The following is a 56,286-nucleotide window of genomic DNA, read 5'->3' on the forward strand; positions in this document are numbered from 1 at the left end:
CGTGTCGCCGCGTTTCGCCACCGGTCGACGGATCTGGCAGAATAGTGGGTCGGACGACGTGCTCGACCCTCTATCCAGCACGAGTCCTCCCTTTGAGCTTCCGCCGGATGTGCACCCCACTCTCCAGGCGACCGGTTCGTTTCCTTCCACACAATTCAGGAGAATCGTGGCTGTCAAGATTCGTCTCAAGCGCCTGGGCAAGATCCGTGCGCCCTACTACCGCATCGTCGTCGCCGACTCGCGCACCAAGCGCGACGGTCGCGTGATCGAGGAGATCGGCAAGTACCACCCCACCGAGGAGCCCTCGTTCATCGAGATCGACTCCGAGCGCGCCCAGTACTGGCTGTCCGTCGGCGCTCAGCCGACCGAGCAGGTCACCGCGCTCCTCAAGATCACGGGCGACTGGGGCACCTTCAAGGGTGACAAGGACGCGAAGTCCACCCTCAAGGTCGCCGACGAGAAGGCCGCCTTCGAGGCGGACTCGTCGAAGAAGTCGGTCATCAAGCCCAAGGCGGAGAAGAAGGAGGAGGCCCCCGCTGAGGAGGCTCCCGCCGCCGAGGCCGACGCGGAGGCCGCTGAGGCTCCCGCCGCCGACTCCGAGTAATCCGCCGTGCTCGCCGCCGCGCTCGAACACATCGTCAAGGGGATCGTCGATCACCCTGAGGATGTCCGCATCAACGCCTCCACATCGCCGCGAGGCGATCTCCTCGAGGTGCGTGTGCACCCCGATGACCGTGGGCGCGTGATCGGGCGCGGCGGCCGCACTGCGAAGGCATTGCGCACGCTCATCTCCGCCCTGGCGGACGGGCGGCGCGTCCGCGTCGACGTCGCGGACGACTGACGTGGTGCCGAAAGACCGCAACCAGGGCAAGAACCAGCTCCGTGTGGGGCGCCTCGTCAAGGCCCACGGCCTCAAGGGCGCATTGAAGCTGGAGCTGTACACCGACAACCCGGAACGGCGTTTCACGCCGGGTGCCGAGTTCACGCTCCAGGTGCCCGAGGCATCTCCGTGGCACGGCAAGACCGTGACGGTCCGCGAGTACCGCGTCATGAACGCGAATTCGGTCGTCTTCTTTCAGGACGTCGACGATCGCGACGCCGCCGAGAGCCTCGTGCGCGCGATCCTCTGGATCGACCAGGACGCCGACGAGCCCGAAGACAACGCCTGGTACGACCACCAGCTCACAGGTCTCGACGTCGTCCGCGACGACACGGTCGTCGGTCGCGTGATCCGCGTCGAGCACCTGCCCGCCCAGGACCTTCTCATCGTCAAGTCCGGCGAGCAGGAGATCATGGTCCCGTTCGTCGAGGCCATCGTGCCAACCGTCGACATCGCCGCCGGACGGGTCGTCGTGACGCCGCCGACGGGGCTGTTCGAGGAGCTGCCCGACTCCGAGGACGCCGCGAACGCGGAGACCGTCGAGGATGCCGGTGAGTCGTCCGACTCCGACGCGACCTCCTGAGCGCTGACCAGGTTCTCCTCGTGCGCATCGACGTCGTCTCGATCTTCCCGTCGTACTTCGACGGTCTGACCCTCTCGCTGCTGGGCAAGGCTCGCAGCACCGGCCTGCTCGAGCTGAACATCCACGATCTGCGCGACTGGACCCACGATCGACACCGCACGGTCGACGACACGCCGTACGGCGGCGGTGCCGGCATGGTCATGAAGCCGGAGCCGTGGGCCGCCGCGATCGACGATCTCGCGGCGATCGACGCGTCGGCTCGACCGACCATCATCTTCCCCTCTCCCGCAGGCGAGGTGTTCACGCAGGCCTCAGCGCGTGAGCTGAGCGGAGGCGACCACCTCATCTTCGGATGCGGGCGCTACGAGGGCATCGACGAGCGCGTGTTCGAGTATGCGGCGACGCGCGGCGAAGTGCGGCTGATCAGTCTCGGCGACTATGTGCTCAACGGGGGAGAGGTCGCCGCGATGGCGATGATCGAGGCCATCGGGCGTCTGATCCCCGGCGTGGTCGGCAACCCTGAGAGCCTCGTCGAGGAATCGCACGAGGACGGCCTGCTCGAGTACCCGTCGTACACGAAGCCCTCCCTGTGGCGGGACCGGCCCGTGCCCGATGTTCTGCTCAGCGGCAACCACGCCGCCATCGCCGCGTGGCGCCGCGAGCAGCAGTTCGAGCGCACCCGGCTCCGCCGTCCCGATCTGCTGCCGGACGACGAGTCCTAGAGCATCCGCTCGCCGCGGCGGTCTATCTCGAAGACCGCTCCCGGCGGATGCCGGAGCGCCAGCGCGCTCGACGCATCCAGCCCGCGGAGCTCAGCGCGCAGCATCCGCCCGATCATCTCGTGACTGACGATGAGCGGCGTGCCCGGTGCCGACCAGCCGCAGGAGGTCAGCGCTCGGCGTGCTCGCGCACGCGCCTGCGCGTAGCTCTCGCCACCGGGGAACGCCCAGCCGTAGCGGTTCGCGGCGCGTTCCTCCCTGGCCGCGGGGAAGCGTGCGTCGATCTCGCCCCAGGTCAACCCCGCCATCTGCCCGTGGTGGACTTCGGCGAGCTCAGGGACCTCGACGAGATCGACTCCCAGCCGTTCGGCGATCACGACGGCGGTGCGCAGTGCTCGCCCCAGCGGGCTGGAGCAGACGATCGTGATGTCCTGGCCGACGAGTCGCTGGGCCAGGGATGCCGCCTGCCGCATCCCTTCGGCGGTCAGAGGCGAGTCCAGCTGCCCGTGCAGCCGGTGCTCCAGATTCCACTCCGTCTGGCCGTGGCGGGCCAGGAGCACTCGCTCCGGCACGTGACGGTCCTGCGGGATCATGCCCTCAGGATGGCACAGGCGGTGCGAGGCGTCGACGGACGGGGCGAGGGGACGGACTGATACCGTCGGAGCATGGTCGATGAGGCGCTGGCGAGATCGTTCGAGGGGATCGGAGCGGACTACGACCGATACCGGCCCGGGTTCCCCTCGGTCGCGGCGGATGCCATCGTCCCGCGCCACGTCGGTGTCGCTCTCGACCTCGGAGCCGGTACCGGGAAGTTCACCGAACATCTCGTGGATCGCGCCGACCGGGTCATCGCTGTCGAGCCGTCGGCCGCCATGCTCGACGTTCTCCGAGAGAAGCTGCCCGGCGTGGAGGCTCTCGCCGGTAACGCGGAGCAGATCCCCGTCGGCGACGCTGCAGTCGACGTGGTGGCGGTGGCGCAGGCTTTTCACTGGTTCGACCGGGTGCGAGCCTGCGCGGAGATCGCGCGGGTGCTGCGGCCCGGTGGAACGCTGGGTCTGCTGTGGAACCGGTCCGATCCCGCATGCTCGTGGGACAGGGCGGCAGCACGCGTCATTCACCCCGCCGTGGGCGAGGCCGATGAAACGACCAGCACGGCGGAGGAGCTTCCCGGCTTTCGTTTCGACCGCCTCGAGTCCTTCCACTGGACCGAGCCGATCACCCGCGACGGCTACCTCGCACGGTGGTCGACGGTGAGCACGTTCCTCGTCGCCGATCCGGCGGGGAAGGCGGCGATGACCGCCGCCATCGAGGAGATCCTCGACGCGGATGCCGCGACGCGCGGCCTGGACGGTTTCGAACTGCCGCACCTGACCGACGTCTACCTCTACACCCGGGTATGAGGATCTGGTCGCTGCATCCGCAGTATCTCGATCGTCAGGGGCTCGTGGCGTGCTGGCGGGAGACCCTGCTCGCGCAGGCCGTCCTCGCCGGACGTACTCGCGGATGGGAGAGGCATCCGCAGCTCGAGAGGTTCCGAGCAGCGCCCGATCCGCTCGACGCGCTCGGCTCCTACCTCGAGGCGATAGCCATGGAAGCGGATGAACGCGGTTATCGGTTCGACCGGAGTCGCATCGACCGTGCTGCGGCGCGTCAGACCGAGGCGCTGTCCGTCACCACGGGGCAGCTCGCCTTCGAATGGGGTCACCTCACCGCGAAGCTCGCGGTGCGCAGCCCCGACCTCCTCGAGCTCTGGTCGGGCGTGACGACGCCCGAGCCGCATCCGCTGTTCCATGTCCTGGACGGTCCCGTCGCCGGCTGGGAGCGGGGGTCAGTCGCGGACTGAGCAGCGGTGTCAGTCGACTCCGAGGAATGAGCGGTCGGTCAGCACGATAGGGCCGTCGGCTGTCACCGCGACGGTGTGCTCGGAGTGCGCGCCACGGGAGCCGTCCACGCTGCGCAGCGTCCATCCGTCCGGATCGGTGACCAGTTCGTCGGTGGTCGCGAGCAGCCAGGGCTCGAGGGCGAACACGAGTCCCTCGCGCAGCGGGAAGCCGCGTCCTGCCCGGCCGTCGTTGGGCACGTGCGGGTCGCCGTGCATGATGCGACCGACGCCGTGGCCGCCGAAGTCGGTGTTGATGGAGTACCCCTCGCCGTGCGATACCGCGGCGATGGCGGCCGAGATGTCGCCGATGCGGTTGCCCACCGTCGCCGCATCGATCGCGGCTGCCAGAGCACGCTCTGTGGTGTCGATGAGCCTGAGGTCTTCGTCGCGTGGTGTTCCGACGATGAAGGAGACTGCCGAGTCGGCCACCCAGCCGTCGACGGACACGGCGAAGTCGAGGGAGACGAGATCGCCGTCGCGAAGCGTGTAGTCGTGGGGGAGTCCGTGCAGGACGGCGTCGTTCACCGACGTGCAGATCACTTTGCCGAACGGGCTCGCACCGAACGAGGGGTGGTAGTCGATGTAGCAGGACTCCGCGCCCGCCTTGCGGATCATGTCGTGCGCGCGACGGTCGATCGACAGGAGGTTCGTGCCGACCTTGGTGTCATCGCGCAGCGTCGCCAGCGTCTCGGCGACGAAGCGTCCTGCCGCGCGCATCTCGTCGATCTCGGCGGGGGTGCGCAGTTCGATCATCGGGTGTCCTCTCGTCCCTCCCATTCTCCCTGATCGGAGCCCCGCGGACCGCACGCGCTCAGAGCGAACACACCGGACGTGCACGGCGCACCGTCGTACCATCGAGGCATGTGGTTGCGTCAGGCGTTCTTCCGGTGGTTGCTCCCGGCCGCGTTCCTGCTGCCACTGTGGCTCCTCGTCGGATGGGGCGTGTTCCAGGGCGGGTGGGCGATCCTGTGGGTCCTGTTCATCGCCGTGCCCTCGGTGTTCCTCGGGCAGCTGCTTCTCACCCTTCTCACTCGGTCTCGTCCGTCGGTGCGCGCCGAGCGGGCGGTCTCCTGGTGGGACGTCGCCGGATTCACCGTCTGGCACGGACTCACCATCGCCGTCGGGCTGTTCATCGACGGGGCGTTCGGGTGGCTCCTCACGGCGGCGATCGTCGCCGGTATCGCGTTGATCTGGCTTCAGCTCTGGCAGCTCTGGAACGAGGCGAGGGGGAGCGGTGCACGCATCCGAGAGACCATCAGCTGGTCGACGATCCCGCGTGTCGACGAGCCGACCTCCACGACCCGGGCCCGAGAGGTCATCGTCGTCCGGGAGACGGATCAGCGCGACGCCTGACGAGTGTGCACCGCGTTTTGGCGGCGCGAGGCATCCGTGGCAGAATAGTTCCTTGTGCCGTGACCGGCTCTGCCTCAGGGGAGCCCGCGGACGCTTCGGCGCCGTTCAGCACACACCTTTCTTGTTCCTTCCGAAATCATGCATCCGACCTGTGGCGAGTGCAGAGAGAGACGATCATGCAGATCCTCGACGCCGTCGACGCGGCTTCGCTCCGTTCCGACATTCCTGTCTTCCACCCCGGTGACACGGTCAACGTGCACGTCAACATCACCGAGGGCAGCCGCTCCCGTATCCAGGTCTTCAAGGGCGTCGTCATCGGCCGCCAGGGCGACGGCGTTCGCGAGACCTTCACGGTTCGCAAGATCAGCTTCCAGGTCGGTGTCGAGCGCACCTTCCCCGTCCACTCCCCGGTGATCGACCACATCGAGGTCGTCACCCGCGGTGACGTGCGTCGCGCGAAGCTCTACTACCTCCGCCAGCTGCGCGGCAAGAAGGCGAAGATCAAGGAGAAGCGCGACAACTAAGGTTTAGGCCTCTATTTTCTAGAAATAGAGGTTCCCTCCTGACAGAGTCAGGGTACCTGAGTTGGCACGCACTTGGCACGCCACACGCATGAAGGCCCATCTTCCTAACTGGAGGATGGGCCTTCTGCTGTCTAGGGACCTGCCCTAGCTCGGCTCAATAGTGGGCTAACGTCTCCTGCCCAGACCGGGCAGGCCGCCGCTGACGATCCGGATACGGGGGATCACTAGCTTTTCGGTTCTGACCGGTGGCAGTGAGGCGAGCCAGGCTTCCTTGCTCTCGAACCCGATCTGCTCCCAGTAGGGCTTGAATGCTCGGACGACTGGCTCAGGTTGTGGCTTGATCTTAGGGGCTAGCCAGTACTCAGAGACTGGCTGGGGAAGGGGCTTTCGCGTAGCCCGCTTCGGTTTCTGGATTGGCTGTGCTTCGAACGGATCGACGGCGACCGATCCTGAGGCGGGGCATCTGGTCCCCGATGCGTTCTCGTGACTGAGCAGGTTCCCCTCGTCGCTAACTCCTGCGACTCGATGGCATGTTTCACACTGTGCTCGCGTGGTTTCTTACCTCGCTTTCCGCCTGGCGGCATTTGCAGGTCACCTCGACCTGTACCAGACGTTACGACGAAACACCGAATATGTCTGCGCGACACGCCCGGAGAGATTCGAACATCCTCGAACATCCCAGGGGGGATGTTTGCGCTAGCGTGTTGCCATGACGACGATCAAGGACAGAGCAGTCCACCAGGCCGATGTGCGAGGCGCAACGGGCCTCGTGTTTGAGACGAACGAGCCGGGGTTCGTGCGCGGGCGCGCCGATGCAACATTCAGAGGTCACCCCGTTCGGGTGGACTTCACCGATAGCGAGTCTCACCCCGACTACAAGTACAACGTGACCGTGTACGACGCGGCGTCCGGCGAATTGATCGCGACGGGCAACGGCGGGCGCGACTGGAGCGATGCGCTGTCTATCGTGCACTGGCAGAATCTCAACATCCGCTGGGCTGACGAAGGAGGCACCAATGGCGAATGAAGTGTACGTAGGCGGGGTAAAGCTGGAAATCATCTCCGGCGACGTGAGCCATTTCGACATGGCGGTGCGCGAGCATCTTGAGAGCGGCGAAGAGTGGTTCGTGTACTCGCAAGAGAAGGTTCACTACCAGCTTCACATCACCAAGGCCACGGACATCATCATCCGCTACGACAACTAGCTTTAGCTTGTGCTCAGAGCGCGGTAGACGGACGCGCGGCTCATGCCCGCGAGCTTGGCGATTTCAGATGGCGTGCGGCCCTTGGCCTTGAGCTTGTGAACCTCTGCGACCTTTGACGGGGAGAGCGCGGTACGGGGACGACCCGCTACCTGCTCACCGGCCTGAGCGCGGGCGGCGCGAGCGGCCCTAGCCTCGGCCACTCGCTCGGCGTTCATCTCGCGTTCCCATTCCGCCATAAGGGTCATGAGGCCGCGCATGAGCTTGCCCGTTGCGCCGGTCATGTTCTCGCCTTCCTTGAGGCTGAGCACGGTGACGCCGCGTTCCTCAAGCTCGGCAATCGTGCTGAGCACGTGTAGGGCAGAGCGCCCGAGACGGTCGAGCGAGGTCACCTGAATCCGGTCCCCGTCGCGCACGCGGCTGAGAAGGTCGTCAAGGCCGGGGCGCGTGGTCTTCACGCCGCTGATCTTGTCGGCGTAGATGTCGGCGGGGTCGATGCCAGCCGCCACGAGTGCATCCGTCTGCCGGTCGAGGTTCTGCGCCGCCGTGCTGACTCGGATGTAGCCGAACGTCTTCTGAGTGGTCATGTCCATGACTGTATCCGTTACACACTTCTGAGACAAGTCGCAGATACACCTTTTGAGACGAAGGATCGGGGCTATCCGTGGATGGTCGCCTCGGGTGTAACGGATGTCTCAAAGTCATGGTTCTGAGACGGCATGCAACGGCCCCTGCAAGGAGACTTAGGAGTACCGACTCGCAGGGGCCGTTGACTTAGAGAGGGGTTCCCCCCTCTGCCGAAGCAGAGCCTTTGAGGGGGAACCGGGTTCCGCTCCCTGGCTGGACCTAGATGAATGATGGACCAGAGGGCGGAAGAGGGCCGCGCCGAGGGGAGATTCAGGCCTGACACTGTATCCCCGGCGCGGAGCATTAGGGCTTGGGCTTCAGGATGTCGCCTAGCAACCCTGCCAGACGCGCAACCTCGGGATTCTCGGCGGGGCCAGAAGTGAGGCGGCGGACCTCCGGATTCGCGGGGTCGAGCGCTCGGGCAATGTCGGCTTGACTCCACTCGAAGAACTGCTTAGCTTCCTCGACGGCGGCGCGCTCTGCACCCCTGTTGTCCGCGATGATGGCTCTCAACCATGCGTCGTCATTCATCTGTTGTCATCTCCAAGTTGGTTGAGGATGTCGAGCGTCTGTACCAACATCTCTACATCGTTCTCTGAGGCTGCTAGGCGGCCTTGGTGGATGTCTCCGAGCACGCCCACGAGGGCGCTGAGGGCGTCGTCCGTGAGGCTCATGACTCAGTAGCCGTCCGTTCGGGCGGGGATGTGCTGAGGCCCCTGAGCCATCGGGTTCAGCGCGTCACCGTATTCGGTCTTGACGTTCTTGAGGGCTAGAGCGCGGTCGGCCGGATCGGAGATGCGCAATGCGCACTCGCGTGCGGCTAGACCCTGGCGGTATCTGAAACCTTCGTCGTCCTGACCTACGCCCATGCTCTCGGGTGCTGGACCCTTGGCCCATTTGACCATCCCGTACCGAGCGACCTGCTCTGCCTCGGTCAGGTCCAGCCAGGAAGCGCCCGTGCGGTCCAGCGTGGCGTCATACAGCTCCTGCGTCACGGTGAACTCCTGGCCCTGCCTCAGGACGACGCCCGGAGCCGCATCACCAGCCGGGGTGACAGCGGGAAGGGTTAGGCCACTAGCCCTAGCGTGAGCGATGAAGGGAATCGTGTGGGTCGTCTTGGCCATCTCAGGCCCCAATCTGGCGCGTGAGCGCCTGTTTCAACTCGGATAGTCGCGGGTGTGCGGCCATCGTCTTCAATAGAGAACGGGCGCTCTCGGGGTCATTCCTGGCGAACTCGCCTAGGGTCGCCACAAGCTCCATGGCTTCCTCGAATGCACGCTCGGCGCCGGTGTCATCGATCCCGAGATGATTCATGAGCACGGACAGAGCTTCGCTTTCCACCTTGATGGCTCTCGCTCTGGCCACCGGCGTGGAGTGCTTCGAGCGCTGACGGAGGTCGCGAGCATCGTCGGCAATCTGAACGGCACGCACAATAACATCTGTCGTGCTTGGTTCATCCTCTGCCAGCTTCGCGAGGTCTGATTTTCGAGAAATCGAGAATCTTGACAAGGCGCTGACAGAGAGCCCTGTCCACGTGCGAATACTCTCGTACGTCTCTCCGGCATCAAGAGCCGCTTCAATGCGCGCTCGGGCCCGGTGTGTCTCGACCGTAGAAGGTCTGCCCGCTCGTACCATAACGTATCTCAATCCCTGATATGGAGGGAGATAATGCAGGGAACCGTAAGACTTTCGTGCCCCTGCGCGGTCGGAGTTTCCAGGCATGAACCACGCCATATGATCCCGTGCATTCCCCGCCCTGCACTATCTCTCTCTATGTACTACTATCGCTCGGGGAGGTGTCGAAGTGTCTCGGCGGGCACTAAAGTTGCGGGAATCTCGAAAGTTTATGAGAAAGTTTTTGTGGCGATATCAAGAAATAACCATTGCGCTCTGCGGGGTCAAAATTCGTTCCAGACGCATCGATACCAGCGAAGGGTAGATAGGCTCTCTACAGGGCTTCCAGGGCTTCCTGAGTCACATTCTTGCCCGTAGAGTCAGCCAGTTGGTAGAAGTGTGTAACCTTTTCGTCCATGGATTGAGGTTCTTCATCCTCGACACCGCCCAGAAGAAGATCGATGTCGAATACCTCATCCACAGAAGAAGTATTACTTTCCTCGCCACGAACTCCGGAGGGAGCCGAAGGCTCTGACGACGGAGGAGTGTGAGCATTCGTGTTTATATTCATGGACATTCCTTTTGTAGGGTTGTGCTCCCTACTGGGTAGGGTTGTGCTACCCAGTGCCTGGGGTTGTGCTACCGGCTGCACTAGGGTTGTGCTACCTAGTGCCTTCCCTCCACGCGGTTCCCTCTTCCAGAGGTCTCGGTCGCGGTTACGATCCTTGATCTGGGTCACGTCGTGGACGTTCTGCGAGTACACCAATCGGTAGTTTTTGACCGGTGTTCCTCCGCCTGGCCTCTTGGACTTCTCGGCTACCTCGATAGCACCGGTCATCTCCAAGAGATTGAGGACACGACGCACAGTCTTGGGTGAGGCACCGCAGATATCCGCAATTGCCATTTGACTGAGGCGGAAGTTGCTACCGTCCTCGAAATCGCCAACCTCTACCAGAGCCTTGGCGACCGCATAGAAACTCACCCTTTCCATGGAGGTATAGTTATCTCCGAGAATCTTCCCGGCATTGCGAAGCCATTTGTTTGGGAAGTGGCGGATGAAAGACTCGAAGGTGCCCTTGTTCATGGATGCACCGATAATGTACGTCTTCGGGGTACTGTTCTTACCCATTATCTTCTTCTTACTGTTGTGTACCTTCTCTAGGTCGGAAGAGAAGGGAGGCCACCCCGTGCGGAAGAAGAAAGAAGAAACGCAACGGGGTGGCCTCACCTAAGATGGCGGCTTCCGACTTCCGCAGACGTACTATGTATACGCCTATTACCTACAATCGCTCAAAAGACATGACGCATTCATTTCTGCTTGCGTTTGCTTCGGCCCCGCGCATACTCTCGCGAATAATCACGCCAGACCTCAGCACAGGCAGGGCACCTGCATTTCCCGTTTGTGTAACCGCTCAGCGTGCCATGTGCAATTACAGGCACTGCCTTCGGCTTCTTTTCGAGGGTGTTCTTCTTTTCCGGAGCCTTTCCCACGAGCGGGCGCCTATCGACCTTCACCGGCTCGGAAATCTTGGTCGGACTGGTCCATGTGATGACCACGGGGCGCGATGCCGGGTACCTTATGCCGTCAGGGGTGGGGAATCGCCTCTGCGAGGGCTTCTGTGGGACTTCTGCGGGCCTCTGCGCCCGTTCAGCTACAGCTACACGTCTGGCGTCGAATTCGGCCCTCAAATCGGCGCTGAGATTTTCGCGTACTGTGCGACACTCATGCCGCGCTTTGACCACGATGAGCTTCCGGTCAGCATCTGTTGGGGCGTCGGCGGCGAGCACCGCTAGGTAGCGGCGTCTCGCTTCAGGGAGGTCGGTCAGCGTGTGTAGGGCGGCTAGGGCTTCATGGATCGTCATGCCTTCATCTATCGCGCACAACGATCCGCGACTCACCCACAGGGCCCCGTTTCGTTCCCTACAGATTGGTGAACATCACACGCTCCAGCTTCTCCATGATGGCCTTCTGGCGTTCTTCGTCCGTGTGCTGGTACCGAAGAGAGGACGTGTAGTCCTTGTGGCCACCGCGTTCCATCACTTCACCCAAGGTGGATACCCGGCCATACTCCGTCAGGTGGATATGCCGGATGTCGTGCGGGTTCAGGTTCGGGAATCCCGCTGTCACCCTCAACGGATTGAAGCGAGTGGCAAACGCCTTGTACGTCATCCTGCGACCCCAGGCATTCGTGAACACCGGTTCCTGTGGATTGCGGACGACGGAGTAGGCATATGCCCTCAGTGCCTCTGCGGCCTCATTGGTGAGCAGGAGTACGCGCCTACCGTCTGCGTTGTGCTTGGTACCTTCCTCCAGGCCGTAGGGCGTCAGATGACGGTGGATGTCCGCCTTGCCCTGCTCAAGGTCGATGTCTTCCCAGTCGAGCGCCAGAAGCTCACCGATGCGTGCGCCGGTACCCAAAAGGGTCAGGATGGCCGCTCTCATCTGAAGGTCATCGGTCATCATGGCGATGAGCCGGACATCATCAGACTTGAAGGTTGGCCTCTTCTTACTGTGGTCCTTCGTCGCACCCTCGATCAGGCAGGGCGTGTAATCGATCAGGCGGCGGGTGAGCGCGCGCTTCATCACCATGCGGAGGGTGGCGTAGGCCTGCTTGCGGATTACCTTCTGCTTCTCCATCGAGTTCCACCAGTCTTCAACGTCTGCCGCGTCGATGTCGGCCAGCGGCATGGCGTGGAACACCTTCAGGTGCTTCTGGAGGTCACGGAGATGGGAGTGGTAGGTGGACGGTGCCCACTTGTCCTTGCCCGCCTCGATGACACGGAGCGCGAAGGCCTCGAACTTCTCGCGTCCACGTGGGATGGCCACCTTGGGTGTGGCTACCTTCTCGGGCAACCGTCCTTGCTCAGCGTCGTACTCGGCGTACCCCGCTTCCTTCTCGGTGTCGTACGTCCCCAGCGGTACGTACTTCTTGGCCCGCTTGTCCCACACGCGCGCCTGGTACTTGCCTGACTTCAACTTACGAACGGGCATTGCCGTCTCCTCTCCGTGAGGAGTTCGTTCTCGTGAACGGCATGTGCTCCTCCTTCCATCCATACGGATCAGGAGGAGTTCTTTCCAACGAGTGCGCCAAGTTGTTGGCGTGCTGTTGGCGCGCGGTGCTCACCAGCGCCCGCTCTTCCCAGTGGTAGAGCGGAACCGCCGCGCCTCAAGGAGAAGCGCGACAACTGACGCGCGATCTCCTCAGCACCCCGGGACACGATGTCCCGGGGTGCTTTGTTCTCCTCGGGGTGTGCGACCCTTGGTAGTGCCGCGTGCGCGCGGTGCGACTCTGTGAAGGAACCTGATGACGACTGACTCCGCCGCCGCATCCACGCCTCGAACACGACGGCGCCGCGGATTCCTGGTCTTCCTGCGTGACGTGCTGATCATCATCGTCATCGCGGCCCTCGTCTCGTTCGTGGTGAAGACGTTCATCGTCCGCTCGTTCTTCATCCCGTCGGCGTCGATGGAGCGAACGCTCATGGTCGACGACCGGATCCTCGTCGACGAGCTGACCCCACGATGGACCGACTACGAGCGCGGAGACGTCGTGGTCTTCAAGGATCCCGGTGGGTGGCTCGAGGGCCAGCCGCAGACGCCCGCGCAGCCGCCGCTCATCCAGGCCGTCGACTGGGTGCTCACCGTCGTGGGGATCTCGGCGTCCGACTCGCAGGACCATCTCGTCAAACGCGTCATCGGCCTGCCCGGAGATCACGTCGTGTGCTGCAACGCGCTCGGCCAGATCACGATCAACGGTGCTCCCATCGACGAGCTGGACTACCTCGACCTTCCCGAGGGCGACACCGCGGCGTCGAACGAGCCGTTCGACGTGGTCGTGCCAGAGGACTCCATCTGGGTGCTGGGCGACAACCGCGACCGATCCCGCGACTCCCGGGCGCATCAGGACCTCCCCAGCGGCGGCTTCGTACCCCTCGACAACGTCGTCGGCAAGGCGTTCTTCACGACCTGGCCCCTTGACCGCATGGGAACGATCGACGGTCACCACGACAGTTTCAACGGGGTGCCGGAGGCGGAATGACCGTCGTCGCACCGAAGCTCACCCTCGAGCGCAGACTCCTGACCGAGGAGTGCGAGCTGATCATCTCGCTCGACGAGGTCGGCCGTGGAGCCCTGGCCGGCCCGGTGGCGGTCGGGGCAGCGGTGATGGACGCCAAGGGCGCGCGCCGGCGGGTGCCCGAGGGGCTCCGCGACTCGAAGCTGGTGACGGAGCGACGGCGTCCCGACGTCGCGGCCCGCGCCGCAGCGTGGGTGCAGGCGTCGGGAGTCGGATGGGCGACCGCCGCGGAGATCGATCAGGTCGGCATCATGCGGGCGCTCGGCCTGGCCGCGTCACGGGCGGTGCAGAGCGTTGTCGAGCAGGGCGTCGCAGTGTCCAACGCGCTCGTGCTCCTCGACGGCAACCACGACTACGTCTCCGCCGTGCATCCCGTTCCGCTGCGGGTTCGGTCGGTCGTCAAGGCCGACCGGGACTGCGCCTCGGTTTCTGCGGCGTCCGTCATCGCGAAGGTCGCGCGCGACACGTACATGACCGAGTTGCACGTCGACCACCCGTCGTACCAGTGGAACCGGAACAAGGGGTACGCGAGCGTCGAGCATCGGGACGCGATCCGTTCTCTCGGGCTCTCGCCCCACCATCGGTCGTCCTGGGCGATCGCCGACGCGCCGACCCTGTTCTGAGCGTGCGACGACTGCCCGTGCCGACTCTAGGATGGACTCATCATGGATGAGGAAGCATTCGACGACTACGACCGCGAACTCGAGCTGGCTCTGTTCCGCGAGTACCGCGACGTCGTCTCGCAGTTCCAGTACGTCGTCGAGACGGAGCGGCGGTTCTATCTCGCCAACGAGGTGAACGTCGTCCGTCGTGACACCGAGCACGACTTCTACTTCGAGATCTCCATGAGCGACGTCTGGGTGTGGGACATCTACCGGGCCGACCGCTTCGTCAAGGCCGTCCGGGTCCTGACGTTCAAGGACGTCAACGTCGAGGAACTCCAGCGCCGCGAGTTCGAACTGCCCCAGGAACTCTCGCTCGACGGCGAGTGATCACTCTCCACGCGTGATGTCTGCTGCGCGCGTGATCTCTGCTGCGCGCGTGATCTCTGCTGAGCGCGTGACTTCTTCTACACAACGGGTGGTATCGAGGAGTTCTCCCGGATAGCCGTCGTTCGGGGACGACGTCCGCGACGGACGACCACGTCGGACGACAGGCTGTCGGCATGGCAGCGAAAGACGAACTCGGCAGGGCGGGCGAGCAGCGCGCCGCACGATACCTTCAGAGCCGCGGATACGAGATCCTCGCCCGGAACTGGCGGTGCTCCCAGGGGGAGATCGACATCGTCGCGGTCGCGTCGGGGTGGCTCTGCGTCGTCGAGGTGAAGACACGCACATCGGCGGCCTTCGGACACCCTCTCGATGCGATCGACTCGCGCAAGCTCGGGCGGCTGTGGCACCTGGCCTACGCGTGGATCGCCGCGCACCCCGATCGAGCGCGCGGGCTTGCTCTGCGCGTCGAGGCGATCTCGATCGTCGGGCCGGATCCTGCCTGGGGCGAGATCGAGCACCTGGTGGACCTCTGATGACGATCGCACGGACCTGGGCGGTCGCGCTGACGGGGGTGGACGGGCACCTCGTGGAGGTCGAAGCGGACCTGTCGAATCAGACGCCCGACTTCCGCATCATCGGTCTCCCCGACAAATCGCTCGGAGAGGCGGTGCAGCGCGTGCACAACGCCTGCAAGAACTCGGGCCTCGACCTGCCGCGGCGCAGGCTCACCATCAACCTCTCCCCGGCGAGCCTGCCGAAGCAGGGATCCTCCTTCGATCTGAGCGTGGCAGTGTGCGCCCTCGCCGCCGGGGGAGCGCTGGACGTCCGCTCGATCCGTCGCACGGTGCACATCGGGGAACTCGGGCTCGACGGGAGGCTGCGCCCTGTGCCCGGTGTGCTCCCCGCGGTTCTCGCGGCCGCGCGCGCCGGATTCGACAGCGTGGTCGTTCCCTCGGCGAACCTGAGCGAAGCCGTGCTCGTGCCCGGCGTGGAGGTACGCGCGGCCGTGTCTCTCGCCGAAGTTGCTCTGTGGCACGGAGCGGACGTCGTGGTTCCGGAGCTCGATCCGGTCGAGCGTCCACCGGTCGCGCTCCCGGACAGCGAATCGCTCGATCTCGCCGACATCGTCGGGCAGCACGACGCCGTGGAAGCACTCGTGGTGGCGGCGGCCGGAGGACACCACATGCTCCTCAGCGGACCCCCGGGCGCAGGCAAGACCATGCTGGCGAGGCGGCTTCCGGGCATCCTTCCTGCGCTCACCGACGAGGAAGCCCTGGACGTCGCCTCGATCAGATCGCTGTGCGGTGAGAACGTGCGGAGCCTCGATGCGGTCGCTCCGCTCGAGGCACCGCATCACAGTGCATCGGTCGCCGCTCTCGTCGGGGGCGGTTCGCGTGCGGCGCGCCCGGGGGCGATCGTGCGAGCGCACCGCGGTGTGCTCTTCCTCGACGAGGCAGCCGAGTTCTCGCGCGTTGCGCTCGACGCTCTCCGACAGCCGCTCGAGTCGGGCACCATCGAGATCAGCAGGTCGGGATTCACCGCGCGCTTCCCGGCACGATTCCAGCTCGTGATGGCCATGAATCCGTGTCCGTGCGGCAACTACGGGGTACGGGGAGGCGAGTGCGTCTGCCCCTCGGCAGCGATTCGCCGGTACGCGTCGCGGCTCTCGGGCCCGCTGCGCGACCGCGTCGACATCGAGCTGCAGGTAGCGCGCGTGACGCCCGCGCGTGCAGTGGCCGGCGCACCGGCGCTGACGAACACCCGAGACGCTGCTGCTCGAGTCGTGAGCGCCCGCGCTCGAGCAAGGGAGCGTTGGCACGGCACGCCCTGGACGAGGAACGCCGAGGTGCCGGGGAGTCGGTTGCGTCAGATCGACGTCCGGATCCCTGCGGATGCGCGGACGCCCCTGGACCGCGCTCTCGAGCGAGGAATGCTGACGCTGCGCGGCTATGACCGCGTGTTGCGGCTCGCCTGGACCATGGCTGATCTCGCCGGACTCGATCGGCCGGGACTGGATCAGGTCGGACGAGCCCTCTACCTGAAGCGAGGGTACGCCGCATGATCGATGGGCTCCTCCGCGACGGATCGATCCGCGAAAGTCTTGCGCTTCTCAGAGGGCAGTCGGCGACCGAGATGGAAAGTCCCGAAGAGGCGTTGGCGCGCGTGGCGTGGTCCGTCGTCACCGAGCCCGGCGACGGGGTCGCCGGCGCGCTCGTGGCGGAGATGGGCGCGGCGCCCGCGTGGCGAACCCTCATCGAGGGAAGCATGGACGGGCTCCTGGCGCCCCACCAAGGTGACCAGGGGCTCCGCGAGGGCGTCGCACGCTGGCGTCCCCGTGTCTCGGACGCCGGTGTCGGATCAGCGCTGCGGGATGCCGCGCGTCTCGGAGCGCGACTGCTGCTGCCAGGGGACGACGCCTGGCCCGAGCCGCTCGACGATCTCGACGTCCACACCCCCTTCGTGCTGTGGGTCACGGGAGACATCTCCGCGTTGCGTACCGCAGAACGGGTGGGGATCGTCGGAGCGCGAGCAGCCACCGCGTACGGCGAACAGGTGGCGGGTGAGATCGCCGGCGACCTCGCGGCGACAGGTGTGGCCGTCGTCTCCGGCGCAGCGTACGGCATCGACGGCGCAGCCCATCGAGCAGCCCTCGGCGTCGACGGCACGACCGTCGCCTTCCTCGCCGGCGGTGTCGATCGGGCCTACCCGCAGGGGCACCGTGATCTTCTGCAGCGCATCGCGGAGGCGGGAGCGGTCGTGAGCGAGGTGCCCTGCGGGACGGCGCCGACGAAGTGGCGCTTCCTCTCGCGTAAAAAGTGCCCATGACGTGTAGAGCTGTTCACCAACGTGTAGCGAACGAATCGGGCGAGTTCTGCGAACTCCCCTCCCGCAGTGAGCGATAGGTAGAGGGGACATGGACACACCCACCGCACTCGCCTCCCTCCGCTCGCTAGCCGACCTACCCGAGGCTCGACGCAGATTCCTCTGTGCTCAGGCCGCCGACGCCCCAAGAGATGCTGACCGCAAGCTGATCGTGGTCAAAGCACGGCACGAGTGTCGCACGGTACGCGAAAACTCCAGGGCCGATCTGAGGGCCGAATTCGACGCTAGACGTGTAGCTGTAGCTGAACGGGCACAGAGGCCCGCAGAAGTGCCACAGAAGCCTTCCCAGAGGCGATTCCCCACACCCGACGGCATTAGTTACCCAGCATCGCGCCCCGTGGTCATCACATGGACCTCTCCGACCAAGATTGCCGAGCCGGTGAAGGTCGATAACCGTCCACTCGTGGGAAAGGCTCCGGAAAAGAAGAAAACCCCCGAAGAGAAGAAACCTAAGCCTAAGCCTGCAATTGCACATGGCACGCTGAGCGGTTACACAAATCATAAGTGCCGGTGTGACGCGTGTGCTGGAGTGTGGCGTGACTACTCCCGCGAGTACGCGCGCGGCCGCAGTAAGCGCAAACAGGAATAAATGCGCCGCCTCTTTTGAGCGATTGTAGGTAATAGGCGTATACATATTGCGTCAGCGGATGTCGGAACCCCGCACACTTAGGTGAGCTAGCCCCGGCGCGTCGTTTCCAATCCATCCGCATCGGGGCTGGCTCCCTCTCGACCGACCGAGAGGAATAGATGAATTGGAACTAAAATATGGTGAACAACCATACCTCGAAGACGTACTCAATTGGTGATCCGATCAGCGCGGGTACCTTCAGAAAGTACATCGAGCACTTCTACAACGGTCATCTGAGGCTCGCTGGTGAGAAATTCCTCCAGGATGGGCGCGGCGCGATCGAGCGCCCGACGTTTGTAGCCGTTGCTCATTCATTGCTCGCCACCGGCGACTTCAAGACCGGCGAACGCTTCAGGCTCTCTCAGGTTGCAATCGCAGAAATCTCGGGTTGCTCACCAAAGAGTGTTCGGCGCGTTCTGCGGCTCTTGGAGAAGCTGGGGGCAATCCGCGTCGTCGAGACCTCGAAGCGCCCCGGCGGAGGGATGCCGGTCAAGGTCTACACGCTGACCTACTCGGACCACGTGCATGCAGTGCTCTCAGACCAGGACAGAAACAAGGCTCGCGATCAATGGAAGCGACCACAGCGAGCCGCCCAAGCTTCAGACACTAGGGAGCAGAACCCCAGTGCACTGGGCACCACAACCCCAATTAATAGGGACCACAACCCTAATCAATGGGGACCACAACCCCATAATAGGAATCCTCAAGATCAAGAAAGAACCGACTCGGATAGATCCTCGCCCGCGCCTCTCGTCGCTGAGCCTCTGGCTCGCTCCGGCGCGGACAGGCAAGAGAGTGATGCTGACTGGATGGATGAACTTCTTTCCGAGATTGGTGCCCTTCCCATGGATGGCCTCTCAGAGGCCATCGAAGGTCCGTAGAGAGCCTGCACACCCTTCGCTGGTATCGAAGGGCCTAGAGCGAATTGCAAGCCCGCAGATCGCATTAGCGACTTTCTCGTCACGGGGTGGTTAAACCAATCGCAATCTGATTTCGTATCGGAGCGTATCTTGCGATTCCGTGAGCGATAGTAGTAAAAGACGGAGAAAGCGCAGGCGAAAGATCGCGTGGGTTTCATATGGAACTCCTTACCCACGCGGTCGGGCGCGAAAAGTTCTTGTTCCTGCGCTTTCTCCCTCTTGATACAAGGAATGCAGACATGGGTCGAAGAAGTACAATCGAAACGCATCCCCAACGGGATGACATCGAACGCGCCCTCATGGAGGGTGCCACCGCCGTTCAGGTGGCTACCAAGTTCCGCGTCTCTGAAAGTGCAATCAGTCGCTGGCGAAAATTGCACTATAACGCTATGGCCGCTGTGCTCGAAGATGACGACACCGCACCCGATGATCTTCTAATGCGCCTGCGCGAGCTAGCAGACAGCACACGTGAGGCCCGGAAGCTGGCAGACCGTAGCGGCTCGCCCTCCGTCCGTGCTCGTGCCGCTACGGCAGAGCTAGCCGTGATCGACCGGCTCATCAACAGGGCCGGAATCACTGATCTGAGCACGGTAGACCTCATGGCCTCCACGGGAGCACTTCTGCGAGCGCTTCAGCGTCTCGTGGTGGAACATCCCGACCTCGCCCCGGCTCTGTTCAACGTTATGGGCGACCACGAAGACCTCATCCACCTGCGCGACATCCTGCGCCGTCAGCTCAAGGAAAAGAAATGACCACGAAGACCTACTACGCAACTCGTACCGGCTTGACCATTCCAGAGTTCTCCCCGGCGGGCGACCCCGTTGGCGGGCGGGTGTTGAAGCAGAACGAAGCATTCGAGGTAACGCCCGAGTTGATCGAGTACACCCGTGACCGCCTGGGCGTCTCCTGGCTGGAATTCGACGCCGCCGAGCAGACCAAGCGTTGGGGAGGAGTCCGCTTCACTGAGCGCAAGCCATCAGCCGGTGCTGTAATCGGGGCCGACGATGACGCGCACATGTTCAAGAGCGCATTCGCCAAACTCGAACACGCCCGCAAGATCAGCGACCCAGCCGAGCGCAAGGCCGCTGTGCAGACCGTCTGGCAAGAGCACAGCGACGTACTCCGCGACCTGAACGCCGACTTCCGATGATGAGCCTCACGGACGACGCCCTCAGCGCCCTCGTGGGCGTGCTCGGGGACATCCACCAAGGCCGTCTAGCGGCCTCAGAGAACGATGTCGAGATGTTGGTACAGACGCTCGACATCCTCAATCAACTTGGAGACGACAATGAATGACGACGCATGGTTGAGAGCCATCATCGCGGACAACAGGGGTGCAGAGCGCGCCGCCATCGAGGAAGTCAAGCAGTTCTACAACTGGACTGAAGCTGACATTGCGAAGGCGCTCGACCCCGCGAACTCGGAGGTTCGCCGCCTCACTTCTGGCCCCGCCGAGAATCCCGAGGTTGAGCGTCTGGCAGCGTTGCTAGGCGACATCTTGGGTAAGAACTACGAAATAGACCCCGCGTGGCCACCTTTCCCACGCGGAACGGTTGCTGGGGGCTAGTCAGGCCGACTCCAGCAACAACTCCACAGCCCTCCCGGCTTTACTTCGTCAAGGTCGGTCGGGAGGGCTGTCATCATGCCCTCAACGTTCTCAATCAAAAACGATGGATGGGTGAGAGTGCCGGTGCGGTGCCGACCCGGCCCCGCAAGGTTTCTCAGAACTATCTCTCAGAAGGTCTTGTTAAGACAGATGGGTTTTGAGAGTATTGAGACATGACGCGCTATGGATACACCCGGACATCGACCAAGGATCAGTCGAGTCAGCTTCAGGCCGCCGCCCTGGCGAAGGTTGATGGAATCAAGAGGGTGTACGCCGACGAAGGCGTCAGCGGCACCATGGCTTCCCGGCCTGAGTGGGACAAGCTGATCGACCGGCTCGAAGAGGGCGACGAGGTATACGTCTGGAAGTTCGACAGGATCGGGCGCAACACTATGAACGTCCTTGAAGCCGTCAAGACCATAACCGGCAAGGGTGCAACCTTCCACAGCCTCACAGAGCGCATCGACACGTCAGGCCCGATGGGGGAGGCCATGTTGACGATCATGGCCGCGTTCGCTCAGTTGGAGCGCGACACCATCGCAGAGCGCACTCGTGCCGGTCTTGAAGCCGCGAAGGCCAAGGGAAGGGTCGGTGGTCGCCCCTCTGTCGTGGATGCCAAGAAGCTGTCCACCATCATGGCTCTAGTTCGCTCCGGGGATCACACCCGCGCCGACATCGCGCGCATGGTGGGGGTCAGCCCTGCAACGCTGTATCGAGTCCTGCAGAACAACCAGAACAGATAATCGGACGCCGCTAGCCTGCTCATGTTAGAACGGGTGAACGGATCGAAATTGGCCACGACATGCGCGCCTACCGGCAGCCCATCGCCACCGGGCCCGTGTCCGAACGCGGTCCCCTCCCGTTCCCTCACCGGCTGAGAGACAATCTCGTGAGGGCTCTTCCCAAGGATATCTCTGCGGCTGGATCGGGCATGGTCGAGGTGCGGCCCGAGTGATTCAGATGGACGCGCTGTCGCAACGGACTGCAGACCTCGCGTACTACAGGCCGTGCCGCGCGGGCTCAAATTTCAAAGGTCGAGGGGCGGGCCCCGAGATGCGGGGTCCTGAGCGACGCGGTTGATTAGGCAGGCACTTGACTGGTGAGGCTTGCGTTGAGCGCTAGGCTTCGGTCCAGTGCGCACAACGGTGGGCGGGGCCTAGAGGGGGCAGAGTTGGGATTCCTGTACGAGAACACAAGCGATGATCGCTTCCAGCAAATGTGTCAATCATTGCTGCTCGATGAGTTCCCCGCTCTTCAGTGCTTCCCGGTTGGGCAACAAGACGGTGGGCGGGACGGCTTTGACGCACTCACCAAGACCGTGCTTCAAGTCAAGTTCCGCAAGAATGACGAACCTGAGTCTGCCGATTGGATGCTGGAAGCACTCGAAGGTGAGCTTCCGAAGATCCAGCGGCTGATCGCGCGTGGTGCCGAGACCTATGTGATGGTCACGAACGCACGTGGGACTGGACATCTGAATGGTGGTCGCATCGATCGGGTGCAAGCCTGGTTTGACGAGAATGTCTCTATCCCAGCGTTCTGCTTGTGGCGAGACGACATCGACCGTCGACTGGAGCGCGCGCCGCTGCCACTTCGCCTCCGGTACCCGGAGCTGCTTTCGCTCCAAGACGGGATCGACATCGCCGCACTGATGGGGCCAGACGGAACGAGACGAAACGACGCAGTTCGATCCTTCGTCGCCTCACAGTTCCTGGTCGACCAAACGGTCAAGTTCAAGCAAGTCGACCTCTCGAACGACTTGCTCGACCTTTTTGTGGATGTTCCTGTTGGGTTCCCTGCGGGTCTCAAGCCGCTCAAGACGCAGCGGGATCCCGCCGCCACGTACTTTGATGCGCTTGGGGCTCTGCGAGATCCTTACAACGCCAATGGCTTGGGCATGCTCGACGTAGTGATCCCGGACAGTTCAGGCAACTACCGACGATTCAGTATGGGCACCGCTGCGTTCCTCTTCAGCAGCGAAGCCCAGAAGCATCTTCCCTTCATCGTTCTCGAAGGGGCTCCCGGACAGGGCAAGTCAACGCTTGCTCAGTACGCGTGCCAGGTTCACAGGGCCCGTTTTCTCGGTAAGACCGATCTATTGGACCGGATTCCCGAGTCTCATCGGCAGTCCGGATTCCGAATCCCCGTAAAGGTGGATCTCCGCGATTTCGATAGCTTCTTGCGCGGTGAGTCTCCGTTTGCGACGACGCAGACCTCAAGCCTGTCGCGCACCCTCGACGTCTTCCTCGCGGAGCTAATCTCCAACCGCGCAGGAGGCGTCGAGTTCAGCGCCTACGACCTTCTTGCCTTCCTCAAGGGTGCTCCGGTCCTGCTATTCCTCGACGGGCTCGACGAGGTAGCCGACCTCGACGCACGGCAGAAGCTCATCGAAGCCATCGTTGACGCTGTGGGCCGATGGGGCGAGTTCGAATGCGATCTGCAGGTAGTCATCACCAGCCGCCCTTCAGTCTTTGGGAGACCGCTGCGCCTCCAGAAGCATGGCTTCACGACCGTGATGCTCAGTGATATCGACGAGGGTCGAATTGAAGAATACGCTGATAAATGGACGGAAGCGCGTCAGCTTGAGGAACCCGAGCGAGCAGCAGTCAAGAAAATTCTGGGCGAGAAACTCAAGTTCTCTCATATCCGGGATCTGACTCGGAACCTGATGCAGCTCACTATTCTCCTGAGCTTGATTCATCAGGTCGGGCACTCTCTGCCTGACCAGCGCACCGATCTGTACCGCCGCTACGTGGACTTGTTCTTCACGCGCGAAGCGGACAAGTCTGAGCGGGTTTTGGCACATCGGCATGTCTTGCAAGAGTTCGTCCAGTTTCTCGCTTGGACGCTGCAGTCACAAGCTGAAGCGTCCAGAACTGCCGGCAGTATCTCGGAATCTGATCTACAGTCTCTCGCCGCCGAATACATGAGACGTGAGCGACGACCGGAGAGCATCGCGGACAACCTTTTCGGTGGTGGTCTTGAGAGAATCTTCGTCCTCGTGGAACGGATTGAAGGACAGTACGAATTCGAGGTTCAACCCCTTCGCGAGTACTACTGTGCCCAATACCTCTACGCGACTGCACCGGTCGGCACACAGTATGACTCGGCTGTAACGGGAGACCGTTCCGAGCGTTTCAAGGCGCTAGCGAGCAGGCCGTTCTGGTTGAATGTCTGCAGGTTCTACGCAGGTTCGTGCACGCGAGGCGAGACTGGGACTCTTGTATTCAGCCTCAAAGAGATGATCCAATCTTCCGACACCGGCTTAGCGCTCCACGCGCGACAAGTCGGACTCTCTCTAGTTCAGGACTGGGTGTTCAACAACGTCAAATACCAGCAAGAGGACCTGCTGAGAGCGATCTTCGACGAGACCGGCATCGCGATGTTCATGTACGCGGACGGCCCAGAGCGCGAAGCCTCCCTTCGGTTCGATGTCGAGTGCGGAAGAGACGTTGTGGTCGATATAGCTTTCGATCGTCTGATGTCGCTGCCCCGCGATCTAAGAACGACTCAGCTGTGCGAGGTCTTGCGGATCAACGACGGCGCAAGCCTCGCGCATCGGTTTCTTTCGCACCTGGACGGGGAAACCGGCGATCGGCGGAGCTCGATCCTCATCAGGATGTTCCGAGCCGGTGCCGCGGCGTATCTCGAAAGCGCGGATGTTTGGGCGCTGATCACGGCCGATGATCCGGGACGTAATGCTGAGTTTTGGCGCGTCATCGAGCTTGTGGACAACGCTCCGCTAGTGGCAGCCGGTATTCCGGAGATTCCCTCGATCTATATTCGGGGGGTGCTCGATGGGCTGCCCGCCGCTCCTCGCGGTGGGCCCGCGCCGTTGCCCATCATGGCCGACCTCATGCAGACCGGAAGCTCCTTCTACCTCATGGGATCGTTGCGCACCCGGCACTGGATCCCTGATGACTCCTTCACTATGCAGGAAGTCCCCGGCACGCCGCAGTCGGTGCTCGATTACATCGCGGGCGTGCGAGATCTTTATGCGAAGTTCTCGCATGGCGACCTGGCCCTCGGAGACTCGCCGGACCAGGTGAGCGAAGTGATCGAGTTTGGCGACAGTATGTTCGGAAGGTCCTGGGCATCGTGTGCATTGGCCGTGCGGACCGCCGGAATACCGGTCAAGGATGCGCGCATCCCCGCTCCTGAGAACCTCTTCGACAGCGAGGTGCCGCTTTATCGACGTGTTCGCGGCGCTCGCCTTCGGAGGGGCGGACCCCGCTGGTGGGAGGAGCAGTTGAACCTGGCTCGTACTGATCTCGACCGCAAGCTTTGGGCGTTGGTGATGATCGTGTGGGCCAGTTGGGAGAATCTCAACTCGCTAGCGACGCACGTAAACGACATTCTCGCGGAGCTGGATGACGACGAATTCAATGGCTTGCTCCGCGACTGCTTCCTGATCGCGAATCTGACGGAGGCTAAGGCCGATCGACGCCGACTGAAAAAGTTGGCACTCGACGCCTTCTCCAGCCGAGTCGCCGCATGCGTGGCAATCGTGACGAAGGCACCTAGCGACTCAATTGAAGCTTCCGCTCAGTTGCGAGCGACTCAGCCTCTCGTCGAGTTCTTGGCGAACTTGAGGCTGCGCGAGAGGCTGGAACACGCTCCCGCCTGGAATATCGATGCCGATGTTCGCGATTGGGCGGAGGCGGCGAAGGAACTCGGAGCCCTCCCAAACATCCGATTCATGAGTCCGGGCTTCCCGCCTCCGCACATGAGTCTCGCAATGTCCGTTGAAGTTCTCACCACTCCGTATGAGTTCCCGCCAGGATGGACACGGACCGCAAAGTTTGTTGCGCTTCAGCGACTGAAGCCGCTGGCCCTGAGTGCGGTAGTTGACGAACAACATTGGACCTTCATATGACCGAACTGGCGTCACTCGACTGGTCCCGGCCCGGGCTGACTGCTGGGACCTGACGCGCTTGTGCCTCGAACTATGGAAGGGGGCTCTCGTCGTTCGAGGCGGGCCGCAACCCGAGCCCTGTAGTCCAACCACGATAACTATCTCGCCGCTACCACTGCCGGCGGAGTATCTTTCTCTCATGGGTAAAACGCAGAAACCGATCGAGTACATCTACACAGACGACCTCACGGGGGAGGAGGTCGATCTGCAGTTCCTGCAGACGGTCTTCTTCTCATATGGAGGTCGAGATTTCTCCATCGATCTCGCTCCCGAGAACGCTCACAAGCTGGACGAACTTCTTAATCCTTACATTGAAGCGGCTAGCCCGATGGTTCGCAGGAGCACGAAGGGCACGCGCTCCAAGGCATCTCCCAAGAGCATTCGTGAGTGGGGTAACCAGAATGGCTACCCGAGCGAACGCGGACCGCTTCGCAAGGATTTGATCGACGCTTACAACGCGGCGTTCGGGATTCCCGCCTGATGGGCTTCGGGAAGTGCTGGTGTGGTCTAGACCTTGTTGAGGTCAACTACGGTGGCGGCAATGGTCAGGGCAAGCATCACGCGACTCTCTGGCAGTGCCCGACTCACGGATCAAACTACGAGAAGAAGCCTGACTGATGCCTACTGGCCCACTTCACGACAAGCTCACCGGGGTGGATGGCGGATTCGTCCCCTGTCGATGCACCATCGGAGAAAATCACGATCAGTGGGGAGAAGTCCTCGATGAAGGCCAGAATCCCCAGGAACCGGAAACCTGGGTGGAAGCCGAGGATGAGGACTGGTAGTCGAATAACGACAGATGTGCCTCCCCCGGTGTGGCTGGCTGTGCCGGTCTGACTTCGCGGCTACGCATTGATCGCCAATGCAGATCAACGGTGCTGACCTCGTGATCGGGGGCGTTCGAGGCTTCGGGTTTCTCCTCCCTTTCCTCCCACGAGCGCCGCGCGCGAAGTGCGCCGTGGACAGGCACCGTGACGCCCTCGGAGTCCGATCACCGAGAAGTAAGTCAAGAGTCTGCTGAAGTATCGGGAGAGGGCAACAGCATGAGGGAGGTTGCGTGCCTCACCGGCTTGTCGTCCGCCCCAGTGCATCGCATCCTCAGCGCCAACCTCAAGGGCGATGCGGCGTACGATCCTGAGGTGCACGGCGAGTAAGCGTACTGACGGCATGAAGAAGGGGCGTCAGCTACCTTCCCCGGAAACCCGACGCCCCTCCCGATCAGCGACTAACGCAGCCCAGCACACTCCCGGCACAGCGGCTTGTTGCCCGTGCCCAAGCGGCGGTTCTCGCGCTCGATGTTGTTGCCGGTGTTGCAGTCGGTGTTGTTGTGGTGGACGCTCTGCTTCACAGAGTGCCAGGGGCTCGTTACGGACACGGTTTCTTCTTTCCGAACCACCGGAAGCTCTCACCCGTGAGTAGCATCCCGCAACATTTGCGATCCGCCCTCCCACAGGGCTTAGTCTCGAACGTGATCCGCTACGATCGCCCTCGACCCCGAGCATCCCTGACCTCGTTCCGAGAACGGTGTGCCCTCGGGGTCTTGGTGCTTCTGGGGTCAGTATTCATGGTTAATCCATACATTTGGTGACTCGACACGCCGAGAACCAATAACGATGTCGTTACCCAAATACCCCTAAGGTGCCGAGGATGTCAGGACGGGCTGCGCTCCCTTGACTTGTTCGCCCGCTGGAACTCGTCGTAGTCGTTGATGAACATCCTCAGCAGGTCACCCCGGGCGGTGGTTGCAGTCGGGTGCCCGAGGTCGTTCCGCATAGCCTTCAGGAGGTCTTCAAAGGCGTGTCCGGCCGCGCTTGCGTCACCGCCTGTCTTGGCGGAGATAGTTCTGAAGTTGTTCCAGGCGAGGATCACCTTGCGCGATCCGTAGGTGATCAGATCGGGAATCGCCTCGGAGAAGAGAGCAACCATCTCCTTTTCCGTCATGGGGTCATCAGCCTTGCTGAGGTTCAGCATCCGCATCAGACCTCGGATGAGCCTGTCGTAGATTTCTGTCTTCTTCTCCCGAATCGCGTTCTCACGCGAGCGCCGCTTCTCCAACGAACGGCTGGTGAAGTAAGTGATCACAGGCACAGAAACAACGCCGATCAACGCCGCGAGTGGAGTCTGCGTATCGGCTGAGAGGCCGAGGAACCAGGCAATCACGGACCATAGGGCAAAGACGCCTCCCGCAGCTATGGCGAGAAGAAGGAGGAGGCTCAGCGTCAGCTGTATACCTTTGCGCATCATCAAGGGATACCACTATCTGAGCGTGATCTGCACCCGCTCCGTACCTCGCCCTGGCTGGATCAGAATCGAGAACAGACCGTCGATCAGTTCCCGGCGCTGGTTCAGCGGCAGATCGTCATACGCGAGGCTCGCGTGGAGAGTCTTGGTGCGCTTGCCGGGAGGCTTTGCCGCCCAGACCTCAGCGGACTTCCGCATGGCGGCGGCGATGTCCGCGAGCACCCGAGCTTGCACGCTCCGCGCCGAAACGGCCTCTAGTTCCTCCCGGAGGGCTGCCTGACGTTCTTGGAGCGGTTTCAGGTGGGGGAGGAGCTGTGACATCTTCAGACCCCCGGACAGGCCAGTGAGCACGTCTTGAATCTGTCTCTCCGTCGCGTCCAGGTCGGCGTTGATCTGGACGGCGGATCGGGTGCCGGGTTCGAGATCGATCTTGAAGTCAGGATCGAGAAGGGTTGCGACGGTACGCGAGCGAATGAGCTGGTCGAGGGACTTCTCCGTGATCGAGATGTGGCGAGTGGGTACCGCCTTGCAGACGTACGTGTTCCTGAACATGACGGGGGAATCGCAGACACCACAGCGAGCGATCCCGGATGCTAGGTGCTTGATCTGACCGCCCTGGGGGCTATAGCCCCGATATACGGCAGACGCCGACTGGAGCCGCGCCAGTGCGAGTGCGTGATCCTCCGGGCTTACGAGGCGGGCTACATGATCGGCGGCGGTGTACTCGACCTCACCCATCTTCAGAGTCCCGGCGTAGGCGGCGTTCGTGAGGGTGTCGCGAACCCGGCCTGTTCGCCAGCCAAGCTCCGACGCCAGAGAGGCGATGGACGCGCCGCCGATGTACGCGGCGAAGATGTGGCGCACGATGGGAGCTTCCTCCGGATGCTCGACCGTGTTTACGGTGACCCCATGCTTCGCGTCGGCGGGGAGGTAGCCGAAGCGCCGCTTCCCGAGCGGAGGAAGGCCCGCTTCCCGAAGTGCATCGTTCTTCGAGTTGATGCGGAGGCTGGTGTTCTTTGACTCGCTCCGTGCTTGCTCGCTGACGAGGATGATCGGTAGGCGATGGCTGACCTCCGCCGTGGAGAGGCCATCTTTCAGAAAATAGATGCTCGCGTGGGCGGCCTCCAGGTCATCCAGTAAGACGCCGACCTGACCCGCTCCGCGACGTGAGAGCCGGTCTAGCTTCCACACGGCGAGAAGTGATACCTCGCCGCTAGTGAGGGCGCGTACGGCTTGTTTGAACTCCGGACGCTCTTTTGCTTTGTACGCGGAGACACCAGGATCACGCCATACGGTGCGGACAGTGTGCCCGTTGCGCTCCGCCCAACGCCGAAGGTCGGCTTCTTGGCGCTTAAGGCCATCCTTCGTGTCGTCGTGGATGCTGAGCCGCACATAAAGGTCGATCATCACATCGCCATCATAGAGTCAGGTTACGCTCGCGCAATCGGCTGATAGCGGCGCTCGGCGACGCGACGGTGGTCGTTGAAGCGGGCTGGCGGAGCGGATCGCTGAACACGGCGGGCCATGCCGCCGCCCTCGGACGTCCGCTGGGTGCCGTGCCGGGGCCGGTGACGTCTCCCGCGTCGGCCGGATGCCATCGGCTGCTGCGTGAGTACGACGCCCGCTGCGTGACCACCGCGGAGGAGGTGCGCGAGCTGTGGTGTCCGTCGACGAAGCCCACGTCGCTCGTCTCGCGTGATTCGCCGGAGCACACCAGGCTTCTCGACGCGATGAGTTCGCGAACGGCGTGGGATGCCGATGAACTCGCCCGGCGCAGCGGCATGGCGCCTTCATCGGTGCGAGCGCTCCTGGGCGTTCTCGAGCTGGAGGGCTCGGTCGAACGGTCCGAGCAGGGGTGGAAGAGGCGGGCTTCGGGCGAGCGGCGAGGGTGACGCGGACACCGGGACCCATCCGGGTCGCGGCGAGGCTGACGCCGGAAGGAGGAGATCCGCGGCAAGCTCTCCATATGGAGCTCAGCGCGGCCGCGTCGGCATTCGTCGATCACCTCGATCGGGTGCGTCGGCTCTCTCCCGCCACTGTTCGGGCGTACCGCTCCGACCTCCGCGATCTCTCGGCGGCAGTCGGCCAGGCGTCGGTGGATCAGGTGACCTTGGAAGACCTGCGTGACTGGCTGTGGGCAGCGACCCAGAGGGGCGATGCCCGCTCGACGCTCGCCAGGCGGACCGCAGCCGTCAGGTCCTTCTTCGCTTGGGCGCGCGAGCAGGAGCTCATCGCCCACGATCCGAGCCTCCGTTTGGTAGCGCCGAAGCGCGGACGCACACTGCCGACCGTCGCGTCGAAGGACTCCATGACGGCGCTCCTCGATACGCAGCGAGCAGCCGCGTCGAGCGGCGACCCGGTCGCGCTCCGTGACCATGCGACCCTCGAGCTCCTGTACGGCGCCGGTATCCGGGTCTCTGAGCTGTGCGGCCTCGACGTCGACGACGTGGATCTCGACCGCGGCACCGCGCGCGTGCTCGGCAAGGGCGGGAAGGAGCGGGTCGTTCCCTTCGGCGCACCCGCTCGCGACGCCATCGGAGCGTATCTCACCCGCGGACGTCCGGCGCTCGCGGCACGAGCGTCAGCGACATCGCCGGCGCTCTTCCTCGGTGCTCGTGGTGGTCGTGTCGGGCCACGGGCGGTCTACACACTGGTGGCCGAGGTGCTCGCCCCTCTCGTCGGAGCGGAGACAGTCGGGCCGCACGCTCTGCGCCACACGGCGGCTACTCACCTGCTCGACGGCGGAGCCGACCTCCGCGCCGTGCAGGAGATCCTCGGCCACGCCAGTCTCGGGACGACCCAGATCTACACCCACGTCTCGTCGGAGCGCCTTGCCGCGACCTACCGCCTGGCTCATCCGCGGGCCTGACCCGGCAGACCGGGATCACGCGTCGTCGCAGCAGGGGAGCAGCACCGCGCGCGGCACGTCGCCGAACAGCAGCATGGGATTCACGTAGTCGCCTCGAAATCGGACGCCCACATGCAGCGTGCCGGCGACGGCATGACCGCCGACCGCGACCGTTCCGATGACATCCCCGACCGAGACCGCCGTCCCGGGGGCGAGATCCGATGCCAACGGCTCATACGACGACACGAGCTCACCGGCGTGCTCGATCGTCAGCACGGGGCGGTCGACGACGACCCCGCGGAAGGCGACGACGCCGTCGGCGGGAGCGCGCACGTCGGCGCCGACCTCCGCGCGAAGGTCGACGCCGCGATGCCCCGCCCCGTATCGATGGGCGGGCGCGCGGTAGGGCTCGACGACCTCGTGCGGTGCCTCGACGGGCCACTGCCACCGCGGGTACTCGCCGCGATCGGGCGGCGTCGCTCCGTCGCCGACGGCTCGACCCGGCTGGAAGAGCAGGAGCAGCGCCATCACGAGCAGTACCGCGAGTGCCAGTCGGTGTCTCATGATGACAGCTTGGAGGCCGCCCCAGAGGGTTCGGCGCCTCGTTCCGCGCGCTCCACGGATGCGGGGGAGAACCGCCCTTCTGCCGTCGGTCGTGGAGGAGGAGTGACGCCGGGCGATCCTGTATGCTGGAGGAGCACCTCGATATCGGGGTGACTACGCGTGCCCACAGCGACTCCGGTCGCGGCATCCATTCCCACAGGTCCTGTTCTCGAACGGGCGGGAGTGCGCCGGGCACCAGGGAATCCGATCGTCCGATCGGTTCGACAAACCTCAACGGCGCGTTCTCGCGCCAGAACAAGGAGACGACCATGGCTGTGGTCACCATCCGCCAGCTGCTCGACAGCGGCGTGCACTTCGGACACCAGACCCGTCGGTGGAACCCGAAGGTGAAGCGCTTCATCCTCACCGAGCGCAGCGGCATCCACATCATCGACCTGCAGCAGTCGCTGGGCTACATCGACAAGGCCTACGACTTCGTCAAGGAGACGGTCGCCCACGGCGGCACCATCCTCTTCGTGGGCACCAAGAAGCAGGCGCAGGAGATTCTCGCGGAGCAGGCGACCCGCGTCGGCCAGCCCTTCGTGAACCAGCGCTGGCTCGGCGGCCTCCTCACCAACTTCTCCACCATCGCGAAGCGTCTCGCCCGCATGAAGGAGCTCGAGGAGCTCGACTACGAGAACCCCGCCGCATCGGGCTTCACCAAGAAGGAGCTGCTGCTCAAGAAGCGCGAGCTCGACAAGCTGCACAAGTCGCTCGGCGGTATCCGCAACCTCACCAAGACTCCGTCCGCCCTCTGGGTCGTCGACGCCAAGCGTGAGCACCTCGCGATCGACGAGGCCAAGAAGCTCGGCATCCCGGTCATCGGCATCCTCGACACGAACGCCGACCCCGACGACTTCCAGTACCCGATCCCCGGCAACGACGACGCGATCCGCTCCGTCTCGCTGCTGACGCGCATCATCGCCGACGCCGCGGCCGAGGGCCTGCAGCAGAAGCACAACCCCGAGTCGGGCGACGCCGAGCCGCTGGCCGAGTGGGAGAAGGAGCTCCTCGCGACCCCCGCCGAGGAGGTCACCGAGGCTGAGACCGCCGAGACGCCCGCCGACGCCGCAGGCGCCGAGGCTCACGACGAGGCGATCGCCGACGCTGCCGGTGAGGAGACCGCCGAGGTCGCCGCCGCCGAGGCAGCAGACGCCAAGTAATTCCGCGACCACCACACACATCACGAAGCAAGGAGCCACCACACATGGCCAACTTCACCATCGCCGACCTCAAGGCGCTGCGTGAGCAGCTCGGCACGGGAATGGTCGACACCAAGAAGGCGCTCGAGGAGGCCGACGGCGACGTCGAGAAGGCCACCGAGATCCTGCGCCTGAAGGGTGCGAAGGGCAACGCCAAGCGCGCCGACCGTTCGACCAGCGAGGGCCTCGTCGTCGCTCGCGAGCAGGACGGCGCAGTGACGCTGATCGAGCTCGCCTGCGAGACCGACTTCGTCGCGAAGAACGAGCGCTTCATCGCGCTGGCCGACAAGGTCGCCGACGCCGTCGCCGCTGTCAAGGCGGACTCCGTCGAGGCCGCACTCGCGGCTCCGGCCGGTGACAAGAACGTCGAGACGGTGATCTCGGAAGAGGCCGCCATCATCGGCGAGAAGGTCGAGCTGCGTCAGGTCCGCACCGTGACCGGCGACAAGGTCGAGGTGTACCTGCACCGCACCAGCAAGGACCTGCCGCCGCAGATCGGCGTCGTCGTCGCCTACTCGGGTGACGACGCCGAGACCGCGCGCAGCATCGCTCAGCACATCTCGTTCGCCAACCCGTCGTACCTGTCCCGCGAGGACGTGCCGGCGGAGGCCGTCGAGAAGGAGCGCGAGATCGTCACCGAGATCTCCCGCAACGAGGGCAAGCCGGAAGCGGCTCTGCCCAAGATCGTCGAGGGCCGCGTGTCCGCGTTCATCAAGCAGGTCGCACTGCTCGAGCAGGACTACGCGAAGGACAACAAGCTCTCCGTCGCCCAGGTGGCGAAGGACGCCGGTATCACCGTGACGGAGTTCGCGCGCTTCAAGGTCGGCGCGTAGCACGGTCGAAGGGGTTCGGATCCATGAGGTCCGAACCCCTTCTTCATGCCCACGAGGCACTATCTTGAATCGGGACGAGAGGACAACACCCATGACCGAACGCACCGGACGCCGCCGCGTCCTGCTCAAGCTCTCCGGAGAGGCGTTCGGCGCCGGACAGCTCGGCGTCAACCCCGACGTCGTCAGCCAGATCGCGCGCGACATCGCCGCAGCCGTCGATCGCGTGGAGATCGCCATCGTCGTGGGCGGCGGCAACTTCTTCCGCGGAGCCGAGCTGAGTCAGCGCGGTATGGACCGCGGTCGCGCGGACTACATGGGAATGCTCGGCACTGTGATGAACGCGCTCGCGCTGCAGGACTTCCTCGAGCAGGCCGGCGCGCCGACCCGCGTGCAGTCCGCGATCTCGATGACCCAGGTCGCCGAGCCGTACATCCCGCGCCGCGCGGAGCGTCACATGGAGAAGGGGCGTGTCGTCATCTTCGGCGCCGGGGCCGGCCTTCCGTACTTCTCCACCGACACGGTCGCCGCGCAGCGCGCGCTCGAGATCGGCGCGAAAGAGGTGCTCGTCGCCAAGAACGGTGTCGACGCCATCTACACCGCGGACCCCAACAAGCACGCGGATGCCGAGCGCATCGACCGCGTCACCTACCGCGACGCCCTGCAGCGCGGACTCAAGGTCGTCGACTCCACCGCCTTCAGCCTCTGCATGGACAACAACATGGACATGCGCGTGTTCGGCATGGAGCCCGCGGGCAACGTGACGAAGGCGCTGCTCGGCGAGCCGATCGGCACACTCGTCACCGCGTGACCTGACAGGCGTTGCGCGCCCGGCCCGATAGAATTCTTCAACACCCCGACGATAGGAGCCACCGTGATCGCGGACGTCCTCGCTGAAACCACCACTCGCATGGCGCGGGCGGTCGAAGCCGCCAAGGAGGACTTCTCCACGGTGCGCACCGGGCGGGCGAACCCGCAGCTCTTCCAGAAGGTCCTGGTGGACTACTACGGCACGCCGACGCCGCTCGCACAGCTCGCCTCCCTGGCCAACCAGGAGGCTCGCACCCTCATCATCACGCCGTACGACAAGTCGGCGCTCAAGGCGATCGAGCAGGCGATCCGCGACATGCCGAACCTCGGTGCGAACCCCACGAACGACGGCAACCTCGTGCGCGTCACGATGCCCGAGCTCACCGCCGAGCGCCGCAAGGAGTACGTCAAGCTCGTGAAGTCGAAGGCGGAGGACGCGAAGGTGCACGTCCGCGGGATCCGTCGTAAGTCCAAGGACGAGCTGGACGCACTCAAGAGCGATCTCGGCGAGGACGAGATCGCTCGAGGCGAGAAGGAACTCGACGTCATCACGCGCCAGCACGTCGACCTCATCGACGACGCTCTCAAGCGCAAAGAGGCCGAACTCCTCGAGGTGTAGGCGGTATGTCCGACGATCCCATCGGCGAAGGACCCGAGACGCCGCAGACGCGCCGCGATGCGCGCGATTCGGCGTCCTCTGCGGACGGAGCCCCGCTGGGTGATTCCGCGTTCCCGGGGTTCGACGCCGACAGCATCCCTCCCCGCCCGCCGCTGCCTGCGGAACCGCTGCCGGCAGAGCCACTGCCGGTAGAGCCGCTGCCGGCAGTGCCGCCGGCCGTGCTCGCACCGACACTGGCGACCGGTGACCACAACGCGATCCGCGAGCAGTGGCGCGCCGCGCGAGACGAGTTCGGCACCCACGTCTCCCACGCACGCGACCAGATCGACATGGCCAACGAGCGCATCAAGGAGCGAACCGGTCGCGACCTCATCCTGGCCATCCTGATCGGCTTGGCCTTCGGTGCCGCACTGCTCGCCTCGCTGCTGTTCATCAAGATCCTCTTCGTGCCGTTCGCCTTGGCGGCTGCGCTGCTGGGGGTCTACGAGCTCTCGCTCGCGTTGCGCGGCTCCGGCCGTCGGATCGACCTCGTTCCGCAGTTCATCGCCGCAGGCTGCCTCGTGCTCTCCGCCTATTTCCTCGACCTCTGGCTCGTGTGGGTGACGCTGTTCCTCGCGGTCGCATTCGTCGTGGTGTGGCGGCTCATGGCCCAGATGGTCGCCAAGGACGGCCGGACCTACGGAGACGTGCTCGCGGACGCCGTGATCGGCGGGTTCGTGCAGATCTACGTGCCGTTCCTCGCCGCCGTCGCGCTCATCCTCCTCGGTCAGGAGGGTGGCGAGTGGTGGGTGCTGAGCTTCATCGTGATCGCCGTCGTCGCCGACACCGGTGCGTACGCCGCAGGTCTGGCTTTCGGACGACATCCGATGGCTCCGCGCATCAGTCCGAAGAAGACGTGGGAGGGCTTCGGCGGTGCGGTCGTCGGCTCCATCGCAGCCGGTGTGCTCCTCGCGATCTACCTCCTCCACCTGCCGTGGTGGATCGGGGTCATCTTCGGCGCCGCGATCCTTCTGTCCGCGACGCTGGGCGACCTCGGCGAGTCCATGCTGAAGCGCGACCTCGGGATCAAGGACATGAGCTCATGGCTGCCGGGGCACGGCGGTCTCCTCGACCGGCTCGACAGCATCCTTCCGTCGACGATCCCCGCACTCTGCCTCTACTTCCTCTTCTCCTCCTGGACGGTGCTGTGATGGCTACAGAAGAACGACTCGACTCGACGCAGGTCGCCGATGCCCGTCCGGCCTTCTCGCTGACGACCGGACGCACGCGCGGATACCACCGCGCTGCCGTCGACACCTTCCTCGCCGCTGCCCGCTCGGCGTTCGAGAACGGTGGAGACCTCACCGCGGCCGACGTGCGTGTGGCGTCCTTCCCGCTCGTGAAGAACGGGTATGTGATCTCGGAAGTCGATGCGGCGCTGGGACGGGTGGAGGACGCTCTCGCAGGCCGCGCCCGCGAGCAGTCCGTGCGGGAGAAGGGCGCCGGAGCGTGGGTGCAGGAGGCCAGGGCGGAGGCGCAGGTCATCCTCGACCATCTCGCCCGACCCCAGCGCCACCGGTTCGCCCGCACCGGAGTGCTGACGTTCGGCTATCGCGTCGACGAGGTCGACCACGTCGCCTCTCGCGTCGTCCGCTACCTCCGCGACGGCGAGCCGCTGACCGCGGAGCAGCTGCGAGGTGCGGCGTTCCGGATGCAGCGGGGCGGCTATCGTGAAGAGCAGGTCGACGCCCTCCTGGACGCGACCATCGACGTGATCCTGGCCGTTCGCTGAACGTTTCCGTGGTCCATCCGCACCCGATTGGGTAGACTGCCCCCTATCGTGAACTCCCGAAACGACATGATCACCCATCGCAACGATCGCTCGCCGGTGCCCGCATCGCGAGTCCTCTCGCCGCGCGCAGGCTCGCGGCGCCGGGGGCTCGTCGGGTTCTTCAGCGCTCTCGCGGTCGTCGGATTCGCCGCCGCCATGGTCGCTCCCACCGGCGTGGCCCTCGCCGAGCAGCCCGTAGAGGCCGGCCCCGAATCGGCGTACGCGGCGGCGCTGGCCGATACGCAGAACATCACGGTGACCGTGGAGGGCGCCGAGATCGCGCCCGTCCAGCGCGGCACGTTCTCGGTCTACGTGACCCCGAAGCCCACGCCGACGCCGACCGTGGCCGCCAGCACCTCCGAGAAGTCGAGCTCAGGCGGCGGCGGACCGCTCTTCTACACGGGCGGTGGCGCACCGGCCGAGTGGATGGCAGCGGCCGGTATCGCGGAGTCCGACTGGGGATACGTCGACTACATCGTCTCGCGGGAGAGCGGCTGGAACCCGAACGCGACGAACAAGTCGTCGGGCGCATGCGGCCTCGTCCAGGCCCTCCCGTGCAGCAAGGTGCCCGGTAACGGCTACGACCCCGTCGACAACCTTCGCTGGGCCACGGGGTACGCGACGGGTCGCTACGGAAGCTGGGCCGGGGCCCACGCCTTCTGGACCAAGAACCACTGGTGGTGACCTCGGGTCATGCCCCGTTCGCGCAAACGGCGTCCGGCGCGCCCTGACGCCGACGACTCCCTCGAGCGCCTGCTCTCCTCCTGGAAGCGCACCGAGACGCGTCGCGGTGTCGAATGGACGGTTCAGCCCGTCTCAGCGATCCAGGCGCAGAAGGAGTACAGCTGTCCCGGCTGCGGGCGCGTGATCGCACCGGGGACCGCACACGTCGTGGTGTGGCGCGCTGACGGCGTGCTCGGGGACGCGGCTGATCTGGCCGCGCGCAGACACTGGCATTCGCACTGTTGGAGGATCGGGTGAGCATGGAAATCCGTGGACCGTTGGAACTGCCCGCCCGTCGCGAGGACATCGAACTCCGAACGGCGGATGATCTCACCCTGGTGGGCGAGCTGTCGCTCCCCGAGACCGCTGAACCGCTCGCCACCCTCGTGACGCTGCATCCGCTGCCGACGGCCGGGGGCTTCATGGACTCGCACATCCTACGAAAGGCGGCAGCGCGCCTCCCCGCCCTCGCCGACCTCGCCGTGCTGCGGTTCAACACACGCGGGACGAGTTCACCGCGCGGCACCAGCGAGGGCGCCTTCGACGGCGGAGCGTCCGAGAGGTTCGATGTCGCTGCGGCCATGGAGTTCGTGCGCGAGCGCGCGCTTCCGCGCCCGTGGCTGCTCGGCTGGTCGTTCGGCACCGAGCTCGCGCTGAAGTACGGCCGCGAGCATGATGTCGAGGGAGTGATCCTGCTGTCACCGCCGCTGCATCGCGCCACCGACGACGAGGTGGCCGCTTGGGCGGGCGACGGACGCAAGGTCGTCGTCCTCGTGCCGGAGCTCGACGACTACCTGCGCCCCGACGAGGCGCGCGAGCGCTTCTCCGCGATCCCGCACGCCGAGCTCATCGCGGTCGAGGGCGGCAAGCACCTGTGGGTGGGGGAGAGCCAGACCCGGCGCGTCCTCACCGAGGTCGTCGCGGCGGTCAACCCGGCGGCCCTGCCGCTGCCGACGGAATGGCCCTCGGCCTAGAGCTCGTTCATCCGGGGGATCAGCACCTGGCGGTAGATGATCAGGATGCTGGCGGCCACGGGTATCGCGATGAGCGCGCCCAGGAGCCCGAGAAGGCTGCCACCGGCGAGTGCCGCGACGACGACGACGGCGCCGGGGACCGACACGGCCCTGCTCATGATGCGCGGGGAGACCACGTATGCCTCGATCTGCATGTAGATCAGGTAGTAGATCGCGGCGGCGATCGCGGTCGCGGGGGAGCCGAGGCCGGGGATCAGGCAGACGAGGACGATGAGGGTGGACCCGGTCAGCGTCCCCACGAGCGGGATCAGCGAGAAGAAGAACGCGACCACGGCGAGCACGGCGGGGAACGGCGCTTGAATGATCGAGAGGAAGATCATGCTGAGCACGCCGTTGATCACGCCGAGCGACACCTGGCCCATGACGTAATAGCCCACCGAGTCGGTGATCTGCTCGGAGAGGTCGATGAAGCGATCACGCTTCGACGCCGGGGCGAGCTGGTACACGGCCCGCTTGAGCGACGGCGTGGACGCTGTGAGGTAGATCGTCAGGATCAGCACGATGAACGCGCCGAACAGACCGGTCACCACGGACAGACTCGCGTTGATGACGCGGTTGGTGATGTCGCCCAGGTTCGCGATGACCCACGCCTGCGCCTCCTGCAGCACGCGCTCGACGTCGAGGTTCGGGAACGCTCCAGTGATCCACTCCTCGATGTCGCTCAGCAGACTGGGGCGGCTGACGATCACGGTGATCTGGCTCACGAGCTGCGAGATCTGATCCACGAGCACGGGGATCACGATGAGGATGATCCCGGCGAAGATGCCGAGGACTGCGACGATCGTGACGAGCACGGCCGACCAGCGGGGGAGTCGCCGCCTCTCGAGGAACGAGACGAGCGGGTCGAGCCCCAGGCTCAGGAACAGCGCGGTGCCGACGTAGAGGAGCACCGTGGAGAGGCTCTGCACGCTGGTGATGAGCAGGATCCCCAGTCCCACTCCGAGCGTCGCCACGAGGGCGGAGCGGAAGGGATTGTGGATCTTCATCTGTACTCCTCGGGGATCCGGTTGCTCAAGGTTATCCATCGCGCCGACGGAGCCGCGGCGCGACGTGCCGCCGATGGTCGTCGCCTCGTCCCTCGTGGGCAACACACAGGTGATTTCGCTAGTCTGAAACGTCGAGTGTTGCGACTCGGGCGTGCGTCCGGGGCGCGTGAGGAGACTATTCGTGCGTTTCGTATGGGCCGTCGTGGCCTTCGTCCTGGCCGCGGGACTGATCGGTGCGGGCATCGCCCAGCGCACCGTGTTCATGGGCCCGTCGAGTCAGAAGGTCAGCGTCGAGGTGGATCAGCCGGCGCCGTTCGTGCTCATGGACGGCGAAGTGCTCCGCGAGAACCCGGGGGCACAGACGCTGCTCGTCCGCGGCGACGGCGACATCTTCGCCGCATACGGCCGGACCGCCGACATGGAGGCGTGGCTCGCGGACGTGGACTACAACCACGTCACGGTGGGAGACGAGGGCGGCCTCGACGTCGAACACGTCGCGGCGCAGACGTCCGAGGACGACTCCGATGGTGCAACGCCCACCCCTGCGCCGACGGAGACCCCTGCGGCCGACGGAGCGGCCGCCGACGGCACGACCGCAGACGGCGCGACAGCGGAAGGAGCCGGCCGCAGTCCCGTCGGATCCGACCTGTGGCTCGACTCGTTCACCGACACCGACTCGCTGATCGCCGACATGCAGGTCCCCGACGGCGTGAGCGTCCTGATCGCGTACGACGGCACCCAGGACGCGCCCGACGACATCGCGGTCTCGTGGCCGCTCGACAATTCCACGCCGCTCGCCGGTCCGCTCCTGACCGCTGGGGCGATCGTCCTCGCCGTCGGACTCGTGCTCTACGTCCTCGCGATCCGACACCAGCGGCGTGGCCGGGGCCCCCGGCGCAAGGGGCTCGGTCCGCTCCCGGCGACGCAGCCGATCGACGTGGCGCAGCTGCCCCCGGCCGACCGTGCCGCCATCGAGTCACCGGCCTCGGAAGGCGACGCGCCGTCGACCGACGCCTCGGACGGCTCCTCGGGCGAGCCGAACGCATCCAGCGGAGATCGGACAGACGGGAAGCGCTCGGAGAATCGCGCGCAGCTGCCCTCGCGCCGCCGCCGCCTGCTGGCGCTGCCGGTGGTCGCGCTCACCGCCGTCCTGGCGACCGGATGCTCGCCGGACTCGTGGCCGCAGTTCGATCAGGCCTCGCCGACGCCCTCGCCGAGCGAGACCGTCATCGCGCCCGAGAACCAGAAGCCGCCCGCAGTCACCGAGGCGCAGGCGAAGCGCATCCTGCAGGAGGCCTCAGCCACGCTCTCCGAGGCCGACACGGCCATGGACATCGATCTGGCGGGAACCCGTCTCGACGGTCCTGCCCTCGCGGCGCGCAAGACCGAGTACGCCCTGCGGACCGCGGTCCCCGAGACGCCGGTCCCTGCGGCGATCCCGACCGACGACGTGGAGGTCGTGCTCCCCGAGGCGACCGACCGCTGGCCGCGCACGGTGCTCATGCTGTCGAAGAGCGAGGGCGACGACACCGTTCCGCCCGTGATCCTGACCATGACCCAGCAGGACCCGTGGTCGAACTACAAGGTCACCAACATGGCGGAGATGTCGGCGGACGCCGTCTTCCCCGACGTCGCGGCATCCTGGCTCGGAACCTCGCTCGTGCCGGCCGACTCGGCGTTCCTCGGGCTGCCTCCCGGCGAACTCGCGCCGGCCTTCTCGGACGTCGTCGACGCCGCCGAACAGAGCCCGTCGTACGGCCTCTTCGACGACAACGCGCTGAACCTCGCGAAGTCGATCAGGGACAGTCGCCAGGCCGTCGTGCAGAACCTCGCCGACAACGGCGCCGCGGAGACGTCGCAGACGTCCTTCGACATCGTTCCGGCCGACTCCGCACCGGTATCGATGACGACTCTGGGAAGCGGTGCGATCGTCAGCGTCTCGCTGATCGACACCGAGAGCGTGACGCCGACGTCGGCCGACGCCGTGATCCGCTTCGGCGACAACGTCCAGGCGAAGGCGCTCACGGGAGTGACCGAGTCCGCCAAGGGCGTGACCACGAAGTACGAGTTCCAGTTGTTCTTCTCCGTCCCCGCGCAGGGATCGACGGAGCAGATCAAGCTTCTCGCCGTCCGTCAGGACCTACTCTCCGTCGAGGTGATCAAGTGACAGATATCTCTCCTGCCGCGATGCGCGGCGCCGTCGACCTGTCGAGTCTGCGCAACCGCCCTGCCGCGCCTGCCGCGGGAACTGCGCAGGCCCCCGCGGGTGCGCTGACCGACGTGGTCGTCGACGCGACCGACGAGTCGTTCGGGCAGATCCTCGAGATCTCGCGCACGGTGCCCGTGGTCGTCGACCTGTGGGCCGAGTGGTGCGGGCCCTGCAAGCAGCTGAGCCCCATCATCGAGAAGGTCACGCGCGAACTCGGCGGACGAGTCCTGCTCGCGAAGGTCGATGTCGATGCGAACCCGCAGCTCGCGCAGGGGTTCCGAGCGCAGTCGATCCCCATGGTGGTCGCACTGATCGCCGGGCAGCCGGTGCCCATGTTCACCGGCGCCGTGCCGGAGCAGCAGGTGCGCGAGGTGTTCGCGCAGCTGCTCCAGGTCGCCGCGCAGAACGGTGTCACCGGCACGCTCCCGGTCGGCGGTGCGGACGCCGAGGGAACGGAACCGGATGCTGAGCCGCCGCTTCCCCCGCTGCACGCCGAGGCGTTCGCCGCGATCGAGGTGGGCGATTACGCCGCAGCGATCACCGCGTACGAGAAGGCCCTCGCGGAGAACCCGCGGGACGAAGACGCGATCGCGGGCCTCGGTCAGGTCCGTCTGCTCGACCGCGTGCAGAAGCTCGACCTTCAGGCGGCCCGGGCCGCTGCCGCGGCCGCACCGCTCGACGCCCAGGCCCAGTTCGACGTCGCCGACCTCGATCTCGCCGGTGGCCACGTCGAGGACGCGTTCGGGAGGCTGCTCGACCTTTTCGCGCAGCTGCCGTCGGACCAGCGCACGCCGGTCCGGGAGCGTCTGGTGGAGCTGTTCGGACTCATCGGCGCGGCAGACCCGCGGGTCGTCTCGGCTCGCAACCGCCTGTCGTCGCTGCTGTTCTGACGACGTCGTCACCACGTACGCGAAGAGGGCGGCGAGACCCGCGTCTCGCCGCCCTCTTCGCCTGTCCGGCAGCCTCAGCCGTGGTTCACGGTCGGGACGTGAGGGTCGTTCTGGAAACGCAGCCAGATCGTCGACAGCGCGGGCAGCGTCACCGAAGCGACCGGCGCTCCACCGTCGGCGCTCTCCGCGACGACCATGCCGAGGTTGCCCGACCCGCGGCCGCCGAACGCGGCGGCGTCCGAGTTGAGGATCTCCTGCCACACGCCCGAGCGGGGGAACTCGAGCCGGTACCCCGTGCGCTCCACGCCGGCGAAGTTGCTGATGACGACGAGTCGGCCGCCGTGCGCGTCGCGCCGCTCGAAGGCGATGACCGTGGGGTCCCAGGTGGGGGCCCCGAGGCGCGAGAACGAGGAAGCGTCGTTGTCGCGCTCCCAGAGCGGCGCCTGGGTGCGGTAGGCGTGGTTGAGCTCGCTGACGAACTGCTGCAGCTGCGCATGGGAGGGCTGGTCGAGCAGCCACCAGTCGAGTTCCCGCGACTCCGACCACTCCGCGAGCTGGCCGAACTCCTGCCCCATGAAGAGCAGCTTCTTGCCGGGATGCCCCCACATGTATGCGAGATAGGCGCGGGCGTTCGCGAGCTTGTGCCAATGGTCTCCGGGCATCTTCGACAGCAGGCTGCCCTTGCCGTGCACCACCTCGTCGTGGCTGATGGGGAGGAGATAGTTCTCCCCGAACGCGTAGACGAACGAGAACGTCATCTCGCCCTCATGGTGCGCGCGATACATCGGGTCGCGCTCGATGTACTGGAGCGAGTCGTTCATCCACCCCATGTTCCATTTGAAGCCGAACCCCAGACCGGCGTGGTCCGTCGGAGCGGTGACTCCGGGGAAGCTGGTCGACTCCTCGGCGATCATGAGGATGCCGGGGTGCAGGCGATAGGCGGTCGCGTTGACCTCCTGCAGGAACCGGATGGCCTCGAGGTTCTCGCGTCCGCCGTGGATGTTCGGCTCCCATTCGCCGGCGTTCCGCGAGTAGTCGAGGTACAGCATCGATGCGACAGCGTCCACGCGCAAGCCGTCCACGTGGAACTCCTGCAGCCAGAACAGCGCATTCGCGACGAGGAAGCCGCGTACCTCGGGGCGTCCGTAGTCGAAGATCAGCGTGCCCCAGTCCTGGTGCTCACCGCGACGGGGGTCGGGGTGCTCGTAGAGCGGCTGTCCGTCGAAGCGCGCGAGCGCGAACGCGTCCTTCGGGAAGTGTCCGGGGACCCAGTCCATGATCACGCCGATGCCGGCCTGGTGGAGGCGGTCGATGAGGTACCGCAGATCGTCGGGTGAGCCGAACCGGCTCGTCGCCGCGTAGTAGCCGCTGACCTGGTAGCCCCACGAACCGCCGAACGGGTGCTCGGCCAGGGGCATGAACTCGACGTGCGTGAAACCGGCCTCGGTCACGTGCGCGATCAGCGGGTCGGCGATCTCGCGGTAGCCCAGACCGGAGCGCCAGGATCCGAGATGCACCTCGTACACCGACAGCGGCTGAGCGACGGCGTGTGTGGCGGCCCTCCGCGTCATCCACGCGCCGTCCGACCAGGCGTACGAAGAGGCGGTCACGATCGAGGCCGTCTCGGGCGGAGTCTGGGCCGCCTGGGCCATGGGGTCTGCCTTGAAGATCCAGGATCCGTCGCGCGTGCGGATCTGGTACTTGTACGTCGAGCCGACGGCGACATCGGGGATGAAGAGTTCCCAGAGGCCGCTCACGCCCATCGAGCGCATCGCGTGGCCTTCGCCGTTCCAGCCGTTGAAGTCGCCGACCACGCGCACGGCCGTGGCATTGGGCGCCCACACCGCGAACGACACTCCGGTGTCGCCGTCGGCGTCTCTCGCGTGCGATCCCAGGACCTCCCAGAGGCGTTCGTGGCGTCCTTCAGCGATGAGATGCACGTCGAGCTCACCGAGCGTGGGCGGGTGCCGGTACGGATCGCCGACGATCGTCTCCTCGTCGTCGCCGTATGCTGTGGCGACGCGATATGCGACGGGCGAGCCGTCGTGCTGCGCCTCCCAGATCCCGTGCGCGACGTGGTGCAGGTCCAGACGGGTGCCGTCGCGGAACACGGCGGCGACGGTCGAGGCGAGCGGGCGGCGCACGCGGATCGCGGTGACGGTGCGCTCGGACCCGTCGCGGTGGGGGTGCGCGCCGAGGACGGAATGCGGATCGTGATGTGTGCCGGCGGCGATGGAACCCCACTCCGTCGAGGCGGTCGCGTCTTCGACGTAGCTCATGCTCGTCCCCTCACCTTCAGGATGTGCACCGGTTCGGCGAAGGCGTCGAGGCGCACGTAGTTGTGGTCCGTCCAGGTCCAGACGGCGCCCGTCAGCAGGTCTTCGACCTCGAAGGGCTCGCCGGGCGTGATACCCCAGACCGTGGTGTCCAGGTGGACGGTGGTCTCGCGCACCGAGTGCGGGTCGACGTTGGCGACGACGATGATCGTGTCGGGTTCCCCCGTGCCGGTGAAGGCGGCGTCGAGGTGCTTGCTGTAGACGAGGATCGCATCGTCGTCGCTCCAGTGCACGGAGAGGTTGCGCAACTGACGCAGTGCCGGATGCTCACGACGGATGCCGTTGAGGCGACGGAGCAACGGGGCGAGGGAGTCGCCGGACTGCTCCGCGGCATCCCAGTCCCGCAGCTTGAACTCGTACTTCTCGTTGTCGATGTTCTCCTCGGAGCCGGGACGCGCGACGTTCTCGAAGAGCTCGTAGCCGGCGTACACCCCGTACACCGGCGCGGCGGTGGCGCCGATGCACGCGCGGACGCGGTACGCCGCCCTGCCGCCGAACTGGAGGTACTCGGTGAGGATGTCGTGGGTGTTCACGAAGAGGTTCGGGCGCATGTAGTCGCTGGTCTCGTGCGCGATGGTCTCGAGGAACTCCTCGAGTTCGGCCTTGGTGTTGCGCCACGTGAAGTAGCTGTAGCTCTGCTGGAACCCGACAGCGGCGAGCGCGCGCATCACCGCGGGCCTGGTGAACGCCTCGGCCAGGAAGATCACGTCGGGGTCGGCGGCGTTCACCGTGGCGATCAACCATTCCCAGAACTGCAGCGGCTTGGTGTGCGGGTTGTCGACGCGGAAGATCTTCACTCCCTGACGCACCCAGTGCTGCACGATGCGCAGCATCTCGGCGTAGATCCCCGCCGGATCGTTGTCGAAGTTCAGCGGATAGATGTCCTGATACTTCTTCGGCGGGTTCTCGGCGAACGCGATCGTACCGTCGGGGAGCGTCGTGAACCACTCGGGGTGCTCGGCGACCCACGGGTGGTCGGGGGAGGCCTGCAGCGCGAGGTCGAGTGCGACCTCCAGACCCTCCCTCTGGGCGGCGCGGACGAAGGCGCGGAAGTCCGCCGGGGTTCCGAGTTCGGGGTGGATCGCGTCGTGCCCGCCCTCGGCCGCGCCGATGGCGTACGGCGAGCCGGGATCCCCGGGTTCCGCGGTGAGTGTGTTGTTACGGCCTTTGCGGTTCGTCGTGCCGATCGGGTGGATGGGGACGAGGTAGACGATGTCGAAGCCCATGCCCGCCACAGCGGGGAGGCGCTTCGCGGCGGTGCGGAAGGTGCCGCTCTTGATGGATCCGTCTTTGAGACGCTTCGCGCCCTCGGACCGCGGGAAGAACTCGTACCAGGCTCCGACGCCGGCGGCGGTGCGCTCGACCAGCAGGGGACGGATCTCGGATGCCGAGCGGAGGGTGGTGAGCGGCCTCTCGGAGAAGATCCGCGCGAGGTCGGTATCCGTCGACAGCTCCAACGTGCGATCGGCGTCGCCGGCGCGCAGTTCTGCAGCGAGGGCGGTGAGGAGTCGTCGCTGGGCGGCGGGTCGGTCCTTCTCCGCCGCCGCACGAGTGAGGAGATCGGCCCCGAGAGCGGCCATCACCGGCACGTCGACACCCGCCGCGACCTTCACCTCCGTCGCATGGGCCCACGTCGCGAAGTCGTCGGAGAACGCCTCGAAACGGAACGACCAGGTCCCCTGAACATCGAGTGCGATCTCGGCTGACCACCGGTCGGTGCCGTCGAGCAGGGGTCGGAGACGGTGCAGGCTCTCCTCACCGCCAGGCGACGTCAGGCGCAGCTGGACGCCGATCAGGTCGTGACCCTCGCGGAACGCGACCACGCCGAACGGGACGACCTCGCCCACGAACGCCTTGGGCGTGAACCCTCCGGGCACCGCCGGTGTCGCTGCCGTCAGCGGTATGCGTCCGGCGCGCAGGTCTGTCGGATCCTGCACGGCGCCGAGCGCGCGCAGCGGGATCTCGGTGGGACTCCGGAAAGCCTTCGGGCGGGTACTCGTGCGTGCGGCCACTCCCCGACAGTACCGCGACGGCCAGGCAGCGGGTAGCGCGCCGGACGACCGGCGCGCCGCGGATCATTCCACGCGGAAGAGGTGCATCGACGTGCCGGGGATGGGCAGCACGTCGCCAGGGGCGTACACCTCGCCGTGACTGTCCGGACGCTCGTCCGCACTCGACCACAGCGACACGAATCGCGTCGCGTCTTCGAGCACGTCGGGCAGTCGGACGTCGATCGGCGACTCGGTGCCGTGCACGATCAGCAGGATGCGGTTGGCCTCTTCGCGGTCGGGCGTCGAGGCGGCGACGTACTGCAGCGTCCGGTTGCCCGGGTCGCTCCACTGCTCGCTCTCCATGGTGTCGCCGTTCTGATCGAACCAGTCCATGACCGAGGCGTTCGGGATGTGCTCGCCCAGCCGCGCATATCGGCTGGGGCGGAGCGCCGGGTTCTCCTCGCGCAGGGCGATCAGGCGGGTGACGTGCGCACGGAGATCCTCCTGCCACGGCTCCGGATCCCAGCTCAGCCAGGTGAGGGGCGAGTCCTGCGCATAGGCGTTGTTGTTGCCGCGCTGGCTGCGGCCGACCTCGTCACCGGCGGTGAGCATCGGGATGCCGGCGGACAGGAGCAGGGTGCCGAGGAGGTTGCGCATCGCCTTGCGGCGCGCGGAGAGGATGGCCGAGTCGTCGGTCGGGCCCTCGATCCCGTGGTTGAATGCGCGGTTGGTGTCGGCCCCGTCCCGGTTGTGCTCGCCGTTCGCCTCGTTGTGCTTCACGTCGTATGAGACGAGGTCGTGCAGGGTGAAGCCGTCGTGGGCCGTGACGAAGTTCACGCTCGCGAGCGGCCCGCGGTCCTCCGAGAACGTGTTCGACGAACCGGCGAGGCGGGTCGCGAAGCCGCCGATCCCGACCGGGGCGGATGCCCGCCGGGCGTAGTCGATGTCACTCAGCCAGAAGTTGCGGACGCGGTCACGGTAGCGATCGTTCCACTCGTGCCATCCCGACGGGAAGTTGCCGGTCTGCCACCCGCCCAGGCCCACGTCCCAGGGCTCCGCGATCAGCTTGGTGTCCTTGAGCGCGGGGTCGGCGGCGATCGCGGTGAGCAGCGGGTGCTCGGGCGTGTAGGTGTGTGTCCCGTCCCGCGCGATCGCCGTGGCGAGATCGAAGCGGAAGCCGTCGATCTGCATCTCCTGCGCCCAGTAGCGCAGCGAGTCGAGCACCAGGCGCGCGCCGGCATCCGTCGCCGTGTTGAGCGTGTTGCCGCAGCCGGTGGTGTCGATATAGACCCCTGATGCGTCCTGCCGGTAGTAGCTCGCGTTGTCGATGCCCCGGAGGCTCGACCTCGGGCCGCCGATGCCCTCCTCGGAGGTGTGGTTGTAGACCACGTCGAGGATGACTTCGAGGCCCGCCTCGTGCAGCAGGCGCACCATGCCCTTGAACTCGGCGAGAACGGCCTCTGGTCCGCACTTGCGGGCATCCTCCGTCGCGTAGGCGGTGTGCGGGGTGAAGAAGTTGAGGGTGTTGTAGCCCCAGTAGTTCGTGAGCCCCCGCTCCAAGAGACGGGGCTCGGGTACGAAGGCCTGCACCGGGAGCAGTTCGATCGAGGTGATGCCCAGCGAATGGAAGTACTCGATCATCGCCGGATGCGCGAGGCCGGCATAGGTGCCGTGCAGCGCGGGCGGCATGTCGGGCTGCCGCTTCGTGAGGCCCTTGAGATGCCCCTCGTAGATCACTGTGAGATCGAGGGGGATGCGCGGCTTGACGGAGTCGCCCCAGTCGAAGCCGTCTGCGATGACGACCGACCGCCACTCCTCGTAGCCGCCACCCTGCGCGAGGCCGCGCGCGTACGGATCGAGGAGCAGGGTCTCGGAGTTGAAGGTGTTGCCGGGGCCGTGCGGGCCCCCGACGCGAATCGCGTAGCGGGTTCCGGGCTGCAGCAGGGGAGTGGTGACCTCCCAGACCCCGCCGGGCAGGCGTTCGAGGCTCACCTGATCGGTCGCCCAGTCGAGGTCCTCGGCGTCGAAGATCACGAGCTCGACCGAGGACGCGTTCTGTGACCAGATGCGAAGCGTTCCGACGCCGTCGTGAAGACGGACGCCGAGGTGGTCGAGGGTGGTTCCCCCGGGCACGGTGCTGTCTCGAGTCGCGGGCATGAGTACACCCTAGAGGTCTGGACCTCAGTGCCAGAATCGTGCGCACACGGTCCCATGTCCTCTGCGCTCGCGGGCGCCCCGGGACCACCCGCGAGCCGGCGCAAGCGAAATGCGCGACGATGGAGACATGCGGCATTACCTCGACCACGCGGCCACGAGCCCGCTGCGCCCCGAGGCCCGTGAAGCGTGGCTCCGGGCGAGCGAGATCGTCGGCAACGCGTCATCGACCCACGGCGCCGGGCAGGATGCGAGGCGGCTGCTCGAGGAGTCGCGTGAGCGTGCGGCGGCTGTGCTCGACTGCGACCCGATCGAGGTGGTCTTCACCTCGGGCGGCACGGAGTCGATCAACCTGGCGCTGAAAGGGCTCTGGGCCGCCCGCCCCGTCGGCACGGACGCGATCGTGATGCCGGATGCGGAGCACCACGCCACGATGGACACGGTCGGCGCGCTGGTCGCAGGCGGCGCCGCGCTCCGTTCCGTCGCCGTGACATCGCACGCGGCGATCGAGGTGGATGCCTTCCGCGACGCGCTTCCCGGCGCAGCCCTGGCCACGGCCCTCATCGCGAACAACGAGGCGGGGACCCTCAACGACGGCGATGCACTCGCCCGAGCGTCGGCGGAGGCGAGCGTGCCGCTGCACCTCGACGCCGTCTCCGCCCTCGGCCACATTCCGCTGTCGTTCCGTCGACTGCGCGGGGATGCAGCCGATGCGGTCGGCCTCGTGGCGATGAGCGTCGCCGGCCACAAGATCGGCGCCCCCGTCGGCGTCGGCGCGCTCGTGACCTCGAGGACGGCTCGCCTGAGCGCGCTGCTGCACGGCGGAGCGCAGCAGCGGAATCTCCGCGCCGGGACGCAGGACGTCGCCGGCGCCGCCGCCTTCGCGACGGCGCTCGAGCTCGCGGAGTCGGAGCGCGAAGCGGAATCGGCCAGGCTCTGCGTCCTGCGCGACCGACTCGTCTCCGGCGTGCTCGCGCGCGTGCCCTCGGCCGAACTGCTCGGCGATCCGGTCCATCGTCTGCCGGGGAACGCGCACCTCCTGTTCCCGGGCGCGGTGGGGGAGAGCCTGCTGTTCCTCCTCGACATGGCCGGCGTCGCCGCATCCACCGGATCCGCCTGCCAGGCGGGCGTCGCCGAGCCCTCTCACGTCGTGATGGCGATGGGGCGAAGCGAGCAGGACGCCAGAAGCGTGCTGCGCTTCTCGTTGGGACGCACGTCGACGGATGCCGATGTCGACGCCGTGCTGACGGCGATCGCCGACGCCTACGCAAGGGCGTCCGGGTCCGGCTCAGCCACGCGCTCGTAGACTGGACGCATGAGGATTCTCGCGGCCATGAGCGGTGGCGTCGACTCCGCCGTGGCGGCGGCCCGTGCCGTCGAGGCGGGGCACGACGTCGTCGGCGTGCACCTCGCGCTCTCGCGCGCCGGCGGCACGCTGCGCACCGGCAGCCGGGGATGCTGCACGATCGAGGACGCGCTCGACGCACGTCGAGCCGCCGATCTGCTCGGCATCCCCTTCTACGTATGGGACTTCTCCGAGCGTTTCCGCGACGACGTCATCGCCGACTTCGTCTCGGAGTACCAGGCCGGACGCACCCCGAATCCGTGCATGCGGTGCAACGAGAAGATCAAGTTCGCGGCGCTGCTGGAGCGCGCGATCGAGCTCGGCTTCGACGCGGTCTGCACCGGGCACTACGCCACGCTCGTGCCGACGGAGTCGGGACTCGAGCTGCACAGAGCAGCGGACAACGCGAAGGACCAGTCCTACGTGCTGGGCGTCCTGACGGCGGAGCAGCTCGCGCACACGTACTTCCCGCTCGGCACCACGCCGTCGAAGGCGGTCGTGCGGGCGGAGGCCGAGGCCCGAGGGCTGAGCGTCGCGCAGAAGCCGGACAGCCACGACATCTGCTTCATCCCCGACGGCGACACGCGCGGGTGGCTCGCCGAGAAGGTCGGCACCGCGACCGGCGAGATCGTCGACAGGACCGGCGCCGTGGTCGGCTCCCACGAGGGCGCCCACGCCTTCACGGTCGGGCAGCGCCGAGGCCTCAAACTCGGCGTGCCCGCTCCGGACGGCAAGCCCCGGTTCGTGCTCGAGGTGCGCCCCGTGTCGAACACGGTGGTCGTGGGGCCGAAGGAGGCTCTGGCAACCCGGGAGATCGCGGGTGCGCGATTCAGCTGGGCGGGCGCTGCCCCGGTCGACGGCGAGTTCCGGTGCGACGTGCAGATCCGCGCGCACGCGGAGCCCGTCGCAGCGCACGCGTTCGTCGAGTCGGACGGCGTCCGCGTGGTTCCGGACGAGCCGCTCGACGGCGTCGCCCCGGGCCAGACCGCCGTGCTCTACGTCGGCACGCGGGTGCTCGGTCAGTTCACGATCGACCGCACGATATCAGCGGTCCCGGTCGGCGCGTAGCCCCCTTCGTTTGTCGGTGCCCGCTCGTAGACTGGCGGGGTGCCGGAGAACATCTCGTTGGAAGACGCCCGTACCGAGGCCGAGGAGCTGACGACCCGCATCCTCGAGGCCAAAGACGCCTACTACGGGCGCGACACCTCGATCGTCGACGACTTCACGTACGACGGCTGGATGCACCGACTCGAAGAACTCGAAAGGCTGCACCCGGAGCTGCAGGGGCAGGATTCGCCGACCCAGATGGTCGGCGCGGCCGAGGCCACGGGGCTCGCGACGATCGAGCACGCCGAGCGGATGCTGAGCCTCGACAACGTCTTCTCGATCGACGAGCTTCGCGAATGGGCCGCCAAGACCCGTGCCTCTGCGGGACGAGACGTGGACTGGCTCACCGAACTGAAGATCGACGGCCTCGCGATCAACCTCCGGTACGAGAACGGACGCCTGACGTCTGCCGCGACGCGTGGAGACGGACGCGTCGGTGAGATCGTGACCGAGAACGCCCTGCGACTGCCCATGATCCCGGCGCAGCTGAGCGGTTCGGGGCACCCGTCCATCGTGGAAGTCCGCGGCGAGGTCTTCATCCCCGTCGCGGCGTTCGAACGGTTGAACGCCGCCCAGGCGGAGTTCCGTGAGCGGGCATATGCCGAAGCCCTGGAGCGCTGGGAAACCCGGGCGGGCGCGAAGAAGCCGTTCGACGAGGAGAAGGCACGCACGGCTGCCGCTCGACGGTTCCCCGCCTTCGCGAACCCCCGCAACGCCGCGAGCGGCGGGCTGCGGCAGCAGATCGACAAGAAGAACGGCATGGAGCTCGAGGCGGGCCTGCTCCGCATCGAGTCGCTCGACCTCTACGTGCACGGGATCGGCGCGTGGGAGAACCCGCCCGTCGCGGCCCAGAGCCAGGTCTACGAGCTCCTCGCCGAGTGGGGCCTGCCGACCAGCCCGCACACCAGGGTCTGCACGACGGTCGACGACGTCGTCGAGTTCGTCGAGTACTTCGGGGAGCACCGTCACGACATCGAGCACGAGCTCGACGGCATCGTCGTCAAGGTCGACGAGCTCGCGCTGCACGACGAGCTGGGGGCGACGAGCCGCGCACCGCGATGGGCCATCGCCTACAAGTACCCGCCCGAGGAGGTGCAGACGAAGCTGCTCGACATCGTCGTGTCGGTCGGTCGCACGGGTCGTGCGACGCCCTTCGCCGTGATGGCGCCCGCGCACGTCGCCGGGTCGGTCGTCCGTCAGGCCACGCTGCACAACAAAGACGTCGTGAAGGCGAAGGGCGTCCTCATCGGCGATACCGTCGTGCTCCGCAAAGCCGGCGACGTGATCCCCGAGGTGCTCGGCCCGGTGGTCGAGAAGCGCGACGGCAGCGAGCGCGAGTTCGTCATGCCCGCCGATTGCCCCGAGTGCGGCACCCCGCTGCGGCCGATGAAGGAGGGCGACATCGACCTCCGGTGCCCGAACGCCCGTTCGTGCCCCGCTCAGGTGCGCGGCCGGGTCGAGCACATCGGCTCGCGCGGCGGTCTCGACATCGAGGCGCTCGGCGAGGTGACCGCCGCGGCTCTCACGCAGCCGACGTCGCCGTCGATCCCGCCCCTCGAGACAGAGGCAGGGCTCTTCGCCCTCACGCTCGAGCAGATCGTTCCGATCGAGCTCGTCGTCAAGGATGCCGAGACGGGACTGCCCAAGGAGGACGAGGACGGCCTGGTGAAGACGCGGGCGCCGTTCCGTCGCAATCCCACGGCCGCCGAGAAGAAGTCGGGCATCGAGGGGCCTCAGCCGTCGTCGCAGGCGGTGACGCTGCTGGCGGAGCTGGAGAAGGCCAAGACGAAGGACCTCTGGCGTCTGCTCGTATCCCTCAACATCCGTCACGTCGGTCCCTCGGCCGCTCGCGCGCTCGCGCAGTGGTTCGGTTCGCTCGATGCCATCCGGGAGGCGTCCCGCGACGAACTCGCCGCCGTCGAGGGAGTGGGCGGCATCATCGCGGACTCCCTCCTCGCCTGGTTCGAGGTCGACTGGCACCAGGACATCGTGCGCCAGTGGACGGAAGCCGGAGTGCAGTGGGCGACCCCCGGCCACCCCGGCCCCGGGGGAGCCGTCGCCGAGGGAGGCGTGCTGGAGGGCCTCACGGTCGTCGCGACCGGATCCCTCGACGGCTACACGCGCGACGGTGCGCAAGAGGCGATCATCCAGGCGGGAGGCAAGGCTGCATCGAGCGTCTCGAAGAAGACCGACTTCGTCGCGGCCGGCCCCGGCGCCGGGTCGAAGCTCGCGAAAGCCGAGGAGCTCGGCATCCGCATCCTCGACGCCGCACAGTTCCGCATCCTCGTGACCGAAGGCCCGGACGCGCTGGACTGAGGCGACGACCTGCGGTCACCCCGCGGGATCGGCGAGGTCTGTGATGAGGCGCAGCTCGTGCAAGCCCTGCACACTGCCGCCGTCGCCGATCTTCTCGCCGCCATCGGCGGTCCAGCCGTGCGCGCGGTAGAAGCCGATCGCTCGCTCGTTGCCCTTCAACACCCAGAGGTACGCGGCAGACCAGCCGCTCGTCCGCAACGCGTCCTCGGCGTGGCCGATGAGCGCACGACCGACGCCCTGCGACCAGACGTCGGGATGCGCGTACAGACCGGCGATCTCGCCACGATCTGTCAGGTCATCATCGCGTCCCGCGCCGAAGCTCGCCCAGCCGACGATGCGGTCGTCGATTTCAGCGACGACGAGACGGTGCGGAACCGGTCCGTACCCGTCGGTCGACTGTCCGGCGAGCGAGCGCTCGATCCAGGTCGACCACATCGCCGTGCGCGCCTCGACGCTCTGCCGATCGAGCACGGCCTGATCGATGAGTCCGACGTAGGCCGCGCGCCACGAATCGACGTGGACGACGGCGACGCCGCGCGCGTCCGCGACGGTGGCGTCCCTGATCATCAGCATCCGGTCACCCTCGCCCACTGCCGCGCCGAACGCCCGTCAGTTCTTGTGGCGGGGCTTACGGGCGGGGCGGTCGTCGCGGGTCGACCGGTCATCGCGTGCGGGGCGGTCGTCGCGACGGTCGTACCGGGGGCGGTCGTCGCGGCGTTCGAAGCGGTCGCGTCCGCCCTCCCGGGGTGCGCGCCGAGCACCGGGCCCGCGGTCGGGCTTGATCTCGATCAACCGGCCCGAGATGCGCGTGTCGCGCAGCTTCTCCAGCACCGAGGCGTCGAGGTTCGCGGGCAGCTCGACGATCGAGAAGTCGGGACGGATGTTGATCGCGCCGAAGTCGTCGCGGCCCAATCCGCCCTCGTTCGCGAGCGCACCGACGATCTGGCGGGGCTCCACGCGGTGGCGCCGCCCCACTTCGATGCGGTAGGCCGCGTAGTCGCCGCGACCGCGGCGCTCGCGCGGCTCGCGGTTCTCCCGGGGCTCACGTGTCGCCCGCTCGCGCGGGGGACGGTTGTCGAACTCCACGGCGCGGGCGAGAGCGTCGTCCTCAGGGTCCAGCAGCAGCGGCTGGTCTCCCTGCGCGACGACCGCGAGCGCGGCGGCGACGTCGGCCTCGGGCACGTCGTGGTTGCGCACGTAGTGGGCGATGATGTCGCGGAACTTCTCGATGCGGGAGCTCTCGCCGAGCGCCGCCGTGATCGCATCGTCGAAGCGCGCGAGGCGGGTCGTGTTGACGTCCTCCGTCGTCGGCAGCTGCATCTGCGTCGGCTGCTGGCGTGTGGCCTTCTCGATGTGCTTGAGCAGGTACCGCTCGCGCGGGGTGATGAAGCTGATCGCGTCTCCCGTGCGCCCAGCGCGGCCCGTGCGGCCGATGCGGTGCACGTACGACTCCGTGTCCGTCGGGATGTCGAAGTTCACCACGTGGCTGATGCGCTCGACGTCGAGACCACGCGCCGCGACGTCGGTGGCGACGAGGATGTCGAGCTTGCCGTCCTTGAGCTGGTTGACGCTGCGCTCGCGCTGCACCTGCGGCACGTCGCCGTTGATCGCGGCGGCCGAGTAGCCGCGGGCACGGAGCTTCTCGGCGAGTGTCTCGGTCTCGTTCTTGGTGCGGACGAACACGATCATCCCGTCGAAGTTCTCGACCTCGAGGATGCGGGTGAGCGCATCGACCTTCTGCGCGTACGACACGACGAGATAGCGCTGCGTGATGTTCGTGTTCGTGGCCGTCTTGGACTTGATCGTGATCTCTTCGGGATCGCGGAGGTACTGCTGCGCGAGACGGCGGATCTGCGCGGGCATCGTGGCCGAGAACAGAGCGACCTGCTTCTCGACGGGGGTCTGGGCGAGGATCTGCTCGACGTCCTCGGCGAACCCCATCTTCAGCATCTCGTCGGCCTCGTCGAGAACGAGGTACTGCAGCTCCGAGAGGTCGAGGGTGCCCTTGGCGAGGTGGTCCATGATGCGGCCGGGGGTGCCGACCACGACGTGCACGCCGCGTCGCAGTGCCGACAGCTGGACGCCGTAGCCCTGGCCGCCGTAGACGGGGAGGACATGCACCCCCTTCATCTTCGAGGCGTACGACTCGAACGCTTCGCAGACCTGGAGCGCGAGCTCGCGGGTCGGGGCGAGCACGAGAGCCTGCGGCGTCTTCTGGCCGACATCGAGCCGCTCGAGCACGGGCAGGGCGAACGCCGCGGTCTTTCCCGTTCCGGTCTGCGCCATGCCGACGACGTTGCGTCCCGAAAGAAGCGTCGGGATGGTCGCGGCCTGGATCGGTGAGGGGGTCTCGTAGCCGAGGTCCTTGATGGCCTTGAGGACCGACCCGGTGATTCCGAGCTCCTCGAATCCGGGTGTCGAGGGGGCGTCGGTGGGCGCAGCGTCTTCAGGAGTCACTGATCAAGGGTAGCGTCTCGCCGTCGACGCCGCCTGTGAGCTCTCGATCAGGCGCCGCTGGTGAGCGCCAGCAGCTTCTCCTTGACCTGACGGCGCAGCACCTTGCCGATCAGCGACTTCGGCAGCTCGTCGACGACGAAGATGCGACGGGGCACCTTGTAGGGCGTCAGGATGCCGCGGGCGAACGCGCGGATCGCCTCGACGTCGACATCGGACCCCGGGTCGGCGACGATCGCCGCGACGACCTCTTCGCCGGAGTGCTCGCTGGGAAGGCCGATGACCGCGGCATCCATCACCTGAGGATGCTGACGCAGAGCGTTCTCGACTTCGGTCGGCGCCACGTTGAAGCCGCCGGTGATGATGAGCTCCTTGAT

Annotated in this window: 58 protein-coding genes and 1 pseudogene (1 of these 59 cut by a window edge); 40 read left to right on the top strand and 19 right to left on the bottom strand. The window is 65.9% G+C overall.

All coding sequences use genetic code 11. The features are described from left to right. Positions 1–166: 166 nt before the first annotated feature. From rpsP to trmD, 4 genes are read left to right on the top strand one after another with little or no spacing between them, the layout of a single operon-like run. Positions 167–604 (top strand): 30S ribosomal protein S16, encoded by a 438-nt coding sequence (gene rpsP, locus RAC81_RS02130; RefSeq protein ID WP_096715969.1) that lies wholly within the window; start codon positions 167–169, stop codon positions 602–604. A gap of 6 nt (positions 605–610) precedes the next feature. After that, on the top strand, positions 611–841 hold the full coding sequence (locus RAC81_RS02135) for an RNA-binding protein (RefSeq protein ID WP_042541671.1): 231 nt from the start codon (positions 611–613) through the stop codon (positions 839–841). A 1-nt stretch (position 842) separates the two neighbouring features. Continuing rightward, entirely contained in the window at positions 843–1,463 is a 621-nt protein-coding gene (gene rimM, locus RAC81_RS02140; RefSeq protein ID WP_375080793.1) for a ribosome maturation factor RimM, read from the top strand. A 20-nt stretch (positions 1,464–1,483) separates the two neighbouring features. Continuing rightward, positions 1,484–2,185, top strand: coding sequence for a tRNA (guanosine(37)-N1)-methyltransferase TrmD (gene trmD, locus RAC81_RS02145; RefSeq protein WP_375080794.1), 702 nt, complete (start codon positions 1,484–1,486; stop codon positions 2,183–2,185). On the opposite strand, the gene RAC81_RS02150 is transcribed toward trmD, so the two are convergent. After that, positions 2,182–2,775: a histidine phosphatase family protein gene (locus RAC81_RS02150; protein ID WP_375080795.1), complete on the bottom strand. Its 594-nt coding sequence runs from the start codon at positions 2,773–2,775 to the stop codon at positions 2,182–2,184. The two genes, trmD and RAC81_RS02150, sit on opposite strands and share 4 nt — an antisense overlap. Before the next feature lie 72 nt (positions 2,776–2,847). Here RAC81_RS02150 and RAC81_RS02155 point away from each other — a divergent pair, with 72 nt between their 5' ends. Beyond that, positions 2,848–3,582 carry a class I SAM-dependent methyltransferase gene (locus RAC81_RS02155; RefSeq protein WP_375080796.1) on the top strand — a complete coding sequence of 245 codons (735 nt, stop codon included), beginning with the start codon at positions 2,848–2,850 and terminating at the stop codon, positions 3,580–3,582. After that, positions 3,579–4,025 (top strand): pyrimidine dimer DNA glycosylase/endonuclease V, encoded by a 447-nt coding sequence (locus RAC81_RS02160; protein ID WP_375080797.1) that lies wholly within the window; start codon positions 3,579–3,581, stop codon positions 4,023–4,025. The genes RAC81_RS02155 and RAC81_RS02160 overlap by 4 nt, the downstream gene beginning before the upstream one ends. Positions 4,026–4,034: 9 nt before the next feature. Here the strand turns inward: RAC81_RS02160 and map are convergent, their stop codons facing one another. Beyond that, positions 4,035–4,817, bottom strand: a complete 783-nt coding sequence (gene map, locus RAC81_RS02165) for a type I methionyl aminopeptidase (protein WP_375080798.1) — start codon at positions 4,815–4,817, stop codon at positions 4,035–4,037. Between the two features lie 108 nt (positions 4,818–4,925). Here map and RAC81_RS02170 point away from each other — a divergent pair, with 108 nt between their 5' ends. The 4 genes from RAC81_RS02170 (at position 4,926) to RAC81_RS02185 (ending at position 7,146) form a co-directional block, all read left to right on the top strand. Further along, positions 4,926–5,417, top strand: a complete 492-nt coding sequence (locus tag RAC81_RS02170) for an MFS transporter permease (RefSeq protein WP_375080799.1) — start codon at positions 4,926–4,928, stop codon at positions 5,415–5,417. 176 nt (positions 5,418–5,593) lie between these two features. Beyond that, positions 5,594–5,941 (top strand): 50S ribosomal protein L19, encoded by a 348-nt coding sequence (gene rplS / locus RAC81_RS02175; protein WP_096716150.1) that lies wholly within the window; start codon positions 5,594–5,596, stop codon positions 5,939–5,941. Positions 5,942–6,650: 709 nt separating this feature from the next. Beyond that, positions 6,651–6,968: a hypothetical protein gene (locus RAC81_RS02180; protein WP_375080800.1), complete on the top strand. Its 318-nt coding sequence runs from the start codon at positions 6,651–6,653 to the stop codon at positions 6,966–6,968. Beyond that, on the top strand, positions 6,958–7,146 hold the full coding sequence (locus RAC81_RS02185; protein WP_375080801.1) for a hypothetical protein: 189 nt from the start codon (positions 6,958–6,960) through the stop codon (positions 7,144–7,146). Before RAC81_RS02180 ends, RAC81_RS02185 begins: the two co-directional genes overlap by 11 nt. A 2-nt stretch (positions 7,147–7,148) precedes the next feature. On the opposite strand, the gene RAC81_RS02190 is transcribed toward RAC81_RS02185, so the two are convergent. The 7 genes from RAC81_RS02190 to RAC81_RS02220 form a co-directional block, all read right to left on the bottom strand. After that, positions 7,149–7,730 (bottom strand): recombinase family protein, encoded by a 582-nt coding sequence (locus tag RAC81_RS02190; RefSeq protein ID WP_375080802.1) that lies wholly within the window; start codon positions 7,728–7,730, stop codon positions 7,149–7,151. 343 nt (positions 7,731–8,073) lie between these two features. Beyond that, positions 8,074–8,301, bottom strand: a complete 228-nt coding sequence (locus RAC81_RS02195; protein WP_375080803.1) for a hypothetical protein — start codon at positions 8,299–8,301, stop codon at positions 8,074–8,076. A 146-nt stretch (positions 8,302–8,447) separates the two neighbouring features. Beyond that, positions 8,448–8,765 carry a hypothetical protein gene (locus RAC81_RS02200; RefSeq protein WP_375080804.1) on the bottom strand — a complete coding sequence of 106 codons (318 nt, stop codon included), beginning with the start codon at positions 8,763–8,765 and terminating at the stop codon, positions 8,448–8,450. A 130-nt stretch (positions 8,766–8,895) separates the two neighbouring features. Continuing rightward, positions 8,896–9,279, bottom strand: coding sequence for a hypothetical protein (locus tag RAC81_RS02205; RefSeq protein ID WP_375080805.1), 384 nt, complete (start codon positions 9,277–9,279; stop codon positions 8,896–8,898). Positions 9,280–9,718: 439 nt separating this feature from the next. Further along, complete coding sequence (locus RAC81_RS02210; protein WP_375080806.1) at positions 9,719–10,513, bottom strand: helix-turn-helix domain-containing protein; 795 nt, start codon at positions 10,511–10,513, stop codon at positions 9,719–9,721. 179 nt (positions 10,514–10,692) lie between these two features. Continuing rightward, a complete protein-coding gene (locus RAC81_RS02215) occupies positions 10,693–11,247 on the bottom strand; it encodes a hypothetical protein (RefSeq protein WP_375080807.1) in 555 nt (184 codons plus the stop codon). A gap of 58 nt (positions 11,248–11,305) precedes the next feature. Next, on the bottom strand, positions 11,306–12,376 hold the full coding sequence (locus RAC81_RS02220) for a tyrosine-type recombinase/integrase (RefSeq protein WP_375080808.1): 1,071 nt from the start codon (positions 12,374–12,376) through the stop codon (positions 11,306–11,308). Between the two features lie 313 nt (positions 12,377–12,689). Here RAC81_RS02220 and lepB point away from each other — a divergent pair, with 313 nt between their 5' ends. The 13 genes from lepB (at position 12,690) to RAC81_RS02285 (ending at position 25,882) form a co-directional block, all read left to right on the top strand. Further along, positions 12,690–13,424 carry a signal peptidase I gene (gene lepB / locus RAC81_RS02225; protein ID WP_375080809.1) on the top strand — a complete coding sequence of 245 codons (735 nt, stop codon included), beginning with the start codon at positions 12,690–12,692 and terminating at the stop codon, positions 13,422–13,424. Next, entirely contained in the window at positions 13,421–14,083 is a 663-nt protein-coding gene (locus tag RAC81_RS02230; RefSeq protein ID WP_375080810.1) for a ribonuclease HII, read from the top strand. Before lepB ends, RAC81_RS02230 begins: the two co-directional genes overlap by 4 nt. A 42-nt stretch (positions 14,084–14,125) precedes the next feature. Further along, a complete protein-coding gene (locus tag RAC81_RS02235) occupies positions 14,126–14,452 on the top strand; it encodes a DUF2469 family protein (RefSeq protein ID WP_017204525.1) in 327 nt (108 codons plus the stop codon). Positions 14,453–14,625: 173 nt separating this feature from the next. Continuing rightward, entirely contained in the window at positions 14,626–14,985 is a 360-nt protein-coding gene (locus tag RAC81_RS02240; RefSeq protein ID WP_375080811.1) for a YraN family protein, read from the top strand. Further along, a complete protein-coding gene (locus RAC81_RS02245) occupies positions 14,985–16,514 on the top strand; it encodes a YifB family Mg chelatase-like AAA ATPase (RefSeq protein WP_375080812.1) in 1,530 nt (509 codons plus the stop codon). Before RAC81_RS02240 ends, RAC81_RS02245 begins: the two co-directional genes overlap by 1 nt. Positions 16,515–16,585: 71 nt before the next feature. Continuing rightward, positions 16,586–17,278, top strand: a complete 693-nt coding sequence (locus RAC81_RS02250) for a DNA-processing protein DprA (protein ID WP_375080813.1) — start codon at positions 16,586–16,588, stop codon at positions 17,276–17,278. Between the two features lie 825 nt (positions 17,279–18,103). Further along, positions 18,104–18,844, top strand: a complete 741-nt coding sequence (locus tag RAC81_RS02255; RefSeq protein ID WP_375080814.1) for a hypothetical protein — start codon at positions 18,104–18,106, stop codon at positions 18,842–18,844. Positions 18,845–19,272: 428 nt separating this feature from the next. Then, positions 19,273–19,635: a hypothetical protein gene (locus RAC81_RS02260; protein ID WP_375080815.1), complete on the top strand. Its 363-nt coding sequence runs from the start codon at positions 19,273–19,275 to the stop codon at positions 19,633–19,635. After that, positions 19,632–20,033, top strand: coding sequence for a hypothetical protein (locus RAC81_RS02265; protein ID WP_375080816.1), 402 nt, complete (start codon positions 19,632–19,634; stop codon positions 20,031–20,033). Before RAC81_RS02260 ends, RAC81_RS02265 begins: the two co-directional genes overlap by 4 nt. Positions 20,034–20,171: 138 nt before the next feature. After that, complete coding sequence (locus RAC81_RS02270) at positions 20,172–20,450, top strand: hypothetical protein (RefSeq protein ID WP_375080817.1); 279 nt, start codon at positions 20,172–20,174, stop codon at positions 20,448–20,450. A 212-nt stretch (positions 20,451–20,662) separates the two neighbouring features. Next, a complete protein-coding gene (locus RAC81_RS02275; RefSeq protein ID WP_375080818.1) occupies positions 20,663–21,232 on the top strand; it encodes a recombinase family protein in 570 nt (189 codons plus the stop codon). A 428-nt stretch (positions 21,233–21,660) separates the two neighbouring features. Further along, on the top strand, positions 21,661–25,362 hold the full coding sequence (locus RAC81_RS02280; RefSeq protein ID WP_375080819.1) for an NACHT domain-containing protein: 3,702 nt from the start codon (positions 21,661–21,663) through the stop codon (positions 25,360–25,362). A gap of 178 nt (positions 25,363–25,540) precedes the next feature. Further along, positions 25,541–25,882 (top strand): Lsr2 family protein, encoded by a 342-nt coding sequence (locus RAC81_RS02285; RefSeq protein ID WP_375080820.1) that lies wholly within the window; start codon positions 25,541–25,543, stop codon positions 25,880–25,882. Positions 25,883–27,051: 1,169 nt separating this feature from the next. Here RAC81_RS02285 and RAC81_RS02290 read toward each other — a convergent pair. Next, on the bottom strand, positions 27,052–27,645 hold the full coding sequence (locus RAC81_RS02290; RefSeq protein ID WP_375080821.1) for a hypothetical protein: 594 nt from the start codon (positions 27,643–27,645) through the stop codon (positions 27,052–27,054). Positions 27,646–27,657: 12 nt separating this feature from the next. Continuing rightward, positions 27,658–29,049, bottom strand: coding sequence for a recombinase family protein (locus RAC81_RS02295; RefSeq protein WP_375080987.1), 1,392 nt, complete (start codon positions 29,047–29,049; stop codon positions 27,658–27,660). A gap of 17 nt (positions 29,050–29,066) precedes the next feature. Here RAC81_RS02295 and RAC81_RS02300 point away from each other — a divergent pair. The 3 genes and pseudogenes from RAC81_RS02300 to RAC81_RS02310 all read left to right on the top strand — a co-directional run. Then, a pseudogene (locus RAC81_RS02300) lies at positions 29,067–29,264 on the top strand (DNA-processing protein DprA); the annotation flags it as partial. A gap of 24 nt (positions 29,265–29,288) precedes the next feature. After that, complete coding sequence (locus tag RAC81_RS02305) at positions 29,289–29,534, top strand: helix-turn-helix domain-containing protein (RefSeq protein WP_375080988.1); 246 nt, start codon at positions 29,289–29,291, stop codon at positions 29,532–29,534. A 74-nt stretch (positions 29,535–29,608) separates the two neighbouring features. Beyond that, positions 29,609–30,511 carry a tyrosine recombinase gene (locus tag RAC81_RS02310; protein ID WP_375080822.1) on the top strand — a complete coding sequence of 301 codons (903 nt, stop codon included), beginning with the start codon at positions 29,609–29,611 and terminating at the stop codon, positions 30,509–30,511. A gap of 15 nt (positions 30,512–30,526) precedes the next feature. On the opposite strand, the gene RAC81_RS02315 is transcribed toward RAC81_RS02310, so the two are convergent. Then, entirely contained in the window at positions 30,527–31,054 is a 528-nt protein-coding gene (locus RAC81_RS02315) for a murein hydrolase activator EnvC family protein (RefSeq protein WP_375080823.1), read from the bottom strand. A gap of 308 nt (positions 31,055–31,362) precedes the next feature. Here RAC81_RS02315 and rpsB point away from each other — a divergent pair, with 308 nt between their 5' ends. From rpsB to RAC81_RS02360, 9 genes are all read left to right on the top strand, one after another. Then, entirely contained in the window at positions 31,363–32,256 is an 894-nt protein-coding gene (gene rpsB / locus RAC81_RS02320) for a 30S ribosomal protein S2 (protein WP_375080824.1), read from the top strand. A 44-nt stretch (positions 32,257–32,300) separates the two neighbouring features. Then, positions 32,301–33,128, top strand: a complete 828-nt coding sequence (tsf, locus tag RAC81_RS02325; RefSeq protein WP_375080825.1) for a translation elongation factor Ts — start codon at positions 32,301–32,303, stop codon at positions 33,126–33,128. A 91-nt stretch (positions 33,129–33,219) separates the two neighbouring features. Next, the gene (pyrH, locus tag RAC81_RS02330) at positions 33,220–33,936 is read left to right on the top strand and encodes a UMP kinase (RefSeq protein WP_096715986.1); all 717 of its coding nucleotides are present in this window, start codon (positions 33,220–33,222) and stop codon (positions 33,934–33,936) included. Between the two features lie 63 nt (positions 33,937–33,999). Continuing rightward, on the top strand, positions 34,000–34,554 hold the full coding sequence (frr, locus tag RAC81_RS02335) for a ribosome recycling factor (RefSeq protein ID WP_096715987.1): 555 nt from the start codon (positions 34,000–34,002) through the stop codon (positions 34,552–34,554). A gap of 5 nt (positions 34,555–34,559) precedes the next feature. Further along, on the top strand, positions 34,560–35,744 hold the full coding sequence (locus RAC81_RS02340; RefSeq protein WP_375080826.1) for a phosphatidate cytidylyltransferase: 1,185 nt from the start codon (positions 34,560–34,562) through the stop codon (positions 35,742–35,744). Next, the gene (locus RAC81_RS02345; protein ID WP_375080827.1) at positions 35,744–36,325 is read left to right on the top strand and encodes a DivIVA domain-containing protein; all 582 of its coding nucleotides are present in this window, start codon (positions 35,744–35,746) and stop codon (positions 36,323–36,325) included. The genes RAC81_RS02340 and RAC81_RS02345 overlap by 1 nt, the downstream gene beginning before the upstream one ends. Positions 36,326–36,373: 48 nt before the next feature. Next, positions 36,374–37,048, top strand: a complete 675-nt coding sequence (locus tag RAC81_RS02350) for a transglycosylase SLT domain-containing protein (RefSeq protein WP_375080828.1) — start codon at positions 36,374–36,376, stop codon at positions 37,046–37,048. Positions 37,049–37,057: 9 nt separating this feature from the next. Beyond that, entirely contained in the window at positions 37,058–37,345 is a 288-nt protein-coding gene (locus RAC81_RS02355; protein WP_375080829.1) for a hypothetical protein, read from the top strand. A 2-nt stretch (positions 37,346–37,347) separates the two neighbouring features. Next, positions 37,348–38,061: an alpha/beta hydrolase gene (locus RAC81_RS02360; RefSeq protein ID WP_375080830.1), complete on the top strand. Its 714-nt coding sequence runs from the start codon at positions 37,348–37,350 to the stop codon at positions 38,059–38,061. Here RAC81_RS02360 and RAC81_RS02365 read toward each other — a convergent pair. After that, positions 38,058–39,107, bottom strand: a complete 1,050-nt coding sequence (locus RAC81_RS02365) for an AI-2E family transporter (protein ID WP_251585387.1) — start codon at positions 39,105–39,107, stop codon at positions 38,058–38,060. The genes RAC81_RS02360 and RAC81_RS02365 overlap by 4 nt on opposite strands. Positions 39,108–39,288: 181 nt before the next feature. Here RAC81_RS02365 and RAC81_RS02370 point away from each other — a divergent pair, with 181 nt between their 5' ends. Beyond that, positions 39,289–41,274, top strand: coding sequence for a glycosyl transferase (locus tag RAC81_RS02370; RefSeq protein ID WP_375080831.1), 1,986 nt, complete (start codon positions 39,289–39,291; stop codon positions 41,272–41,274). Between the two features lie 20 nt (positions 41,275–41,294). Further along, positions 41,295–42,206, top strand: a complete 912-nt coding sequence (locus tag RAC81_RS02375) for a tetratricopeptide repeat protein (protein ID WP_375080989.1) — start codon at positions 41,295–41,297, stop codon at positions 42,204–42,206. Positions 42,207–42,280: 74 nt separating this feature from the next. Here the strand turns inward: RAC81_RS02375 and glgB are convergent, their stop codons facing one another. The 3 genes from glgB to glgX all read right to left on the bottom strand — a co-directional run bounded on the left by glgB (position 42,281) and on the right by glgX (position 48,690). After that, a complete protein-coding gene (gene glgB, locus RAC81_RS02380) occupies positions 42,281–44,485 on the bottom strand; it encodes a 1,4-alpha-glucan branching protein GlgB (protein WP_375080832.1) in 2,205 nt (734 codons plus the stop codon). Further along, positions 44,482–46,554, bottom strand: a complete 2,073-nt coding sequence (locus RAC81_RS02385; RefSeq protein ID WP_375080833.1) for an alpha-1,4-glucan--maltose-1-phosphate maltosyltransferase — start codon at positions 46,552–46,554, stop codon at positions 44,482–44,484. The genes glgB and RAC81_RS02385 overlap by 4 nt, the downstream gene beginning before the upstream one ends. Positions 46,555–46,617: 63 nt before the next feature. Continuing rightward, positions 46,618–48,690, bottom strand: a complete 2,073-nt coding sequence (gene glgX, locus RAC81_RS02390) for a glycogen debranching protein GlgX (RefSeq protein ID WP_375080834.1) — start codon at positions 48,688–48,690, stop codon at positions 46,618–46,620. Between the two features lie 127 nt (positions 48,691–48,817). On the opposite strand from glgX, the gene RAC81_RS02395 reads away from it, so the two are divergent. Genes RAC81_RS02395 through ligA form a run of 3 tightly spaced genes read left to right on the top strand, consistent with a single transcriptional unit; the run spans position 48,818 to position 53,455 of the window. Beyond that, on the top strand, positions 48,818–49,993 hold the full coding sequence (locus RAC81_RS02395; protein ID WP_375080835.1) for a cysteine desulfurase family protein: 1,176 nt from the start codon (positions 48,818–48,820) through the stop codon (positions 49,991–49,993). Positions 49,994–50,002: 9 nt separating this feature from the next. Next, on the top strand, positions 50,003–51,100 hold the full coding sequence (gene mnmA, locus RAC81_RS02400; RefSeq protein ID WP_375080836.1) for a tRNA 2-thiouridine(34) synthase MnmA: 1,098 nt from the start codon (positions 50,003–50,005) through the stop codon (positions 51,098–51,100). A gap of 39 nt (positions 51,101–51,139) precedes the next feature. Next, positions 51,140–53,455, top strand: a complete 2,316-nt coding sequence (ligA, locus tag RAC81_RS02405; protein WP_375080837.1) for an NAD-dependent DNA ligase LigA — start codon at positions 51,140–51,142, stop codon at positions 53,453–53,455. A gap of 15 nt (positions 53,456–53,470) precedes the next feature. Here ligA and RAC81_RS02410 read toward each other — a convergent pair whose 3' ends face one another. The 3 genes in view from RAC81_RS02410 to RAC81_RS02420 are tightly spaced (at most 47 nt apart) and all read right to left on the bottom strand, a layout consistent with a single transcriptional unit that may run on beyond the window. After that, the gene (locus RAC81_RS02410; protein ID WP_375080838.1) at positions 53,471–54,028 is read right to left on the bottom strand and encodes a GNAT family N-acetyltransferase; all 558 of its coding nucleotides are present in this window, start codon (positions 54,026–54,028) and stop codon (positions 53,471–53,473) included. 36 nt (positions 54,029–54,064) lie between these two features. Further along, positions 54,065–55,912 (bottom strand): DEAD/DEAH box helicase, encoded by a 1,848-nt coding sequence (locus tag RAC81_RS02415; RefSeq protein ID WP_375080839.1) that lies wholly within the window; start codon positions 55,910–55,912, stop codon positions 54,065–54,067. Positions 55,913–55,959: 47 nt separating this feature from the next. Further along, a protein-coding gene (locus RAC81_RS02420) for a long-chain-fatty-acid--CoA ligase (RefSeq protein ID WP_375080840.1) crosses the window boundary here: on the bottom strand, positions 55,960–56,286 show its 3' end. Its footprint extends 1,374 nt past the window's final position; only the last 327 of its 1,701 coding nucleotides appear in the window; its start codon lies beyond the right edge, outside the window; the stop codon is at positions 55,960–55,962.

The sequence above is a fragment of the Microbacterium sp. CR_7 genome, from assembly GCF_041954755.1.
Classification (GTDB): domain Bacteria; phylum Actinomycetota; class Actinomycetes; order Actinomycetales; family Microbacteriaceae; genus Microbacterium.

Excerpts from the sequence above, each read along its gene's own strand:
- glgB (WP_375080832.1), bottom strand. The coding sequence starts at position 44,485 with ATGAGCTACGTCGAAGACGCGACCGCCTCGACGGAGTGGGGTTCCATC.
- RAC81_RS02315 (WP_375080823.1), bottom strand. The coding sequence starts at position 31,054 with ATGAGACACCGACTGGCACTCGCGGTACTGCTCGTGATGGCGCTGCTC.
- RAC81_RS02365 (WP_251585387.1), bottom strand. The coding sequence starts at position 39,107 with ATGAAGATCCACAATCCCTTCCGCTCCGCCCTCGTGGCGACGCTCGGA.
- RAC81_RS02250 (WP_375080813.1), top strand. The coding sequence starts at position 16,586 with ATGGAAAGTCCCGAAGAGGCGTTGGCGCGCGTGGCGTGGTCCGTCGTC.
- glgX (WP_375080834.1), bottom strand. The coding sequence starts at position 48,690 with ATGCCCGCGACTCGAGACAGCACCGTGCCCGGGGGAACCACCCTCGAC.
- RAC81_RS02220 (WP_375080808.1), bottom strand. The coding sequence starts at position 12,376 with ATGCCCGTTCGTAAGTTGAAGTCAGGCAAGTACCAGGCGCGCGTGTGG.
- RAC81_RS02210 (WP_375080806.1), bottom strand. The coding sequence starts at position 10,513 with ATGGGTAAGAACAGTACCCCGAAGACGTACATTATCGGTGCATCCATG.
- RAC81_RS02265 (WP_375080816.1), top strand. The coding sequence starts at position 19,632 with ATGACCACGAAGACCTACTACGCAACTCGTACCGGCTTGACCATTCCA.
- RAC81_RS02375 (WP_375080989.1), top strand. The coding sequence starts at position 41,295 with ATGCGCGGCGCCGTCGACCTGTCGAGTCTGCGCAACCGCCCTGCCGCG.
- RAC81_RS02195 (WP_375080803.1), bottom strand. The coding sequence starts at position 8,301 with ATGAATGACGACGCATGGTTGAGAGCCATCATCGCGGACAACAGGGGT.
- RAC81_RS02240 (WP_375080811.1), top strand. The coding sequence starts at position 14,626 with ATGGCAGCGAAAGACGAACTCGGCAGGGCGGGCGAGCAGCGCGCCGCA.
- RAC81_RS02360 (WP_375080830.1), top strand. The coding sequence starts at position 37,348 with ATGGAAATCCGTGGACCGTTGGAACTGCCCGCCCGTCGCGAGGACATC.
- mnmA (WP_375080836.1), top strand. The coding sequence starts at position 50,003 with ATGAGGATTCTCGCGGCCATGAGCGGTGGCGTCGACTCCGCCGTGGCG.
- lepB (WP_375080809.1), top strand. The coding sequence starts at position 12,690 with ATGACGACTGACTCCGCCGCCGCATCCACGCCTCGAACACGACGGCGC.
- RAC81_RS02345 (WP_375080827.1), top strand. The coding sequence starts at position 35,744 with ATGGCTACAGAAGAACGACTCGACTCGACGCAGGTCGCCGATGCCCGT.
- RAC81_RS02410 (WP_375080838.1), bottom strand. The coding sequence starts at position 54,028 with ATGCTGATGATCAGGGACGCCACCGTCGCGGACGCGCGCGGCGTCGCC.
- RAC81_RS02270 (WP_375080817.1), top strand. The coding sequence starts at position 20,172 with ATGAATGACGACGCATGGTTGAGAGCCATCATCGCGGACAACAGGGGT.
- tsf (WP_375080825.1), top strand. The coding sequence starts at position 32,301 with ATGGCCAACTTCACCATCGCCGACCTCAAGGCGCTGCGTGAGCAGCTC.
- RAC81_RS02170 (WP_375080799.1), top strand. The coding sequence starts at position 4,926 with ATGTGGTTGCGTCAGGCGTTCTTCCGGTGGTTGCTCCCGGCCGCGTTC.
- RAC81_RS02355 (WP_375080829.1), top strand. The coding sequence starts at position 37,058 with ATGCCCCGTTCGCGCAAACGGCGTCCGGCGCGCCCTGACGCCGACGAC.
- RAC81_RS02290 (WP_375080821.1), bottom strand. The coding sequence starts at position 27,645 with ATGATGCGCAAAGGTATACAGCTGACGCTGAGCCTCCTCCTTCTTCTC.
- rpsB (WP_375080824.1), top strand. The coding sequence starts at position 31,363 with ATGGCTGTGGTCACCATCCGCCAGCTGCTCGACAGCGGCGTGCACTTC.
- RAC81_RS02340 (WP_375080826.1), top strand. The coding sequence starts at position 34,560 with ATGTCCGACGATCCCATCGGCGAAGGACCCGAGACGCCGCAGACGCGC.
- RAC81_RS02185 (WP_375080801.1), top strand. The coding sequence starts at position 6,958 with ATGGCGAATGAAGTGTACGTAGGCGGGGTAAAGCTGGAAATCATCTCC.
- RAC81_RS02285 (WP_375080820.1), top strand. The coding sequence starts at position 25,541 with ATGGGTAAAACGCAGAAACCGATCGAGTACATCTACACAGACGACCTC.
- RAC81_RS02150 (WP_375080795.1), bottom strand. The coding sequence starts at position 2,775 with ATGATCCCGCAGGACCGTCACGTGCCGGAGCGAGTGCTCCTGGCCCGC.
- RAC81_RS02275 (WP_375080818.1), top strand. The coding sequence starts at position 20,663 with ATGACGCGCTATGGATACACCCGGACATCGACCAAGGATCAGTCGAGT.
- RAC81_RS02395 (WP_375080835.1), top strand. The coding sequence starts at position 48,818 with ATGCGGCATTACCTCGACCACGCGGCCACGAGCCCGCTGCGCCCCGAG.
- RAC81_RS02230 (WP_375080810.1), top strand. The coding sequence starts at position 13,421 with ATGACCGTCGTCGCACCGAAGCTCACCCTCGAGCGCAGACTCCTGACC.
- RAC81_RS02295 (WP_375080987.1), bottom strand. The coding sequence starts at position 29,049 with ATGATCGACCTTTATGTGCGGCTCAGCATCCACGACGACACGAAGGAT.
- RAC81_RS02260 (WP_375080815.1), top strand. The coding sequence starts at position 19,273 with ATGGCCGCTGTGCTCGAAGATGACGACACCGCACCCGATGATCTTCTA.
- RAC81_RS02155 (WP_375080796.1), top strand. The coding sequence starts at position 2,848 with ATGGTCGATGAGGCGCTGGCGAGATCGTTCGAGGGGATCGGAGCGGAC.
- pyrH (WP_096715986.1), top strand. The coding sequence starts at position 33,220 with ATGACCGAACGCACCGGACGCCGCCGCGTCCTGCTCAAGCTCTCCGGA.
- RAC81_RS02160 (WP_375080797.1), top strand. The coding sequence starts at position 3,579 with ATGAGGATCTGGTCGCTGCATCCGCAGTATCTCGATCGTCAGGGGCTC.
- RAC81_RS02245 (WP_375080812.1), top strand. The coding sequence starts at position 14,985 with ATGACGATCGCACGGACCTGGGCGGTCGCGCTGACGGGGGTGGACGGG.
- RAC81_RS02235 (WP_017204525.1), top strand. The coding sequence starts at position 14,126 with ATGGATGAGGAAGCATTCGACGACTACGACCGCGAACTCGAGCTGGCT.
- RAC81_RS02215 (WP_375080807.1), bottom strand. The coding sequence starts at position 11,247 with ATGACGATCCATGAAGCCCTAGCCGCCCTACACACGCTGACCGACCTC.
- RAC81_RS02310 (WP_375080822.1), top strand. The coding sequence starts at position 29,609 with ATGGAGCTCAGCGCGGCCGCGTCGGCATTCGTCGATCACCTCGATCGG.
- RAC81_RS02190 (WP_375080802.1), bottom strand. The coding sequence starts at position 7,730 with ATGACCACTCAGAAGACGTTCGGCTACATCCGAGTCAGCACGGCGGCG.
- map (WP_375080798.1), bottom strand. The coding sequence starts at position 4,817 with ATGATCGAACTGCGCACCCCCGCCGAGATCGACGAGATGCGCGCGGCA.
- RAC81_RS02180 (WP_375080800.1), top strand. The coding sequence starts at position 6,651 with ATGACGACGATCAAGGACAGAGCAGTCCACCAGGCCGATGTGCGAGGC.
- rplS (WP_096716150.1), top strand. The coding sequence starts at position 5,594 with ATGCAGATCCTCGACGCCGTCGACGCGGCTTCGCTCCGTTCCGACATT.